At 72.3% G+C, this 56,528-nt stretch carries 51 protein-coding genes and 1 riboswitch (1 of these 52 running past the window's edge); of the genes, 36 read left to right on the top strand and 15 right to left on the bottom strand.

Annotated elements, in window-relative coordinates; genetic code table 11:
* From ACFYZ3_RS32730 to ACFYZ3_RS32715, 4 genes are all read left to right on the top strand, one after another.
* Positions 1-101, top strand: the 3' end of a protein-coding gene (locus ACFYZ3_RS32730) for a sensor histidine kinase (protein WP_388525381.1). It extends 1,054 nt beyond the left edge of the window; only the last 101 of its 1,155 coding nucleotides appear in the window; its start codon lies off the left edge, out of view; it ends in the stop codon at positions 99-101.
* Positions 98-787, top strand: a complete 690-nt coding sequence (locus ACFYZ3_RS32725) for a response regulator (RefSeq protein ID WP_388525379.1) — start codon at positions 98-100, stop codon at positions 785-787. Before ACFYZ3_RS32730 ends, ACFYZ3_RS32725 begins: the two co-directional genes overlap by 4 nt.
* A 69-nt stretch (positions 788-856) precedes the next feature.
* Complete coding sequence (locus tag ACFYZ3_RS32720; RefSeq protein WP_388525376.1) at positions 857-1,435, top strand: DUF485 domain-containing protein; 579 nt, start codon at positions 857-859, stop codon at positions 1,433-1,435.
* Positions 1,432-3,024: a cation acetate symporter gene (locus ACFYZ3_RS32715; protein WP_388525373.1), complete on the top strand. Its 1,593-nt coding sequence runs from the start codon at positions 1,432-1,434 to the stop codon at positions 3,022-3,024. The genes ACFYZ3_RS32720 and ACFYZ3_RS32715 overlap by 4 nt, the downstream gene beginning before the upstream one ends.
* A gap of 37 nt (positions 3,025-3,061) precedes the next feature.
* Here the strand turns inward: ACFYZ3_RS32715 and ACFYZ3_RS32710 are convergent, their stop codons facing one another.
* The 4 genes from ACFYZ3_RS32710 to ACFYZ3_RS32695 all read right to left on the bottom strand — a co-directional run bounded on the left by ACFYZ3_RS32710 (position 3,062) and on the right by ACFYZ3_RS32695 (position 7,760).
* A complete protein-coding gene (locus ACFYZ3_RS32710) occupies positions 3,062-3,742 on the bottom strand; it encodes a response regulator (RefSeq protein WP_388525370.1) in 681 nt (226 codons plus the stop codon).
* Positions 3,739-5,409, bottom strand: a complete 1,671-nt coding sequence (locus ACFYZ3_RS32705) for an ATP-binding protein (protein ID WP_388525368.1) — start codon at positions 5,407-5,409, stop codon at positions 3,739-3,741. Before ACFYZ3_RS32705 ends, ACFYZ3_RS32710 begins: the two co-directional genes overlap by 4 nt.
* An 86-nt stretch (positions 5,410-5,495) precedes the next feature.
* Positions 5,496-6,440 (bottom strand): sucrase ferredoxin, encoded by a 945-nt coding sequence (locus ACFYZ3_RS32700; protein ID WP_388525365.1) that lies wholly within the window; start codon positions 6,438-6,440, stop codon positions 5,496-5,498.
* A gap of 54 nt (positions 6,441-6,494) precedes the next feature.
* Complete coding sequence (locus ACFYZ3_RS32695) at positions 6,495-7,760, bottom strand: citrate synthase (protein WP_388525362.1); 1,266 nt, start codon at positions 7,758-7,760, stop codon at positions 6,495-6,497.
* A gap of 123 nt (positions 7,761-7,883) precedes the next feature.
* On the opposite strand from ACFYZ3_RS32695, the gene ACFYZ3_RS32690 reads away from it, so the two are divergent.
* The gene (locus ACFYZ3_RS32690) at positions 7,884-9,056 is read left to right on the top strand and encodes a citrate synthase/methylcitrate synthase (protein WP_388525359.1); all 1,173 of its coding nucleotides are present in this window, start codon (positions 7,884-7,886) and stop codon (positions 9,054-9,056) included.
* 141 nt (positions 9,057-9,197) lie between these two features.
* On the opposite strand, the gene ACFYZ3_RS32685 is transcribed toward ACFYZ3_RS32690, so the two are convergent.
* On the bottom strand, positions 9,198-9,434 hold the full coding sequence (locus tag ACFYZ3_RS32685) for a hypothetical protein (RefSeq protein ID WP_007387735.1): 237 nt from the start codon (positions 9,432-9,434) through the stop codon (positions 9,198-9,200).
* Between the two features lie 151 nt (positions 9,435-9,585).
* Positions 9,586-10,116, bottom strand: a complete 531-nt coding sequence (locus tag ACFYZ3_RS32680; protein WP_388525355.1) for a DUF6082 family protein — start codon at positions 10,114-10,116, stop codon at positions 9,586-9,588.
* 286 nt (positions 10,117-10,402) lie between these two features.
* On the opposite strand from ACFYZ3_RS32680, the gene ACFYZ3_RS32675 reads away from it, so the two are divergent.
* The gene (locus ACFYZ3_RS32675) at positions 10,403-11,470 is read left to right on the top strand and encodes a CobW family GTP-binding protein (RefSeq protein WP_388525352.1); all 1,068 of its coding nucleotides are present in this window, start codon (positions 10,403-10,405) and stop codon (positions 11,468-11,470) included.
* Between the two features lie 313 nt (positions 11,471-11,783).
* On the opposite strand, the gene ACFYZ3_RS32670 is transcribed toward ACFYZ3_RS32675, so the two are convergent.
* Positions 11,784-14,240 (bottom strand): DNA topoisomerase (ATP-hydrolyzing) subunit A, encoded by a 2,457-nt coding sequence (locus ACFYZ3_RS32670; protein WP_388525349.1) that lies wholly within the window; start codon positions 14,238-14,240, stop codon positions 11,784-11,786.
* Between the two features lie 336 nt (positions 14,241-14,576).
* On the opposite strand from ACFYZ3_RS32670, the gene ACFYZ3_RS32665 reads away from it, so the two are divergent.
* From ACFYZ3_RS32665 to ACFYZ3_RS32650, 4 genes are all read left to right on the top strand, one after another.
* A complete protein-coding gene (locus ACFYZ3_RS32665) occupies positions 14,577-15,980 on the top strand; it encodes a M16 family metallopeptidase (protein ID WP_388525346.1) in 1,404 nt (467 codons plus the stop codon).
* A complete protein-coding gene (locus ACFYZ3_RS32660; protein ID WP_388525343.1) occupies positions 15,977-17,365 on the top strand; it encodes a M16 family metallopeptidase in 1,389 nt (462 codons plus the stop codon). Before ACFYZ3_RS32665 ends, ACFYZ3_RS32660 begins: the two co-directional genes overlap by 4 nt.
* Positions 17,366-17,556: 191 nt before the next feature.
* Positions 17,557-17,721: riboswitch (cyclic di-AMP (ydaO/yuaA leader) on the top strand.
* A 12-nt stretch (positions 17,722-17,733) separates the two neighbouring features.
* Positions 17,734-18,498 carry a M23 family metallopeptidase gene (locus ACFYZ3_RS32655; protein ID WP_388525340.1) on the top strand — a complete coding sequence of 255 codons (765 nt, stop codon included), beginning with the start codon at positions 17,734-17,736 and terminating at the stop codon, positions 18,496-18,498.
* A gap of 120 nt (positions 18,499-18,618) precedes the next feature.
* Positions 18,619-19,314: a GntR family transcriptional regulator gene (locus ACFYZ3_RS32650; RefSeq protein WP_388525338.1), complete on the top strand. Its 696-nt coding sequence runs from the start codon at positions 18,619-18,621 to the stop codon at positions 19,312-19,314.
* Positions 19,315-19,450: 136 nt separating this feature from the next.
* Here the strand turns inward: ACFYZ3_RS32650 and ACFYZ3_RS32645 are convergent, their stop codons facing one another.
* A complete protein-coding gene (locus tag ACFYZ3_RS32645; RefSeq protein ID WP_007445064.1) occupies positions 19,451-19,732 on the bottom strand; it encodes an HPr family phosphocarrier protein in 282 nt (93 codons plus the stop codon).
* 202 nt (positions 19,733-19,934) lie between these two features.
* Here ACFYZ3_RS32645 and ACFYZ3_RS32640 point away from each other — a divergent pair, with 202 nt between their 5' ends.
* The 4 genes from ACFYZ3_RS32640 (at position 19,935) to ACFYZ3_RS32625 (ending at position 25,558) form a co-directional block, all read left to right on the top strand.
* Positions 19,935-22,976 (top strand): GNAT family N-acetyltransferase, encoded by a 3,042-nt coding sequence (locus ACFYZ3_RS32640; protein WP_388525335.1) that lies wholly within the window; start codon positions 19,935-19,937, stop codon positions 22,974-22,976.
* Positions 22,977-23,038: 62 nt separating this feature from the next.
* A complete protein-coding gene (locus ACFYZ3_RS32635; RefSeq protein WP_003973177.1) occupies positions 23,039-23,635 on the top strand; it encodes a DUF5998 family protein in 597 nt (198 codons plus the stop codon).
* A complete protein-coding gene (locus ACFYZ3_RS32630) occupies positions 23,635-24,828 on the top strand; it encodes an alkaline phosphatase family protein (protein WP_388525332.1) in 1,194 nt (397 codons plus the stop codon). Before ACFYZ3_RS32635 ends, ACFYZ3_RS32630 begins: the two co-directional genes overlap by 1 nt.
* 79 nt (positions 24,829-24,907) lie before the next feature.
* A complete protein-coding gene (locus tag ACFYZ3_RS32625; protein ID WP_356862447.1) occupies positions 24,908-25,558 on the top strand; it encodes a thymidine kinase in 651 nt (216 codons plus the stop codon).
* Positions 25,559-25,587: 29 nt separating this feature from the next.
* On the opposite strand, the gene ACFYZ3_RS32620 is transcribed toward ACFYZ3_RS32625, so the two are convergent.
* Positions 25,588-27,657 carry a glycoside hydrolase family 36 protein gene (locus ACFYZ3_RS32620; RefSeq protein ID WP_388525330.1) on the bottom strand — a complete coding sequence of 690 codons (2,070 nt, stop codon included), beginning with the start codon at positions 27,655-27,657 and terminating at the stop codon, positions 25,588-25,590.
* 243 nt (positions 27,658-27,900) lie between these two features.
* Between ACFYZ3_RS32620 and ACFYZ3_RS32615 the strand changes: the two genes are divergently transcribed.
* The 6 genes from ACFYZ3_RS32615 to ACFYZ3_RS32590 all read left to right on the top strand — a co-directional run bounded on the left by ACFYZ3_RS32615 (position 27,901) and on the right by ACFYZ3_RS32590 (position 34,233).
* Positions 27,901-28,689 carry a GntR family transcriptional regulator gene (locus ACFYZ3_RS32615; protein WP_388525328.1) on the top strand — a complete coding sequence of 263 codons (789 nt, stop codon included), beginning with the start codon at positions 27,901-27,903 and terminating at the stop codon, positions 28,687-28,689.
* 204 nt (positions 28,690-28,893) lie between these two features.
* The gene (locus ACFYZ3_RS32610; protein WP_388525326.1) at positions 28,894-30,201 is read left to right on the top strand and encodes a D-tagatose-bisphosphate aldolase, class II, non-catalytic subunit; all 1,308 of its coding nucleotides are present in this window, start codon (positions 28,894-28,896) and stop codon (positions 30,199-30,201) included.
* Positions 30,198-31,355 carry an SIS domain-containing protein gene (locus ACFYZ3_RS32605; RefSeq protein ID WP_388525324.1) on the top strand — a complete coding sequence of 386 codons (1,158 nt, stop codon included), beginning with the start codon at positions 30,198-30,200 and terminating at the stop codon, positions 31,353-31,355. Before ACFYZ3_RS32610 ends, ACFYZ3_RS32605 begins: the two co-directional genes overlap by 4 nt.
* Before the next feature lie 49 nt (positions 31,356-31,404).
* Complete coding sequence (locus ACFYZ3_RS32600) at positions 31,405-32,397, top strand: N-acetylglucosamine kinase (protein WP_388525322.1); 993 nt, start codon at positions 31,405-31,407, stop codon at positions 32,395-32,397.
* Positions 32,394-33,332 (top strand): DMT family transporter, encoded by a 939-nt coding sequence (locus ACFYZ3_RS32595; protein WP_388525320.1) that lies wholly within the window; start codon positions 32,394-32,396, stop codon positions 33,330-33,332. Before ACFYZ3_RS32600 ends, ACFYZ3_RS32595 begins: the two co-directional genes overlap by 4 nt.
* A gap of 52 nt (positions 33,333-33,384) precedes the next feature.
* Positions 33,385-34,233 carry a ketose-bisphosphate aldolase gene (locus ACFYZ3_RS32590; RefSeq protein ID WP_388525317.1) on the top strand — a complete coding sequence of 283 codons (849 nt, stop codon included), beginning with the start codon at positions 33,385-33,387 and terminating at the stop codon, positions 34,231-34,233.
* Between the two features lie 54 nt (positions 34,234-34,287).
* On the opposite strand, the gene ACFYZ3_RS32585 is transcribed toward ACFYZ3_RS32590, so the two are convergent.
* Positions 34,288-35,091, bottom strand: coding sequence for a VOC family protein (locus tag ACFYZ3_RS32585; protein WP_388525315.1), 804 nt, complete (start codon positions 35,089-35,091; stop codon positions 34,288-34,290).
* A 235-nt stretch (positions 35,092-35,326) separates the two neighbouring features.
* Here ACFYZ3_RS32585 and ACFYZ3_RS32580 point away from each other — a divergent pair, with 235 nt between their 5' ends.
* Entirely contained in the window at positions 35,327-36,178 is an 852-nt protein-coding gene (locus ACFYZ3_RS32580; RefSeq protein ID WP_388525312.1) for a sulfurtransferase, read from the top strand.
* 319 nt (positions 36,179-36,497) lie between these two features.
* Here the strand turns inward: ACFYZ3_RS32580 and sepH are convergent, their stop codons facing one another.
* Positions 36,498-37,559, bottom strand: a complete 1,062-nt coding sequence (gene sepH, locus ACFYZ3_RS32575) for a septation protein SepH (protein WP_356862469.1) — start codon at positions 37,557-37,559, stop codon at positions 36,498-36,500.
* A 472-nt stretch (positions 37,560-38,031) separates the two neighbouring features.
* Between sepH and ACFYZ3_RS32570 the strand changes: the two genes are divergently transcribed.
* Positions 38,032-38,958, top strand: coding sequence for a hypothetical protein (locus tag ACFYZ3_RS32570; protein ID WP_388525308.1), 927 nt, complete (start codon positions 38,032-38,034; stop codon positions 38,956-38,958).
* Here the strand turns inward: ACFYZ3_RS32570 and ACFYZ3_RS32565 are convergent.
* Both ACFYZ3_RS32565 and ACFYZ3_RS32560 read right to left on the bottom strand, forming a co-directional pair.
* On the bottom strand, positions 38,882-40,219 hold the full coding sequence (locus ACFYZ3_RS32565) for a D-arabinono-1,4-lactone oxidase (RefSeq protein WP_388525306.1): 1,338 nt from the start codon (positions 40,217-40,219) through the stop codon (positions 38,882-38,884). The genes ACFYZ3_RS32570 and ACFYZ3_RS32565 overlap by 77 nt on opposite strands.
* The gene (locus tag ACFYZ3_RS32560) at positions 40,161-41,417 is read right to left on the bottom strand and encodes an MFS transporter (RefSeq protein ID WP_385974621.1); all 1,257 of its coding nucleotides are present in this window, start codon (positions 41,415-41,417) and stop codon (positions 40,161-40,163) included. Before ACFYZ3_RS32560 ends, ACFYZ3_RS32565 begins: the two co-directional genes overlap by 59 nt.
* A gap of 163 nt (positions 41,418-41,580) precedes the next feature.
* Between ACFYZ3_RS32560 and ACFYZ3_RS32555 the strand changes: the two genes are divergently transcribed.
* Together ACFYZ3_RS32555 and ACFYZ3_RS32550 are read left to right on the top strand one after the other, a co-directional pair.
* Entirely contained in the window at positions 41,581-42,708 is a 1,128-nt protein-coding gene (locus tag ACFYZ3_RS32555) for a ferrochelatase (RefSeq protein ID WP_388525303.1), read from the top strand.
* 8 nt (positions 42,709-42,716) lie between these two features.
* On the top strand, positions 42,717-43,535 hold the full coding sequence (locus ACFYZ3_RS32550) for an inositol monophosphatase family protein (RefSeq protein WP_388525300.1): 819 nt from the start codon (positions 42,717-42,719) through the stop codon (positions 43,533-43,535).
* A 656-nt stretch (positions 43,536-44,191) separates the two neighbouring features.
* Here the strand turns inward: ACFYZ3_RS32550 and ACFYZ3_RS32545 are convergent.
* Positions 44,192-44,365 carry a hypothetical protein gene (locus ACFYZ3_RS32545; RefSeq protein ID WP_007387792.1) on the bottom strand — a complete coding sequence of 58 codons (174 nt, stop codon included), beginning with the start codon at positions 44,363-44,365 and terminating at the stop codon, positions 44,192-44,194.
* 426 nt (positions 44,366-44,791) lie between these two features.
* Between ACFYZ3_RS32545 and ACFYZ3_RS32540 the strand changes: the two genes are divergently transcribed.
* The 4 genes from ACFYZ3_RS32540 (at position 44,792) to ACFYZ3_RS32525 (ending at position 48,365) form a co-directional block, all read left to right on the top strand.
* Complete coding sequence (locus tag ACFYZ3_RS32540; RefSeq protein WP_003993508.1) at positions 44,792-45,445, top strand: response regulator transcription factor; 654 nt, start codon at positions 44,792-44,794, stop codon at positions 45,443-45,445.
* Positions 45,446-45,451: 6 nt separating this feature from the next.
* Entirely contained in the window at positions 45,452-46,696 is a 1,245-nt protein-coding gene (locus tag ACFYZ3_RS32535) for a sensor histidine kinase (protein WP_388525296.1), read from the top strand.
* A 405-nt stretch (positions 46,697-47,101) separates the two neighbouring features.
* Positions 47,102-47,398: a DUF4193 domain-containing protein gene (locus ACFYZ3_RS32530; protein WP_003993510.1), complete on the top strand. Its 297-nt coding sequence runs from the start codon at positions 47,102-47,104 to the stop codon at positions 47,396-47,398.
* Positions 47,399-47,411: 13 nt separating this feature from the next.
* On the top strand, positions 47,412-48,365 hold the full coding sequence (locus tag ACFYZ3_RS32525) for a hypothetical protein (protein WP_388525293.1): 954 nt from the start codon (positions 47,412-47,414) through the stop codon (positions 48,363-48,365).
* A gap of 14 nt (positions 48,366-48,379) precedes the next feature.
* Here ACFYZ3_RS32525 and ACFYZ3_RS32520 read toward each other — a convergent pair whose 3' ends face one another.
* On the bottom strand, positions 48,380-48,844 hold the full coding sequence (locus ACFYZ3_RS32520) for a DUF3093 domain-containing protein (protein ID WP_361006946.1): 465 nt from the start codon (positions 48,842-48,844) through the stop codon (positions 48,380-48,382).
* A 57-nt stretch (positions 48,845-48,901) separates the two neighbouring features.
* On the opposite strand from ACFYZ3_RS32520, the gene ACFYZ3_RS32515 reads away from it, so the two are divergent.
* From ACFYZ3_RS32515 to ACFYZ3_RS32480, 8 genes are all read left to right on the top strand, one after another.
* Positions 48,902-49,486, top strand: coding sequence for a PaaI family thioesterase (locus tag ACFYZ3_RS32515; RefSeq protein WP_093457139.1), 585 nt, complete (start codon positions 48,902-48,904; stop codon positions 49,484-49,486).
* On the top strand, positions 49,483-50,034 hold the full coding sequence (gene dut, locus ACFYZ3_RS32510; RefSeq protein ID WP_361006944.1) for a dUTP diphosphatase: 552 nt from the start codon (positions 49,483-49,485) through the stop codon (positions 50,032-50,034). Before ACFYZ3_RS32515 ends, dut begins: the two co-directional genes overlap by 4 nt.
* A gap of 1 nt (position 50,035) precedes the next feature.
* Positions 50,036-50,788, top strand: coding sequence for a DUF3710 domain-containing protein (locus ACFYZ3_RS32505; RefSeq protein WP_003973152.1), 753 nt, complete (start codon positions 50,036-50,038; stop codon positions 50,786-50,788).
* Between the two features lie 189 nt (positions 50,789-50,977).
* Positions 50,978-51,670 (top strand): ABC transporter ATP-binding protein, encoded by a 693-nt coding sequence (locus ACFYZ3_RS32500; RefSeq protein ID WP_388525289.1) that lies wholly within the window; start codon positions 50,978-50,980, stop codon positions 51,668-51,670.
* Between the two features lie 121 nt (positions 51,671-51,791).
* A complete protein-coding gene (locus tag ACFYZ3_RS32495) occupies positions 51,792-54,338 on the top strand; it encodes an ATP-binding protein (RefSeq protein ID WP_388525286.1) in 2,547 nt (848 codons plus the stop codon).
* Positions 54,335-55,018 carry a response regulator gene (locus tag ACFYZ3_RS32490; protein ID WP_003973149.1) on the top strand — a complete coding sequence of 228 codons (684 nt, stop codon included), beginning with the start codon at positions 54,335-54,337 and terminating at the stop codon, positions 55,016-55,018. The genes ACFYZ3_RS32495 and ACFYZ3_RS32490 overlap by 4 nt, the downstream gene beginning before the upstream one ends.
* A 94-nt stretch (positions 55,019-55,112) precedes the next feature.
* Entirely contained in the window at positions 55,113-55,511 is a 399-nt protein-coding gene (locus ACFYZ3_RS32485) for an OB-fold nucleic acid binding domain-containing protein (protein WP_076976707.1), read from the top strand.
* 3 nt (positions 55,512-55,514) lie between these two features.
* Positions 55,515-56,324, top strand: a complete 810-nt coding sequence (locus ACFYZ3_RS32480; protein WP_388525282.1) for a DUF3159 domain-containing protein — start codon at positions 55,515-55,517, stop codon at positions 56,322-56,324.
* Positions 56,325-56,528 lie beyond the last annotated feature (204 nt).

The following is a 56,528-nucleotide window of genomic DNA, read 5'->3' as shown; positions in this document are numbered from 1 at the left end:
GTCTGCTGGGCATGCGGGAGCGTGCCGAGCTGCTGGGCGGCTCGCTGCGGGCAGGGCCGGGCGAGGAGGGGTTCGTGGTGACGTTGAAGGTGCCCGTATGAGTGCGGAGCCCGGGGAGAGGCCCGCGAGGGTGGTGGTCGCGGACGACCAGACCGTGGTGCGCGAGGGCATCGTGATGCTGCTCGGACTCCTGCCCGGCGTCGATGTGGTCGGTGCCGCCGGTGACGGCGAGGAGGCGGTCCGGCTCGTCGCCGAACTCGCTCCGGACGTGGTGCTCATGGACCTGCGCATGCCGAGATGCGACGGGGTGGAGGCCACCCGCCGGATCCGGTCCGAACACCCGGGGACGCAGGTCGTCGTCCTCACGACGTACGCGGACGACGCGTCGGTGTTCCCCGCGTTGCGGGCGGGGGCGCGCGGCTACCTCACCAAGGACGCGGGCGGGGACGAGATCGTCCGGGCGGTGCACGGCGTCCTGTCCGGAGACGCGGGACTGGCACCGAGCATCCAACGACGCCTGCTGGAACGCCTGTCCGAGTCCGCCTCCGAGCCGCGGCCGACCGGACCGCCCGAGCCCCCGGACGGGCTCACCACCCGGGAGACCGAGGTGCTGGTTCTCATCGCCGAGGGGCTCAGCAACCACCAGATCGCGAGCAGACTCCAGGTCTCCACGGCCACGGTGAAGACCCACATCAACAACCTGTTCGCCAAGACGGGTCTCAAGGACCGGGCACAGGCGGTGCGTTACGCCTACGGGAAGGGGCTGGTGCGGCCACCAGGGGGATGAATCACCTGATGGGGTGAAGCGCGCAGGGAAGAAGAGTCGGGGATCTTCCCGTTCTGTCCATCCTTGGGCATGCAGTCAAGCAACGATCCGCCCCGCGGCTCCGGGGGCGGTCCGGAAAGCGCGGCCGACCACCGCGCCATGCCGGGCAGGGCCTACGTCGAGACGGCCCAGGGCGCGCGGTACGACGGCCCGCGGTACGACGACCCGTGGTACGACGCCCTCGCCTCCGGCTGGGGCGAGTCGGCCGGTCCCGCGGCCCCCGAGCCGGCGGTGCCACCGATGCGTGGGAACGCCCCGGCGGAGCCGCCCCGGGCCGCGGCCGACGTGTACCTGGAGGTCCAGCGCAGTGCGGCCTTCCAGGAGGTCCGCAGCCGGTACCGGAGGTTCGTGGTGCCGGCGGTCGCCGGCTTCTTCCTCTGGTACGTCGCCTACGTGGTGGCCGCCACGTCGGCGCCCGCCCTGATGGCCCGGCCGGTGGCCGGTGCGGTGAACGTGGCGATGGCCGCGGGACTCGGACAGTTCCTCACCACGTTCCTGCTCACCTGGGCCTACACCCGCCACGCCCGGCTGCGCAGGGACCGGGCCGCGCTCGAGCTGCGCTGGGACACCCAGGAGCTGACGCGCACAGTGAGAGGCGATGCGTCGTGACGGGCGATCACCAGACCCTGGCCCTGCTGCTGTTCAGCACGTTCGTCGCCGTCACGCTCGGGATCACCACCTGGGTGGGCCGCCACCGGCAGGGATCCGCCGAGGAGTTCTACGCGGGCGGGCGCCTCTTCTCACCGATGGAAAATGGTTTTGCCATCTCCGGGGACTACATGTCGGCCGCGTCCTTCCTCGGCATCTCCGGACTCATCGCGCTCAACGGCTACGACGGCATGCTCTACTCGGTGGGCTTCCTGGTGGCCTGGCTCGTGGTCCTGTTCCTCGTCGCCGAACTGGTCCGCAACTGCGGACGGTTCACCCTCGCCGACGTCGTGGCCGCCCGGATGAGGGAGCGGCCGGTGCGTATCGCGGCGGGGACCTCCTCGGTCACCGTCTCCGTCCTGTACCTGGTGGCACAGATGGTGGGCGCGGGCAGCCTGGTCGCGCTGCTGCTGGGCGGGACGAGCGAGGCGGCGCGGACGTGGACCGTCATCGGCGTCGGTGCCCTCATGGTCATCTACGTGTCGCTGGGCGGGATGCGCGCCACCACCTGGATCCAGATCGTGAAGGCGGTCCTGCTGCTCGGCGGCACCGTGGCGCTGACCACCCTCGTCCTGGTGCGCTTCCACGGCGACGTCGACCGGCTGCTGCGCACGGCGGCCGAGCGCAGCGGCCACGGCGAGGCGTTCCTCGCGCCCGGCCTGGCCTACGGCGGGGACTGGGTCTCCCGCTTCGACTTCATCAGCCTGGGACTCGTCCTGGTGCTGGGCACGGCCGGGCTGCCGCACATCCTGTCCCGCTTCTACACCGTGCCGACCGCACGGGCGGCGAGGCGGTCCGTGGTCTGGTCGATCGGTCTCATCGGCGGCTTCTACCTGATGACGATCGTGCTGGGATTCGGTGCCGCCGCCCTGGTCGGGCCGGACGCCGTGCGCGCGTCCAACGCCGCCGGGAACACCGCGGTGCCGCTGCTCGCCCTCGATCTGGGCGGCGGCGCTCAGTCCACCGGCGGCACGGTCCTGTTCGCCGTCGTTGCCGCCGTCGCGTTCGCCACCATCCTCGCGGTGGTGGCCGGCATCACCCTGGCGTCCTCGGCGTCGGTGGCCCACGACCTGTACGCGTCCTTGCGGCGTCGCCACTCCAAGCCGCGCAGCGAGGTCGCCGTGGCGCGGGTCGCCGCCGTCGGCATCGGCGCCGTCGCGATCGGGCTCGGCCTGCTCGCCCGCGACCTCAACGTCGCGTTCCTGGTGGGCCTCGCCTTCGCCGTGGCCGCCTCGGCCAATCTGCCGGTGCTGCTCTACTCGCTGTTCTGGCGCGGCTTCACCACGCGTGGCGCGGTCTGGGCCGTCTACGGCGGTCTGGTGCCGTCCGTGGTACTCGTGCTGCTGTCCCCGGTGGTCTCCGGCAGCCCGCAGTCGCTCTTCCCGGACCTCGACTTCCAGTACTTCCCGTTGCAGAACCCGGGCCTCGTCTCGATCCCGCTCGGCTTCGTCGCCGGCTGGCTGGGCACGATGACCTCTCCGGAGGTCCCGGACGAGGCCAGGCACGCCGAGACCGAGGTGCGGTCGCTGACCGGGGCGGGGGCCGTGTAGGGACGGTCGAGGCGGCCTCAGGGGTACAGCGGTCGTCTCAGGTACGGGTCGCCCACGCGTAACGGTGCTCGGGGCGGCCCGCCTCGCCGTACTTGAGCGTCAGTACGGCCCGTCCGGTGCGTTCCAGGAGCTTCAGATAGCGCTGCGCGGTCTGGCGGCTCACCCCGGTCCGTTCGGCGATCTCCTGGGCGGAGAGCGGCCCGTCGGCCTTCAGCAGGCACTGGCGTACCAGCTCGGCGGTGGTGGGGGAGTGGCCCTTGGGCAGCCCGGGCTCGGACGGAGCCGACAGCGCGCCGAAGATCCGGTCGACCTCGGCCTGCTCCGCCTCACCGCCCCCGTCGAGAGTGCGGCGCAGTTCGGCGTACGCCTCCAGCTTGCCGCGCAGACCGGCGAAGGCGAACGGTTTCACCAGGTACTGGAGAGCTCCCTGGCGCATCGCCGCCTGCACGGTCGACACGTCCCGGGCCGCCGTCACCATGATCACGTCGGTCTGCAGTCCGCGGCGCCGCATCTCCTGGACGACCTCGAGACCGGTCCGGTCGGGCAGGTAGTGGTCCAGCAGGATCAGGTCCAGGCGGGGCAGCCGCTCCACCGCGTCCAGCGCCTCCAGCGCGCTGTGCGCCGCACCGGCGACGTGGAAGCCCGGCACCTTCTCGACGTATGCGGCGTTGACGCGCGCGACCCGCGTGTCGTCGTCCACGACCAGGACCTCGATCATCGGGACTCCTCCTCGGCAGCGGTGGTCACAGGGGCGGTGAGAGCGGGTTCCGGGGCCGCCTCGGTCAGCGCCTCGGGGAGGACGACGACGAACTCCGCGCCCCCGCCGTAGGCCTCCCCGACGGTCGCCCTGCCGCCCTGCCGCTCGGCCAGGCGGCGCACCAGTGGCAGTCCGATGCCACGCTCGCGGTGGGCCGGCGGCTCCTTGGTGGACCAGCCCGCGGTGAACACCAGCTCACGGTGGTCCGCCGCGACCCCGGGCCCCGTGTCGCGCACCGTGAGCGTGGCGGCGCGCCCCTCGGCACGCAGTTCGACCTCCACGCGCGCGTGTGGTGTCCCCGCGGCGGCGTCGAGGGCGTTGTCGACCAGGTTGCCGACGATCGTGACGAGCCCCCGCGGATCGACCAGACGGTCCGGCAGCCGCGTCCGGTCCGAGACCCACAGGGCGACTCCGCGTTCGGCCGCGACGGTGGCCTTGCCGACCAGCAGGGCGGCGAGCAGAGGGTCCTGGATCCGCTCGGTGATCTGTTCCGCGGTGAGCCGGTGGTCGCCGACCACCTCGCCGACGAACTCCACGGCGTCGTCGTACATCTCCAGTTCGAGCAGTCCCAGCAGGGTGTGCATGCGGTTGGCGTGCTCGTGGTCCTGGGCACGCAGCGCGTCGATCAGGCCGCGCGTGGAGTCCAGCTCCCGGCCGAGCTGCTCCAGCTCGGTGCGGTCGCGCAGTGTGGCGACGGCCCCGCCGTCGTCGGTGGGCATCCGGTTGGCGACCAGGACCCGCTGGCCGCGTACGGTCAACAGGTCGGTGCCGGTCACCCGGCCGGCCAGCACGTCGGCCGTGCGTCCCGCGCCGAGGGCCTCGTCGGGGGAGCGGCCGACGGCCTCGCCGCCGATGTCCAGCAGGCGCTGCGCCTCGTCGTTGAGCAGGCGCACCCGGCCGCCCCGGTCCAGGGCGACGACACCCTCCCGGATGCCGTGCAGCATGGCCTCCCGTTCCGCCAGCAGCCCCGCGATGTCCGAGAACGCCAGGTCCCGGGTCTGCCGCTGCACCCGGCGCGAGATGATCCAGGAGGCCAGGGCACCGACGGCCAGCGCGCCACCGGCGTACGCGAACAGGCCGGGAATGGCGTGGATCAGCCGCGCCCGGACGCTGTCGTAGGCGATGCCCACCGAGACCGCCCCGACGATCTCGCCGTCGCCGTCGCGCAGGGGCACCTTCCCGCGGGCGGAGCGGCCCAGCGTCCCGTCGTCGATCTCCATGACCTCGCGTCCGGCCAGGGCCTGCCCCGGGTCGGTCGAGACGACCTCGCCGATCCGCTCCGGATCCGTGTGCGACCAGCGCACGCCCTGCCGGTCCATCACGACCACGTACTCCGCCCTGGTGGCCTCCCGGACCCGCTCCGCCTCCCGCTGCACCGGGCCGTTCGCCGTCGGCCGGGTGGTCCGCAGGTCCCGCACGACCTGCGGCTGCTGCGCGGTGGTCTGGGCGATCGCCAGCGCCCGGCGCATCGCCTGGTCGTCCAGCTGGTCGCCGAGCGGCGCCAGGAACAGCCCGGTCGCGAGTACCGCGACGCCCGCGGCGATCGCCAGCTGCATCAGCAGCACCTGGGAGAACACCCGCCGCGGCAGGCCCAGGCGCAGTCGGCGGACGGGGGGAGTGGAGCTCATGGCCATGACGGTACGTGGGGCCGGTGGCATGCCGTAGCGGGGTGTGGCGCGTATCTCCCGCGAGGGGGGGTGCGTCTCCCGCGGGGTCAGCTCGCCAGTGCCGCCGTCACCGGCAGGGCGCGCACCGCCGTGACCTCCATCCGCGCCGGCGAGCCCAGCACCGACGCCGCGCAGCTCTCCGCTCGCGGCGGCGCGGATGCCGCTTGGACGACGGTGACCCGCCAGTTCCGGCCGTCGCGGTGGGCCAGGGTCACCTCCCAGCGCGGTGCGGCGCCGTCCGTCCGTACGACGGTCAGTGCCTGGGCCGTGTCCTCGCCGAGGGCCGATCGCAGGGCCAGCTCGGCCGCCTGCCCGGGACGCTCCCACGCGGAGTGCCCGCGGCAGCCCTCGATGACGATCCGGTCCTCCCGTGCGCCGTGCAGGATCTCCTTGACGGTGTGGGCCTGGACCCGGCCGTAGACGTATCCGTGCGGCAGGACGAGCACGGTCGGCGAGAAGCGGTGCCCGCCCAGGTGGGTGACTTCCCAGACGCCGTCGGCTCCGGAGGCGGCGAGTTCGGCCGCCAAGGGCCTGCCGAGGAGAGCGCAGCACCGGTCGCGTTTGCCGTTGGTGCAGACGAGGGCGAGCGGATCGCCCGCGTGCGGGCGGCCGTCCAGCACCGAGTCGAAGGCGCGGTGGTCACCCCTGCCGAGCGCCGCGAAGTCGAGGCCGAGCAGCCGACGGGGGTCCTTGAGTGTGGTGCCGTGCAGCCATACGTTTCCCGGCACGGTGTGGGCCGCGTACACCCTGCGTGCGGTGGTCGTGCCCCGGTCCGCGTGACGCCCGGGACGCCGCACGAGCGCGATGCGTACGCCCGTCCCCTTGGCCGCCGCGTCGAGGGCGCGCCCCAGTGCGGGGTCCAGGTGGCTCGAGGTGAGCGCCTTGGCGCCCCACGGGCCGGGCTGTTCGAGCAGCAACCAGGTCCTCGCGACGGGTGCGGTGCCCGAAACGGGCTCGTCGAGGTCCCAGGAGACGGTTGAGCACGTACTCACAGAGGTGAGCCTAACCTGACTTGGCCCGCGGTGGCTTCCAGCCGCGCCTGAGCACTACTCCGGCAGTGGCCGCGGGGGCCTCGGACCCGAGTACAGGCCACTGGGCCGCATCCGCAGCGGGCGCTCCCCGTACTCCTCCAGGGCATGTGCGATCCAGCCCGCCGTACGGGCCACGGCGAAGATCGTCTCGGCCGCGGTGGAGGCCATGCCGGAGGACACGGTGAGCACGGCGAGCGCCAGGTCGACGTTGGCGTGCAGCGGGGTGTGGCGGGCGGCGGTGGCCTGGACGTCCCGGGCCGCCGCGAGCGCGGGCGCCGCCCGGGGGACGTTCTCCAGGAGCGCGTACAGGGCACGCGCGCGCGGGTCCTCACCGGGGTAGAGCCGGTGGCCGAGCCCCGGGATGCGCCGGCCGGCCCGCAACTGCTCCGCGACCACCGGCGCCGCGCTGCCCAGGTCGAGGACCTCCAGCAGCATCCGGTGCGCGAGGCCCCCGGCGGCGCCGTGCAGCGGCCCCTCGATCACGCCGAGCCCGGCGGACACGGCGGCGTAGGCGTGCGCCCGCGCCGAGGCGGCGACGCGCACGGCCAGCGTGGAGGCCGCCAGATCGTGGTCGACGAGGAGTCCGAGCGCCGTGTCCAGCGCCTGCAGCGTCGGCTCGTCGGCCTCCTGTCCGCTGAGCCGGGTCCACAGGCGGTGGGCGATCGGGTCCTGGTCGTGTCCGTCGCGCAGTACGGGGGGAAGCGCGGCGACGAGGGTGGGGATGAGGCTGCGTGCCGTGCCCAGCACCGCGTCCTCGGACAGGTCGAAGCGGAGCGGGTCCGTGACCGCCGCGGCGATCGCCGCGACGCGGAGCCGGTCCGCGGGCCCGGCGTGCTCGGGCAGGGCGTCGACGGCCCGGCGGGCGACGGCCACGGAGGACTCGGGGGCCGAGAAGGCGGTGCCGGGGCGCAGCTCTCCGGTCCAGAGCCACTCGGCCACCTCCTCGTAGGTGTGGCGCGCGGCGAGTTCGACCGCGTCGACGCCCCGGTAGGAGAACCGGTCGTTCTCGATGAGCGTGAGGCGGGTGCGCACGGTCAGCTCCTGAGCGGTGGCCGAGGCCGGGTTCGTGCCGCCGTCGCGCCGGTTGCGCCGGGCGAGGGCCCGGACCTCGTCGGCGTCGAAGGTGCTGCCCCGGGAGCCGGGCGCGCGTCGGCTGCCGAGCTGGCCGCGACTGACGTACGCATACACGGTCTCGGGCTTCACCCCGAGCAGTTCGGCCGCCTCCCTGGTGGTCAGGCGCCGCTCGCTGTCTGCGGGGTGGTCGGGCTCGTGATCGCGCATGAGGTCACCGTATCGATCGGAGGCGTCCGTGTTGAGTCGCTGCAACGCTCTGTATTGATTCAATCAATATGGACAGAGTAGCAGTCAAGTATGGACAGTTAAGTCAAGTTCGAGGAGGTAATCATGTCCATCAACAGAACCGCAGCCGCGACCACACTCGTCGAGGTGCCGCGCGGGCTCGCCGGTGTCGTGGTGGCCGACACCGAGGTCGGCGACGTGCGAGGACTCGAGGGGTTCTACCACTACCGCCAGTACTCGGCCGTCGAACTGGCCCGGAGTCGCGGCTTCGAGGACGTCTGGCATCTCCTGGTCCACGGTGAACTCCCCGACGCGCGAACCGGGGCCGCCTTCGCCGCCGAGACCGCGGCGCTGCGGCGGCTCCCCGACGCGGTGCGCGCCGCCCTGCCCGCCATCGCCGAGGCCGGCGGACGCTCCGGTCCGCTCGCCGGGATGCGCACCGGCCTGTCCCTGCTGGGCGCGGCCCTGGGCTTCGGGCCGGTGTACGACCTGTCGGTCGACCGGCGCCGGCAGGACACCCTGGTGGCCGCCGCGGCCGTACCGACGCTGCTGACCGCGCTGTACCGGTTGGGGAGGGGGCTCGAGCCGGTGGAGCCTCGCGAGGACCTGTCGTACGCCGCGAACTACCTCTACATGGTGACCGGCGAGGAGCCGGACGAGGCGCGCACCCGGGCGGTCGAGCAGTATCTGATCTCGACCATTGACCACGGGTTCAACGCGTCGACCTTCACCGCGCGGGTCATCGCGTCGACCGGCGCGGATGTCGCGGCCTGCCTGGCCGGTGCGGTGTCGGCGTTGTCCGGCCCGCTGCACGGCGGCGCCCCCAGCAGGGCGCTGGACACCCTGGACGCGATCGGCACGCCCGACCGCATCGACGCGTGGATCCGCGAGCGGGTGCTCGCCGGTGAGCGCATCATGGGCTTCGGTCACGCGGTCTACCGCACGGAGGACCCGCGCTCACGGATGCTGCGTGAGGTGGCGCAGAGCTTCGGCGGACCGCGCGTGGAGTTCGCCGTCGAGGTGGAGCGGCAGGTCGAGGCGATCCTCGCGGAGCTGAAGCCGGGACGCGAACTGCACACCAACGTCGAGTTCTACGCGGGCGTGGTCATGGAGCTGTGCGGCCTGCCCCGCGAGATGTTCACTCCCACGTTCGCGGCTGCGCGGGTGGTGGGCTGGAGCGCGAACATTCTGGAGCAGGCGTCCGACTCCAAGATCATCCGTCCGGCGGCGCGGTATGTGGGGCCGGGAGCGCCGGTCGGGGTCCCGGCGGTGGCCTGAGAGACACGAGCGGCCTGGTGCCGTTCGGGCGCCAGGCCTGGTCGGGGAGCGTCGAGCAAGGACGGGGTGCCGGGTTGCTCGCCGGTGGTGGGGGTCCGTGCCCCGTCGGGGGTGGGGGTACGGCCGAAGACGCGGGTGACGTCAGGCGTCGGGGATGTCCGCCTTGGCCCGGATGAGGGTCTCCCGGCTGATGACCACGATGCGTTCGTAGTCGGCCCTGGCGGCGTCGGCGGGCAGCTCACGCTCCAGCGCCTCGGTGGCCTCGGTGCCGATGACGGCGAAGTTGCCGTCACTCAGTTCGAACAGGTCGGGGCAGGTGGATCCCGAGTTGCTCCCCCGGGCGCTGGGAGGCACACCGATGCGGCGCACGATCTTCAAAGGTACCGGTCCTTATGAGTCTCCAGAGTGATGGCGAGCACACGCTACTGGTGTTCATGAGGTGTGCGTGACGGGATGGATCAAACTCACTCCGTCGTGTCTCCGTTACCGCCGCATTTGACCTGCTCGGCCGATTCGGCGCCACGCGCCTTCAGTCCGTCGGCGGGGTCCCCACGACCCACCATTCGTCGGTGTCGGCTTCGTCGAGGTCCCGGACGAGGCCGTCGACCATGCGACCCAGCCGGGCTTCCTCGGAGGCCTCGTTGAGGGAGGCGCGCATGTGCTCGGACGCGTCCCAGTACTCCCGGAAGACGGGGCTCTGGAAGAACTCGCGCAGGATGCGGTACAGCTCCTCCCGGTCCAGCAGGCCTGTTCGATGGCAGTGGTAGAGGTGCGAGTACCAGGCGTTGGCGTAGAGGAACTGACGACGCCGCGCGGCCGGGATGCTCTTGTCGTACGTGTCGATGACCTCCGCCAGTGAAGGGTCGTCGATCGCCCTGTTCAGCAACTCCCAGTGCATACGCTGCTGATGACGCAGGGTCTCACGCCGGCTCGCCGACTCCTCGAGCCGCAGCTGCCGCTCGTGCAGACGGTCCCTGCGCAGTCGCCGCTGCCGCGCGGCCGTCAGTATTCCGGCCGCGGCGGAGCCGAACCTCCCCGTGACCTTCTTCCGTGTGACCATGTCAACCCCCGAATCAGGCGACCGCCCGCCGGTCGTCGAGTGCGGGTCGGCTGACGGGGACCGGCGAGCGATGTTTGGTGCTGCCACCTCCAGGGTGCCGAGCGGCGCTGATCGACGGGGAGGCGGAGAGGAGGCGCACGGAGGGAAGCGAGGGTCGCACGGTCCGGCGCCTTGGAAAAACGTCTGCCCACCAAGTGCTGCTAACAATCGTTCACTCCGCGGGTACTCCGCCGGCTCGTATCCTGAGCAGGCAATTCCGCACGCATGGTGAGAGAGAGGTCGCACGGTGGGGCAGCGCCCGACTCCGCAGCAGATCCCGGTCGTCGTCCTCGCCGGATTCCTCGGCTCGGGGAAGACCACCCTGCTCAACCACCTCCTCCACCGCAGCGGAGGCAGCCGTATCGGCGCCGTCGTCAACGACTTCGGCTCCATCGAGATCGACGCCATGGCCGTCGCGGGCGCCCTCGGCGATTCCACCGTGTCCCTGGGCAACGGATGCCTGTGCTGTGCCGTCGACGCGAGTGAACTGGACGGGTACCTGGCGCGGCTCGCCCGGCCCGAGGCCGGCATCGACGTCATCGTCATCGAAGCCAGCGGCCTCGCCGAACCCCAGGAACTGGTGCGCATGCTGCTCGCCAGCGAGCAACCGGGGATCGTCTACGGCGGGCTCGTCGAGGTCGTCGACGCCGCCGAGTTCGACGACACCCGTGCCAAGCATCCCGAGATCGACCGGCATCTGGCACTCGCCGATCTGGTCGTGGTCAACAAGACCGACCGGGCTCCCGACGCCGAGCGTGTGCTCGGCCTCGTGCACTCGCTCGTCGACGGTGCCGCAGTCGTGCCCGCGACCTACGGCCGTATCGACCCCGAGTTCCTCTACGACTGCCGGCCCGGCGAGGAGCGCGTGGGGCAGCTGTCCTTCGACGACCTGCACGACCACTCCGAGGGCGGCGCACATCCCGGGCACCTGCACGCCGCCTACGACACCCTGTCGTTCGTCTCCGGCCTCCCGCTCGACCCGCGCCGGCTCATGCGCTTCCTCGACAGCCGTCCCGAGGGCCTGTACCGGATCAAGGGATACGTCGACTTCGGCCCGTACGACACGCGGAACCGGTACGCCGTCCACGCCGTCGGACGCTTCCTGCGCTTCTATCCGGAACCCTGGCCACCCGCCGACGCCCGCCGTACCCAGCTCGTCCTCATCGGCTCCGGCATCGACGCGGCGGCCCTCGGCGCGGAACTCGACGCATGCCGCCGGGACGCCGACGCCCCACCCGCCGACGACCACGGCATGTGGGGCGTCCTGCGCTACGTCCAGGACCCCGACGGCGAGGATCCACCGCCCGGGGCCTAGGTGTGCTGTCCCGGGACGGCGGATCAGGCCCTGGCGGAACTCATGGCCGGAGCCCGCGGCGGCGGATTCGCCCCCCGCCTCGGCGTGCCGCGAGACAGAGCCTCATGCGGGCGAGTACGCGGGAAACCGGACCCGACCCCGCTCGGCGATCACGCTGCCGAGGTCGTTGAACAGCACCGCGCGCACGCGCCGTCCCTCCTCCTCGCTCAGTGGCGTGGGGCCGCCTTCCGCAGGCTGCAACCGGACGTTGCACAGGTCTCGGACCACTGGCTACTCACCGTTCGTCGGGACCACGCCACCGGAACGACGGGCCCTACGCGGGGCCCGCCACCACCGACACCGTCCTGGGCAGCGACACGCCCGAGCCGTCGCGGCGCGGGTCGATGTCCGGGAGCTGGGCCGGCGTGCCGTTCTTCTGCGCGGCGAGGGCCGGGACGGCACCCGCCCAGGCGAAGGCCAGGCAGTCCTCGCCCTTCAGGAACCGCTGGCAGCGCACACCGCCCGTGGCGCGGCCCTTGCGCGGATACTGGTCGAACGGCGTGAGCTTGGCCGTGGTCTGCACGGAGTCGTCCAGTGTGCCGCGCGATCCGGCGACCGTGAAGACCACCGCGTCCGCGGCCGGGTCCACCGCCGTGAAGGAGATGACCTTGGCCCCGTCGGCGAGCTTGACGCCCGCCACGCCACCCGCCGGACGGCCCTGCGGGCGGACCTGCGAGGCCTGGTACCGCAGCAGCTGTGCGTCGTCCGTGATGAAGACCAGGTCCTCGTCACCGGTGCGCAACTCGACCCCGCCGACGATGCGGTCGCCCTCCTTGAGGGTGATGACCTCCAATTCGTCCTTGTTGGACGGATAGTCGGGCACCACCCGCTTGACGACGCCCTGCTCCGTGCCGAGCGCCAGCCCCGGCGAGGACTCGTCCAGCGTGGTCAGGCAGACGACGTCCTCGTCGTCCTCCAGGGACACGAACTCCGCCAGCGGCGCGCCGCCCGCGAGGTTCGGCGCCGCCATGGCCTCGGGGAGCTGGGGCAGGTCCACGACGTTCACCCGCAGCAGCCGCCCGCCGGACGTCACCACGCCCACCTCGCCGCGCGCCGTGGCCGGTACCGCCGAGACGATCAGGTCGTGCTTGACGCGCTTGGCCCCGGCCTCCGTGACGAGAGGCTCGTCGTTCGCGGTGCGGGCCAGCAGGCCCGTCGAGGACAGCAGCACCCGGCAGGGGTCGTCCGCCACCTGGAGTGGCACGGCGGCGACCGGGGCGCCGCTCGACTCCAGCAGCGTCGTACGCCGGTCGGTGCCGAACTTCTTCGCCACCGCCGCCAGTTCGGCCGAGACCAGCTTGCGGAGCTCCGCGTCCGAGTCGAGGATCCGGGTCAGCTCCTCGATCTCCGTGTTCAGCCGGTCCTTCTCGGACTCCAGCTCGATGCGGTCGTACTTGGTGAGCCGGCGCAGCGGCGTGTCCAGGATGTACTGCGTCTGGACGTCGCTCAGCGAGAACCGCTCCATCAGGCGCTGCTTGGCCTGCGCGGAATTCTCGCTGGAGCGGATGAGGCGGATGACCTCGTCGATGTCGACCAGGGCGGTGAGCAGGCCCTCGACCAGGTGCAACCGGTCCCGCTTCTTGCTCCGGCGGAACTCGCTGCGGCGCCTGACGACGGTGAATCGGTGGTCGAGATAGACCTCCAGCAGCTCCTTGAGGCCCAGGGTGAGGGGCTGGCCGTCGACCAGGGCGACGTTGTTGATGCCGAAGGACTCCTCCATGGCCGTCAGCTTGTAGAGCTGCTCCAGGACCGCCTCCGGCACGAAGCCGTTCTTGATCTCGATGACCAGGCGCAGTCCGTGCGCGCGGTCGGTGAGGTCCTTGACGTCCGCGATGCCCTGGATCTTCTTCGAGCCGACCAGGTCCTTGATCTTCGAGATGACCTTCTCCGGGCCGACCGCGAAGGGCAGCTCGGTGACGACGAGACCCTTGCGGCGGGCCGTCACCGTCTCCACGGACACCGTCGCGCGGATCTTGAAGGTGCCGCGGCCCGTCTCGTACGCGTCCCGGATGCCGGGCAGGCCGACGATCCGTCCGCCGGTGGGCAGGTCGGGGCCCGGCACGTGCTTCATCAGCGCGTCCAGGTCGGCGTTCGGGTTCCGGATCAGATGCCGGGCCGCCGCGATCACCTCGCGCAGATTGTGCGGCGGCATGTTCGTGGCCATGCCGACCGCGATGCCCGAGGCGCCGTTGACCAGCAGGTTCGGGAAGGCGGCGGGCAGGGCCACCGGCTCCTGCTCCTGGCCGTCGTAGTTCGGGGCGAAGTCGACGGTGTCCTCGTCGATGGACTCCGTCATCAGGCCGGCAGCCTCGGCCATCCGGCACTCGGTGTACCGCATGGCGGCCGGCGGGTCGTCGTTGCCCAGCGAGCCGAAGTTGCCGTGGCCGTCCACCAGGGGGACGCGCATCGAGAACGACTGGGCCATGCGGACCAGGGCGTCGTAGATCGACGCGTCGCCGTGCGGATGCAGCTTGCCCATGACCTCGCCGACGACGCGGGCGCACTTCACGTAGCTGCGCTCGGGCCGCAGGCCCATCTCGTTCATCTGGTAGACGATGCGCCGGTGCACCGGCTTGAGGCCGTCGCGGGCGTCCGGCAGCGCACGGGAGTAGATGACCGAGTACGCGTACTCGAGGAAGGAGCCCTGCATCTCGTCGACGACGTCGATGTCGAGGATCTTCTCCTCGTACGAGTCGTCGGGCGGCGGGGTCTTCGTACTACGGCGGGCCATCGCTGCCGGCTCCTTGCTGAAGCGTGAACGGTGATCTGACGCCGTCCATTGTGGACTGCGGCACTGACAGCCACCGACCAGGACCCGTCACGGGCTGCCGGCCCGGCGCTGCCCGCAGGGTACGCCCTCGTCCGGGGGGCGCCGTCCGCGCAGTCGTCCCCGGCGGCCCGTCAACCGCGTTCTCGCTCTCGGCGTACGGGGCCCGGGAACTCCACCGGCCGCCCGCACGCTTGCATACAGTGGCAGGACCGGCGGAATCACGCAGTTCCGCCCATGGATTCCACCCGGTGGTTCACCCAGTGACTCCACCAGGATCTCGCGATCGAAGGGACGTACATGCCCATGGGTCACACGGCCACAGCCCAGGCAGGCTCCGGCGGCCTGACAGCGACCGAGCACCGCCTGGCCAACGGCCTGCGCGTGGTGCTCTCCGAGGACCACCTGACCCCGGTCGCGGCGGTGTGCCTCTGGTACGACGTCGGCTCGCGCCACGAGGTCAAGGGGCGCACCGGCCTGGCTCACCTTTTCGAGCACCTCATGTTCCAGGGCTCCGCCCAGGTCAAGGGCAACGGCCACTTCGAGCTGGTGCAGGGCGCCGGCGGCTCGCTCAACGGCACCACCAGCTTCGAGCGGACCAACTACTTCGAGACCATGCCCGCCCACCAGCTGGAGCTCGCCCTCTGGCTGGAGGCCGACCGCATGGGCTCCCTGCTCGCCGCCCTGGACGACGAGTCGATGGAGAACCAGCGGGACGTCGTCAAGAACGAACGCCGCCAGCGCTACGACAACGTCCCCTACGGCACCGCCTTCGAGAAGCTGACCGCCCTCGCCTACCCGGAGGGCCACCCCTACCACCACACGCCGATCGGCTCGATGGCGGACCTGGACGCGGCGACCCTGGAGGACGCGCGCGCGTTCTTCCGCACCTACTACGCCCCGAACAACGCGGTGCTCTCGGTCGTCGGCGACATCGACACCGAGCAGACGCTCGCGTGGATCGAGAAGTACTTCGGCTCCATCGCCTCGCACGACGGCAAGCAGCCTCCCCGGGACGGCGCGCTGCCCGACGTCATGGGCGGGGAGCTGCGGGAGGTCGTCGAGGAGGAGGTCCCGGCCCGGGCCCTGATGGCGGCCTACCGCCTGCCGGAGGACGGCACGCGCGCGTGCGACGCGGCCGACCTGGCCCTGACCGTCCTGGGCGGCGGAGAGTCGTCCCGCCTGTACAACCGCCTGGTCCGCCGCGACCGTACCGCCGTCGCCGCCGGCTTCGGCCTGCTCCGGCTCGCCGGGGCGCCGTCCCTGGGCTGGCTGGACGTGAAGACGTCCGGCGACGTCGAGGTGCCGGTCATCGAGACCGCCATCGACGAGGAGCTGGCCCGGTTCGCCGAGGAGGGCCCCACGGCCGAGGAGATGGAGCGCGCCCAGGCCCAGCTCGAGCGCGAGTGGCTGGACCGCCTGGGCACGGTCGCCGGCCGCGCCGACGAACTGTGCCGGTACGCCGTCCTGTTCGGCGACCCGCAGCTCGCCCTCACCGCCGTCCAGCGGGTGCTCGAGGTGACCGCGGAGGAGGTCCAGGAGGTCGCCAAGGCCCGCCTGCGCCCCGACAACCGCGCGGTGCTCGTCTACGAGCCCACCGCCCCCGCCGACGAGACCGACGCCGACGAGACCGACGCCGACGGGACGACCGTCACCGTGTCCGTGCCCGACGCCACCGAAGAGAACGAGGAGGCGGCCAAGTGACCGAGCTGGCCACCATGGAATTCCACGCGCAGCCGCAGGCCGGTGAGCCCAAGCCCTGGGCGTTCCCCGCCCCCGAGCGCGGCAGCCTCGACAACGGCCTCACGGTGCTGCGCTGCCACCGCCCCGGCCAGCAGGTCGTCGCCGTCGAGGTGCTCCTCGACGCCCCCCTGGACGCCGAGCCGGCCGGTCTCGACGGCGTCGCCACCATCATGGCGCGCGCCTTCTCCGAGGGCACCGACAAGCACTCCGCCGAGGACTTCGCCGCCGAGCTGGAGCGCTGCGGCGCCACCCTCGACGCGCACGCCGACCACCCCGGCGTCCGGCTGAGCCTGGAGGTGCCCGCCTCGCGCCTCGCCAAGGCCCTCGGCCTGCTCGCCGACGCCCTCAGGGCGCCCGCCTTCGCCGACGGCGAGGTCGAACGGCTGGTGCGCAACCGGCTCGACGAGATCCCGCACGAGCTGGCCAACCCCTCCCGGCGTGCCGCCAAGGAACTCTCCAAGGAGCTGTTCCCGGCCGACGCGCGCATGTCGCGCCCGCGCCAGGGAACCGGGGAAACGGTCGAGGCCATCGACTCGGCGGCCGTACGCGCCTTCTACGAGCGGCACGTCCGCCCCGCCACGGCCACCGCGGTGGTCGTCGGCGACCTCACCGGCCTCGACCTGGACGCGCTGCTCGGCGACACCCTGGGCGCCTGGACCGGCTCGGCCGCCGAGCCGCGCCCCGTGCCCCCGGTGACCGCCGACGACCGGGGCCGGGTCGTCATCGTGGACCGTCCCGGTGCCGTCCAGACGCAACTGCTGATCGGCCGCACCGGCGCCGACCGGCACGACCGCGTGTGGCCCGCGCAGGTGCTCGGCACCTACTGCCTGGGCGGCACCCTCACCTCGCGCCTGGACCGCGTCCTGCGCGAGGAGAAGGGCTACACCTACGGTGTGCGGGCGTTCGGCCAGGTCCTGCGCTCCGCGCCGGACGGCACGGGCGCCGCGATGCTCGCCATCAGCGGATCCGTCGACACCCCCAACACCGGTCCCGCCCTGGAGGACCTGTGGACGGTGCTGCGCAAGCTGGCCGCGGAGGGGCTCACCGACGCCGAGCGCGATGTGGCCGTGCAGAACCTGGTGGGCGTGGCGCCGCTGAAGTACGAGACGGCGGCGGCCGTGGCGAGCACGCTGGCCGACCAGGTCGAGCAGCACCTGCCCGACGACTTCCAGGCCACGCTCTACCGTCAACTGGCCGCCACGGGCACCGTGGAGGCCACCGCGGCGGTCGTGAACGCCTTCCCGGTGGACCGTCTCGTGACGGTCCTCGTCGGCGACGCGGCGCAGATCAAGGAGCCCGTCGAGGCCCTCGGCATCGGCGAAGTCACCGTGGTGGCGGCCGAGTAGCGGCACGCGCGTGCGGCGGCCCTGGTGACCGGTGTGTCACCAGGGCCGCCGTTTGTCCGGATTGGGGGAGTGGTTGCCTGTCTGCCCTGTGGCGTGCGCTACAAAAAGCCTGTTGCGTTTGAGGATTGAACGCAGCCGCGTTTAGCGTCGTCCGGGCTGTTCGTCAGGCAGTGCGCCGCATCCGCGGCACCGGACAGTCATCGCCGAGTCCCCGTACGGCGCGAGCCAGGGGAGCCGGGGACCCATCGCAGTCCCTGGGGTGAATCGGACGCCCGCGCGCACCGCGAGGGGGTCCGTAGGAGACCTTCCACCTCCGAACCCGTCAGCTAACCCGGTAGGCGAGAGGGAAGGAAAGGACAAGCCTCTACATGGCGTTCACGCGCGCCACCGGGAAGCACCGCCGTACCGGCCGGGTGCACCGCACCACCGCCCGCGCGGCGGGGGTCGCGGCCCTCGCCACCACCGGCGTCGTCGGCACCCTCGCGGCTCCGGCGCTCGCCGCCGAGCCCGAGGCGGAACAGACCGGGCTCACCCCGGTCGTCACCATCGGCGACTCCATAGCCGACGAGATCGACGCCCAGGCCCTCGCGCAGAAGCAGGCGGCCGCGGACGCCGCCGCCCGCGAGGCGGCCCGGGAGGCGGCCCGCGAGCGGGCGGCCGAGGCGGCCAAGGAGGCGCGCGAGGCCAAGGAGCGCGCCGCGCGTGAGGCGGAGCGCAAGCGTCTCAACACCTTCGTCGCGCCGATCACCGCCTCGTACGTCTCCACCGCCTACCAGGCCGGCAGCTCCCTGTGGTCCTCCGGCAGCCACACCGGCATCGACTTCCACGCCTCCAGCGGCACGTCCGTGCACTCCGTCGGCGTCGGCACCGTGGTCGAGGCCGGCTGGGGCGGCGCGTACGGCAACCAGGTCGTGATCAGGATGCACGACGGCACGTACACGCAGTACGGGCACCTGTCGTCCATCGGCGTCTCGGTCGGCCAGTCGGTCGAGCCCGGCCAGCAGATCGGCGTCTCGGGTGCCACCGGCAACGTCACGGGACCGCACCTGCACTTCGAGGCCCGTACGAGCCCCGAGTACGGCTCGGACGTGGACCCCGTCGCCTATCTCCGCTCCCACGGCGTGAACGTCTGACAAAAAGGCCCCGGCTTCCCGAGTCGGGGCCTTTTGTATTCCATACCGGCTTGATTGGCCTAGAGTCGCTGAAAGCGCGTCCATCGTCGGCGTTTCAGGGGATCAAGGCGGAGGTCGGTCATGCGTATTCCGGCGCATTCGGTGTGCACGGCGATTCGGGACGACATCGTGGCCGGCGTCCACGGACGCGGGAGCCGGCTCACCGAGGAAATCCTCGCCCGCCGCTACGGCGTCTCCCGCGTCCCCGTCCGCGAGGCCCTGCGCACGCTGGCGGCGGAGGGCTTCGTGGTGACCCGGCGGCACGCGGGCGCGTGCGTCGCGGAACCGACCGCCCGGGAGGCCGCCGACCTGCTGGAGACCCGCACGCTGCTGGAGCCGCTCGGAGCCTCCCGGGCCGCCCGGCGGCGCACCGACGCCCACCTCAAGGTGTTGCGCGGTCTGGTCAGGCTGGGGCAGGAACGGGCCAGGCGGGGCACCGTGGACGAGCTGCGCTCCCTGGGCGGCTGGTTCCACGAGACCCTCGCCCGGGCGGCGGACAGCCCCTCGCTGGCCGCGCTGCTGACCCAGATCCGCCACAAGATCGCCTGGATGTACGTCGTGGAAGCACCGGTCGGACCGGTGGAGTACTGGGCGGAGCACGCGGCGATCACCGACGCCGTGGCCCGGGGGGACGGTGAACGCGCGCGGGCGCTCATGACCCTGCACATCGAGCGGTCGGCATCCGGCCACCGGCTCCGATTCGCCACCGGCGGCGCGGCGCCGGACCGTGTGAGGAATACGCAACATTCCGTAAACACCGCGAGCCCGCTCCGGTAACAAAGGTTCCGTAGACAAAAGCGGGGGAATTTCGGCGGCTATTTCTGCCGTCCCGAATCGACTGAAGCGGAAGAGGGAAAGACGAAAGGCCCGTCCGGTGCTCCCGGCGGGCCTTTCGCTGCTGCTGTCCCGTCCGTCAGACGGTCTCGGGAAGCTCCTCGAGCCCCTCGGCGACCAGCTTCGCCAGCCGGTCCAGGGCCGCCTCCGCGCCCTCGGCGTCGGAGGCGAGGACGATCTCCTCGCCCCCCTGGGCGCCGAGGCCGAGCACGGCCAGCATGGAGGCCGCGTTGACGGGGGACCCGTCGGCCTTGGCGATCGTCACCGGGACGCCTGTGGCCGTGGCGGCTCGGACGAAGATGGAGGCGGGGCGGGCGTGGAGACCCTCGGCCCAGCCGACGTTGACGCGGCGCTCAGCCATGTGATGCTGCCCTTCAGGTGTTCAGAGGCGGTGAAGTTGTCTAGACCAGTCTTGTCTAGACCAGTTTCCCACATCGTGAAGCGAGCCGGGACGACCACGTGGGCCGCCCCGTACGGGTCCCGGACCGCGGCCTCGGTCCGGGCATCCGTCCCCCACAGACTGCCCCGCGCCGTTGTCGTACGCGAGCCGTACTCTGGGGCCCATGCAGACCTCGTCGGACCGGCACGAGTACCCCGCCCACTGGGAAGCCGACGTGGTGCTGCGCGACGGCGGCACCGCGCGCGTCCGCCCCATCACCGTTGACGACGCCGAGCGCCTGGTCAGCTTCTACGAGCAGGTTTCCGACGAGTCGAAGTACTACCGCTTCTTCGCGCCGTACCCTCGCCTGTCCGCCAAGGACGTCCACCGCTTCACGCACCACGACTTTGTGGACCGGGTGGGACTCGCGGCCACCATCGGCGGCGAGTTCATCGCCACCGTACGCTACGACCGGATCGGGGCCGACGGAACGCCCGCCACCGCACCGGCCGACGAGGCCGAGGTCGCCTTCCTCGTCCAGGACGCCCACCAGGGGCGCGGCGTCGCCTCGGCGCTCCTGGAGCACATCGCCGCCGTCGCCCGGGAGCGGGGCATCCGCCGCTTCGCCGCCGAGGTGCTGCCCGCCAACAACAAGATGATCAAAGTCTTCATGGACGCCGGGTACACCCAGAAGCGGAGCTTCGAGGACGGGGTGGTCCGCCTGGAGTTCGATCTCGAACCCACCGACCGCTCGCTGGCCGTGCAGTACGCGCGCGAGCACCGCGCGGAGGCCCGTTCCGTCCAGCGGCTGCTGCAGCCCGGCTCGGTCGCGGTCGTCGGCGCCGGCCGCACCCCGGGCGGCGTCGGCCGCAGCATCCTCGGCAACATCCGGGACGCGGGGTACACGGGCCGCCTGTACGCCGTGAACAGGGCCTTCCCCGAGGACATGAAGGAACTCGACGGGGTTTCGGCGTTCCGCTCCGTGCGCGACATCGACGGGCCCGTCGACCTCGCCGTCGTCACCGTGCCCGCCGAGCACGTCCCGGACGTCGTCACCGCGTGCGGCGAGCACGGGGTGCAGGGACTGGTCGTGATCTCCGCCGGATACGCCGACAGCGGCCCCGAGGGACGCGAACGCCAGCGCGCCCTCGTGCGGCACGCGCGCACGTACGGCATGCGCATCATCGGGCCCAACGCCTTCGGGATCATCAACACCTCCCCGGACGTGCGGCTCAACGCCTCCCTCGCCCCCGAGATGCCGCGCCCCGGGCGGATCGGCCTGTTCGCCCAGTCCGGCGCCATCGGCATCGCCCTGCTCTCCCGGCTGCACCGGCGCGGCGGCGGGGTCACCGGCCACACCGGCGTCTCCACCTTCGTCTCCTCCGGCAACCGCGCCGACGTCTCCGGCAACGACGTCCTCCAGTACTGGTACGACGACCCGGACACCGACGTCGCGCTGATGTACCTGGAGTCCATCGGCAACCCGCGCAAGTTCACCCGCCTGGCCCGGCGTACGGCGGCCGCCAAGCCCCTGGTTGTGGTGCAGGGCGCCCGGCACGGCGGCGTGGCACCCCAGGGGCACGCCGTACGGGCGACACGGCTGCCCCACGCGACGGTCTCCGCGCTGCTGCGGCAGGCCGGCGTGATCCGGGTCGACACCATCACCGACCTGGTCGACGCGGGGCTGCTCCTCGCCCGCCAGCCGCTGCCCGCCGGACCGAGGGTGGCCATCCTCGGAAACTCGGAGTCCCTGGGACTGCTCACGTACGACGCGTGCCTCTCCGAGGGCCTGCGCCCGCAGCCCCCGCTGGACCTGACCACCGCCGCCTCGGCCGACGACTTCCACGCGGCCCTGGCCAGGGCCCTGGCCGACGACACGTGCGACGCGGTCGTGGTGACCGCCATCCCGACGGTGGGCGAGGGGGCGGCCGGGGACGCCGCGCTCGCGGAGGCCCTGCGCTCGGCGGCGGCCGCGGTCCCCACCAAGCCCGTCCTCGTGGTCCACGTGGAGCTGGGCGGCCTGGCGGAGGCCCTGTCCGCGGCGACGAGCACGGCCCCGCAGACGGCCCAGGGCACCGCGTCCCAGGCCACCCCGGGTACCGCGTCCCAGGCCACCCCGGGCACCGGCCCCCAGGCGGCTCCGGGCACCACTTCCCCGGCGGCTCCGAGCGCGGTCTTCCCGCCCGGTCCGGGTGCCGGGCCGCCGGCCACCCCCGGCGGCCCGGCGTCCCAAGCCACTCCGGGCACCGCTCCCCCCGCCCCTCCCGGCACCGCCGATCAGCCTCCGTCCGGCCCGTCCGGCCCGCCCCGCCCGTCCGCCGATCCGGGCCGGCCGCCCTCCGCCGTCCGGGCCCCGGAGGGAGCCCACCTCATCCCCGCATACCCCGCCGCCGAGCGTGCCGTCCGCGCCCTCGGGGAGGCGGTCGCCTACGCCCAGTGGCGGCGCGAGGCGGCCGACCCGGGCAAGGTGCCGGAGTACGAGGACATCGACGAGAAGGGCGCCGCCCAGCAGATAGCGGGGCTCCTCGCGCGCGGGCAGGGGCTCACCCTCGGCAGCCAGGAGACCTGCGACCTGCTCGGCCGGTACGGCGTCCACGTGCACCGCGCCCTGCCCGCGGCCACTCCCGACGACGCCGCGGCCGCCGCGCGGACCATCGGCTACCCGGTCGCCCTCAAGGCCACCGCCCCGCACCTGCGCCACCGCGCCGACCTGGGCGGCGTACGCCTCGACCTCGCGGACGAGGAGCAACTGCGGCGGGCCTACGCCGAATTGACCGAGCTGTTCGGGAAGCCCGCGGAGCTGCGCCCGGTGGTGCAGGGCATGGCCCCGCGCGGCGTCGACACCGTCGTACGGGCGGTCATCGACCCGGCGGCCGGCGCGGTGCTCTCCTTCGGCCTCGCCGGCGCCGCCACGCAGCTGCTCGGCGACATGGCGCACCGGCTGATCCCGGTCACCGACCGGGACGCCACCTCGCTCATCCGCTCGGTCCGCACGGCCCCCCTCCTCTTCGGCTGGCGCGGCTCGGCCCCCGTGGACGCCGCCGCCCTCGAGGAGCTGCTGCTGCGGGTCTCCCGGCTGGTCGACGACCACCCGGAGGTCGTCGCGGTCACCCTGGAGCCCGTCGTGGTCGCCCCGCACGGCCTGAGCGTCCTCGGCGCCTCCGTCCGCCTCGCGCCCCCTCCCGCCAGGGACGACCTGGGCCCGCGGACCCTGCCGGCCTACTGACCCGCCACGGCCCGGGACGGGTACCGCAGGAGCGTCCCTCGCAGTCAGTGGGTCCCCGTAGGATGGACGGCATGGCCAAGACCAGTACGACGACCCAGGGGCTGCGAGCGGCGATCGAGCGCAGCGGCTACTACCCGGCCCTCGTGGCCGAGGCGGTGGAGGCCGCCGTGGGCGGCGAGCCCGTGCGGTCGTACCTGGTCCACCAGGAGACGACGTTCGACCAGAACGAGGTGCGCCGGCACGTGACCGTGCTGGTGCTCACCGGCAACCGCTTCATCGTCAGCCACACCGACGAGCAGGCCGCCGACGACACCTCCCCGACGCCGTACGCCACGACGTCCACGGAGTCCGTCAAGCTCGGCCGGATCTCGTCCATCGTCGTCAGCCGCGTCGTCGCCAACCCGGAGCAGTACAAGCCGGGCACCCTGCCCCGCGAGATCGTGCTGACCATCGGCTGGGGCGCCGTCTCCCGCCTCGACCTGGAGCCCGCCGCCTGCGGCGACCCCAACTGCGAGGCCGACCACGGCTACACGGGAAGCTCGACGGCCGACGACCTCAGCCTGCGCGTCAGCGAGGCGGGGGACGGCCCGGAGACGGTGCGCCAGGCGCTCACCTTCGCCCAGGCCCTCTCCGAGGCGACCGCGGACTCCGCCCGCTGATGGTGCAGCACACCGCCTGGGACACCCACCCGGAACCGCTCCCCGTCGACTCCGCCCCCGTACCCGAGTACGGCCGGGGCTCCCTCGCCGACCTGCTGCCCACCCTGGCCGCCGGCCTCGGCGTCCCCGGCATGACCGCGGGAATCACCGAACTGACCCCCGCCGACCGCAACTGCGTCTTCCTGATCGACGGCCTCGGCTGGGAGCAGCTGCGCGCGCACCCCGAGGACGCCCCCTTCCTGACTTCCCTCCTGGGCAGCTCGCGCGGCGGCACGGGTCGCCCGATCACCGCCGGCTACCCGGCGACCACGGCGACCTCCCTCGCCTCCGTCGGAACCGGTCTGCCGCCGGGCGCCCACGGCCTGCCCGGGTACACGGTGCGCAATCCCGACACCGGCGCCCTGATGAACCAGCTCCGCTGGCAGCCGTGGACCGCGCCGGGCCCCTGGCAGCCCCACCCCACCGTCTTCGGCCTCGCCCACGAGGCGGGGGTGCACGCTGCCCAGGTCTCCTCGCCCACCTTCGCCAACACCCCGCTGACCAAGGTCGCGCTCAGCGGCGGCGAGTTCCACGGACGCCTGTCCGGCGAGGACCGGATGGACTGCGCCGCCGAGCAGCTGGCCGGCGCCGACCGCGCCCTCGTCTACACGTACTACGCCGAGGTCGACGGCGCCGGACACCGCTTCGGCGTCGACTCCGACACCTGGCGCGGCCAGCTCGGACACGTCGACCGGCTGGTCCAGCGCCTCGCCGAGCGGCTGCCCCCGCGCAGCGCCCTGTACGTCACCGCCGACCACGGCATGGTCGACGTGCCCTTCGACGAGGAGCACCGCATCGACTTCGACGAGGACTGGGAGCTGAAGGCGGGCGTCGCCCTCCTCGGCGGCGAGGGCCGCGCCCGCCACGTCTACGCCGTCCCAGGCGCCCACAACGACGTGCTGTTCTGCTGGCGCGAGGTGCTCGGCGAGCAGTTCTGGGTGGCGTCCCGGGACGAGGCGATCGCCGCGGGCTGGTTCGGCCCCCGCATCGACGACCGGGTGTACGAGCGCATCGGCGACGTGGTGGCCGCGGCGCGCGACGACGTCCTGCTCATCGCCTCCGAGCGGGAGCCCAAGGAGTCGGCGATGGTAGGCAACCACGGTTCGATGACCCCTGCCGAGCAGCTCGTCCCGCTGCTCGAAGTACGCTCCTGACACCCGCGAAACACCCCGCGATCACCCCGTGACACGCCCGCGGACCTCTGCCTCGATGCCGAAAGGTGCCCAACCCCTCATGCCCGAGCTGGTGTTCTTCTCCGGAACGATGGACTGCGGGAAGTCGACACTGGCTCTCCAGATCGAGCACAACCGCTCGGCGCGCGGACTGGCCGGCATGATCTTCACCCGCGACGACCGTGCGGGCGAGGGCAAGCTCTCCTCCCGCCTCGGCCTCGTCACCGACGCGGTCGAGGTCGGGGACGGCCAGGACCTGTACGCCCACGTCGTCGACCACCTCTCGCAGGGCGGCCGGGTGGACTACGTGATCGCGGACGAGGCGCAGTTCCTCGCGCCGGACCAGATCGACCAGCTCGCGCGCGTGGTCGACGACCTCGACGTCGACGTGTACGCCTTCGGCATCACCACCGACTTCCGCTCCAAGCTGTTCCCGGGCTCCCAGCGGCTGGTGGAACTGGCGGACCGCGTCGAGGTGCTCCAGGTCGAGGCCCTGTGCTGGTGCGGGGCCCGCGCCACGCACAACGCCCGCACCGTGGGCGGCGTCATGGTGGTCGAGGGCGCCCAGGTGGTCGTCGGGGACGTCGCCCAGTCCCCCGACGAGATCGGCTACGAGGTGCTGTGCCGCCGCCACCACCGCAGGCGGATGACGAGCGCGACGGCGCGGGCGGCGGCGCTCTCGCCGGACGTGCTGCCGGTCTCCGCCACGTGAGTGCCGGGACCGGCGCGCGCCGGCCCTGATCAGCCGATGTGCTCGGCCACGATGAGCTGGAAACGCTCGAAGGCCAGCTCCACGGTGTTGTGCCGGGCGTCGACGGTGCCGAGAGAGGTGCCGTTGAACGGGTCGGTCAGGCGGTACCTGCCGCGGCCCAGGCCACGCAGCTCGACCGTTCCGTCCCACCGCCCGGCGTAGAACGCGTAGTGCAGGGTCGCGCCCTTCGCCACCACATGCGCCTCGGGCTTGTCGAAACCGATGTCGTACAGCTCGCCCCGGTACTCGCCCGTGGAGAGCATGTTCTCCTCGTACAGGTTCACCCACCGGCGCCAGAGGGCTTCCCTCTCCGGCGTGAGCACGATCCCGTCGTCCGGGCCCGCGGGGTAGGTGAACTTCGTCGACAGGACGGCTCCCACACCGTAGCTGGAAGCGAAGTCGTCGCCGCCGTCGCTCAGTTCGACGTGGTCGCCGGAGTAGCTGCTGCCCCGCCCCATCAGCGCCTTCATCGACTTGCCCTTCGTACGGACCTGGTAGGACGAGAGCGGGTCCGAGCTCGGGTACTGGTCGACGTAGGGGAGGTTGTGGAAGGCGAAGGCGGTGCCGCAGGGGCAGAGCTCCACCACGGCGTCGCGGTTCGCCTCGTGGGCGGCCTCGTACACCGCCTTCCAGAACCGCGCGAGGCCCTCGGTCGATTCTTCGGGGCGGGCATGCCCGTGCGCCGGGTTGTAGCAGGGCGCGACGGCGTTGAGGTGCTGGCCGTCGATCTTGAGCCCTTCGTATCCCCAGTCGCCGATGAACCGCCTCACCTGCCCGACGAAGTAGTCCACCGTCGGCCGGTACGCCGGACACAGCGTCCAGGCGTCCCACCAGCTCACGCGCTGCTTGTTGCCCTCACGATCCAGCAGGAGCATGTCGGAGTGGTTCCGGTACAGGCTGCTCTCCGGGTCCGCCGCCAGCGGAGCCCACCACAGGCGCGGCCGCAGGCCGGCGTCCCGGATCTGCTTGGTGAAGGCCCGCATGTCCCTCGCTCCCCGCGGGAACTTCCGCGGGTCCAGCTCCCAGTCGCCCTCGTTGGTCTGCCAGCCGTCGTCGAGTACCGCCCACTTGAGGCCGACCTCCCGCACCTTGGGGAGCGTTGCGACGACCTGCTCGACGGTGAAGTCCCGCTCGTAGCCCCAGGCGCACCACATGGGTTCCAGGGCCGGCCCGGGCGTCCTGGGCGCACGCCGGCCGATGTCGCTCATGTAGTCGCGATAGCGCTGGAGCGGTGCGAAGTGGTCGCCCGGCAGGGCGGTCAGGAAGGTGGTGTCGGTGGTCAGGCGCCGCCCCGGCTTCAGGGTCACAGGGGTGTCGCCCTCGACGGCGAGGCTCGCTCCGCCGGCCGTCCGGCGAACCGGCAGGCGCAGCATCCTGGCCACGGGTTCGACGTGCCCGACGGAGAGCCCGGCCCCCGGCCGCCACACGGTCGCCACGGGGGTGCCGCCGCCGTAGTCGGAGGCGTCCATCCCCAGCGAGTTCTCCTGGACGAACCCGTCCGTCATCGGCCGCACCCAGTCGCGACGGTCCTCGTACGTGGTTCCCGAGAAGGTGTAGAAGCCGCCGGGAACTTCCAGGAGTTCGTGGGCCCCGCTGCGCCATCCGGTGACCGCCAGCGGGGTACCGGTCCCGTTGGTGTAGGTCACCTTCATCACGATCATCCCGGTCAGACGCTGGAAGGAGGTCAGCTCCACCGTCTTGCGGACCCCGGTCGCGGACGTGCCCCAGACGGTCACTCCGACGCCCGCGCCGTGCCGGGAATGCCGGGTCCTGCGGGTCTCGTGCCCGCCGTAGGTGAACTCGTCGACCGCCCCGCCGTCCACCAGCAGGGCCTCACCGGCGTCGAAGCGGGTGACGTCGACGCCCTGCAACGCCACCCGGCTGCGCAGTCGGTCGTCGAACTCCAGGGTGATGGAGGTGTCGCCGACCCCGACGAGGTCGGGGCCGCTGCGCGGTGCGGCGGCCGCGGGTGTGGCGCCCGGAGCCACGGAGGGGAGGGCGGCCAGGCCGGCACCCCCCAGCGCCACCTTCAGTACGCTGCGCCGGTTCACATCCGTCATGTCGGCCTCTCTGTCGGAGCAGGCTCTGGTCTGTAACCGGCTCCTCGAACGGAGTCGGGACACCCGGTAGGGCGAGGGCGGCGCCATCGGGCTCCGGGTGGCCTGCATCGAGAACGTAAGTGGTATTCGATTGGCATGTCAATGGTCCAAAGGTCCGCCACGACCCAGGAGTTCACCTCGTGCCGGTGGGGAAGCGAGGGGTACGGGTGCCTGCGCGGCCGGTGGAACCGGTACGCTTCTGGTATGACCGAAGCGAGTACGCCGATGCCCAGAGGCCTCTTCGCCGACGATGCCCTCCCGCTGTACGAGCGCACGGCCGCGCGGCTCCTCGAGGACCTGCGTGCCGCCGCCGCCCGCCCGGGTGACCGGCTGCCCTCGGAGCGGGCCCTGGTCACTCGGTACGCCGTCTCGCGCGTGACGCTGCGGGCCGCGCTCGCCCAGCTGGAGGCGCGAGGCGTCGTGCGGCCGTCGTCGTCGCGCGGGTGGTTCGTCGCCGAACCGGGCCTGTTCCCCGAAGTGGTGACCGCGCCGGCCTCGACTGTTCCCCAGGTCCAGGGATTCGCCGACTACGCCGAGGCCAACGGCCTGACGACGGCCAGCAAGGTGCTCTCCGCCACCGTCCGCCCGGCCACCGTGGCGGAGGCCGAGCAGCTCCGGATCGCCCCGGGCGCCGACCTCTTCGACCTCCACCGGCTGCGCTTCCTGGACGGCCTGCTCGTCGTGCTGGAGCACAACCGGCTGCCGCTGTCGGCCTGCCCTGCCCTGGCCGACACCGACTTCAGCACCGCCTCGCTGTACGCCACCCTGCGTGCCGCCGACCCGCCGCAGCTTCCCCGGGTCGCCGACTACTCGGTCGAGGCCCGCCACCCGACGGCGCGGGAGATGGAGCTGCTCGAGATCGGGGCGACCATGCCGATGCTGGTCGCGACCCAGCTGACCTCCAACCAGGACGGCCGCCCGATCGAACTGACCGTCCAGGTCTACCGGGGGGACCGCTACCGGTTCCGGGCCTCCATCACCAACCAGACCTGAACGAACGGTCCCGTACCGTCCTGCCCGGGCCGGGCGTCGGAGCAGCCGACGTCCGGCCCGTCGCCGTTTCATCAGGCATCCGGGAATACCAGAAGCATACCAATAGAGACTATTGACGGCCGAAAATAAGACCAGTAACGTTCCGCATGAGCTTCGGGCCATGCGGCAAACGAGCTCAAATTGCACTTCAGTAAGGGGTTGGCAATGCAGAGCCCGTTGGACGAGATCGTCCGGCGCCAGAAGGCCGGACGACCACAGGGCATCACCTCCGTGTGCTCGGCCCATCCGCTGGTCATCGAGGCGGCCGTGGTGCAGGCACGCGAGACCGGTGGTCCGGTACTGGTAGAGGCGACCTCGAACCAGGTCGACCAGTACGGCGGCTACACGGGTCTGCGTCCCGCCGACTTCCGTGACCTCGTGCACGGCATCGCGAGGGAACACGGTCTGCCACTGGACCGCGTCATCCTCGGCGGAGACCATCTCGGACCGAACCGGTGGCAGTCCCTGCCGCCCGACGAGGCGATGCGGCAGGCCGATGCCCTGGTCGCGGCCTACGCGGAGGCGGGCTTCACCAAGATCCACCTGGACTGCAGCTTCGCCTGCGCCGGTGACCCCGCGCCGCTGACCGACGACGTGGTCGCCGATCGCGCCGCGCGGCTGATCCGGGTGGCCGAGGACACGGTGGGCCCCGAGCGGGCGGAGCGGATCCGGTATGTGATCGGTACCGAGGTGCCGACGCCCGGCGGCGCGCACGAGACGCTCGGCGCTCTGGTGCCCACCACGCCCGAGGCGGCGCGCGCGACCCTGGAGCAGCACCGGAAGGCGTTCGCCCGGCACGGCGTCGAAGGGGTCTGGCCCCGCGTCATGGCCCTGGTGGTGCAGCCGGCCGTGGAGTTCGACCACCTACGGGTCGTCGACTACCGGCGGGAGTCGACCGAGGAACTGCGCAAGGTCCTCGACGACGAGCCCACCATGGTCTACGAGGCCCACTCGACCGACTACCAGACCGCCGAGGCGCTCAGCGCACTGGTCGAGGACCACTGGGCGGTCCTCAAGGTGGGCCCCGGGCTGACCTTCGCCCTGCGCGAGGCGCTGTTCGCCCTCGCCGCGATCGAGGACGAGCTGGTGCCGGCCGGCGAGCGGTCACGCCTTCCCGAGGTCGTGGAGCGGCGGATGCTCGCCGAGCCCGCCCAGTGGGAGGGCTACTACCCGGGCGGCGACGCCGAGCAGCACCTCGCACGCCGCTACAGCTACAGCGACCGGATGCGCTACTACTGGACCGACCCCGAGATCGAAGCGGCCCAGGCCCGGCTGCTGGCCAACCTCTCGGCCGCGGCCGTCCCGCTGCCCCTGCTCAGCGCGCACCTTCCGCTCCAGTACGCCCGCGTCCGCCGCGGCGAGCTCGCCGCCCGCCCTCGCGAACTGGCCGTGGACCACGTCCGTGACGTCCTGCGCGAGTACGACCGCGCCGCCGACCAGAACCAGAACCAGAACCAGAGGGAGTACGTGTGACCACGCCCCCCGGCACGCTGCCCTTCGACGACAGCGCTGTCCACACCGTCCGTGAGATCGCCCAGCAGCCCGCCCTGTGGCGGGAGGTCGACCGAATCGTCGGAGCCTCCCGGGAAGCGCTGGACGCGTTCCTGGGTCCGCTCGTGGCGCGCGGCGACCTGCGCGTGGTGCTCACCGGCGCCGGGACGTCCGCGTTCGCCGGCCAGGTGCTCCAGCCCTCCCTGGCACGGCACTTGGGGCGGCGCGTCGACGCGGTTCCCACCACGGACCTCGTCGCCGACCCCCGCGGGTGCCTCGCCGAGGACCTGCCCACGCTGCTGGTCTCCTTCGCGAGGTCGGGCGACAGCCCCGAGTCCGTCGCCGCCACCGCCCTGGCCGACCAGGTCCTCTCCGAGGTGCACCACCTCGTGATCACCTGCAACGAGCAGGGCCGCCTGGCGCGCGAACACGCGCAGCGGCCGCAGTCGCACGTGCTGCTGATGCCGGCCGCGTCCAACGACCGCGGCTTCGCCATGACGTCGAGCTTCACCTGCATGACGCTCGCGGCACTGCTCGCGCTGGGCAAGGACGCCTGCGAAGGGGTCGCCGAACGCCTCGCACGGGCAGCGGAGTCGATCATCGAGGGCGCCGCCGCCGACCGCACGGCCGGCGCCCTGGTGGACCGCGCACCGGAGCGCATCGTCTTCCTCGGCAGCGGCTCGCTGAAGGGACTCGCCGAGGAGTCCGCACTGAAGGTGCTGGAGCTCACCGGCGGGACGCTCATGGCCGTCGCGGAGTCCTCCCTGGGATTCCGGCACGGCCCCAAGGCGGTGCTCAACGAACGTTCGGTCGCGGTGGTGTACGTGTCGAACGACCCCTACACCCGGCAGTACGACCACGACATCGTCGCGGAGCTGCGCGGAAACCTTCCTGACGGCAGTGTCGTCGCGGTCTGTGCCGAGACCGGCGCGGGAACGGAGGGCACCGATGCCTGGCCGCTCCCGGGCCTCGGCGACGTCGAGGACGCCGCCCTGGCCCTGCCCGCCGTGGTGTACGCCCAGCTCATCGCCCTGCGCGCCTCCCAGGCCCGGGGCCTGCGGCCCGACAACCCGTTCCCCTCGGGTGAGGTCAACCGCGTGGTGCGGGGCGTGACCCTGCACTCCTTGAACGACTGATCGAAGTCAGCGACGGCGCGGATCGAGGGCGCCGGACGGAGGTACGACGATGTTCCTGGGTGTCGACGGCGGCGGTACGAAAACCGCGTTCTGTCTGGTCGACCGGTCCGGACAAGTGGTGGCGCGTGCCCAGGCGGCAAGTTCGTACTACTTCTCCCACGGCATCGAGCTGGTCGAGCGTGTGCTGAGGGAAGGGGTCGGCACCGTCTGCGCGGCGGCCGGACTGGCCCCGGCCGACATCGAGTACGCCTTCTTCGGCCTGCCCGGTTACGGGGAGGCGGCCCACGACCTGCCCGTCCTCGACGCGACACCGCGGGCGGTGCTCGGGCACGACCGCTACGCGTGCGACAACGACATGGTCTGCGGCTGGGCGGGTTCGCTCGGCGCGGCCGACGGCATCAACGTCATCAGCGGCACCGGCTCGATGACGTACGGCGAGCGGCAGGGCCGGGGCGTACGCATCGGCGGCTGGAGCGAGTCGTTCGGCGACGAGGGATCGGCCTACTGGATCGCGATCCGCGGCCTCAACGCCTTCTCCCGGATGAGCGACGGACGGCTCCCCGAGGGCCCCCTGGCCGGGGTGTTCCGCAGCAGGCTCGGCCTGGAGTCCGACCTCGACGTGATCGACGTCGTGCACAACCGGTGGCAGGGCGACCGGGGCCGGATCGCCGCACTGAGCCGCTCGGTGGCCGATGCGGCCGCATCCGGCGACGAGACCGCCGCGGCGATCCTCGCGGAGGCCGGCCGCGAACTCGCCCTGCTCGTGGAAGTCACCCGCGAACGGCTCGGTTTCGGCCCGGACGAGACCGTGCCCGTCTCCTACTCCGGCGGTACCTTCGGCGCCGCCCCGGTCCTGGAGGCGTTCACCACCGGACTGAAGGGCAGCTTCGCGGGCTACGAGCTGCGACACCCCCTGTACGAGCCCGTCGTGGGCGCTGCCCTGTACGCGGCGAAACTCGCTGGAACCCCGCTCGACCGGCCGGCGCTCGACGCGCTGCGCAAGGCCTCAGGGTCCCTCGCCCCAGGAGAGGACGAACAATGAAGAACGGCACAAGAGGCTGGATCCTGTACGCGTCGCTGCTGGTCCTGTTCTGGGGAGTGTGGGGCGCCTTCTCCAGCGAGCCGAACAGCAGGTACGGCTACCCCAACGAGATGATCTACATCATCTGGGCCTTCACGATGCTCATCCCCGCGTACTTCGCGATGCGCGGCAGGACCTTCGACCGCAGGCCGGTCGCCGCGATGTACGGACTGATCGCGGGACTGACCGGCGCCGGCGGACAACTGCTGCTGTTCCAGGCGCTCGCCGACGGCCCGGCGTACCTGATCTTCCCCCTGGTGTCCCTGTCCCCGGTGATCACCGTCCTCATGGCGACGGTGCTGCTGCGGGAGCGGATCACCCGGCTCGCCGTCGTGGGCGTGGTCGCGGCGCTGGTGGCGATCGTGCTGCTCAGCATCCCCAGCGGCGGGGGCGACTCGGACGCGCACGGCCCCTGGCTGCCGATGGCCATCCTGATCTGTGTCGCCTGGGGTGTGCAGGCGTTCTGCATGCGCAAGGCCGCGCTCGTCGGGGTCAACGAAGCGACGACCTTCGGCTGGATGACCATCAGTGGACTGCTGCTGGTTCCGGTGGCGTTCGCGATCATGGGTGGCTTGCCGTCCGGGGCTCCCTGGCAGGCGCCGGCGCTCACCGCGGTGACCCAGGTCCTCAACGCCGTCGGCGCGCTGTTCCTGGTCATGGCGTTCAGCCGGGGCAAGGCCACCGTGGTCGCCCCCGTCACCAACGCACTCGCCCCGGTCCTGACCATCGTGCTGTCCCTGGCGGTCTACCAGACGCTGCCCAGCATCTGGGGCGCCCTCGGCATCGTGCTCGCCCTCGCGGGCTCGACGCTGATGGTCTACAGCGACGAGAAGAGCGGCGAGAGTTCCGTGGCACCGGGTGTGGCGGACGGCGACGTGAGCTCCGTCGGACGCTAGCCCCGAACGCCCACCCACCCGAAGCAACACGAAAGCGAGGGGAAGCACCCCCATGCCCCTGGTTCCCACGCGCGAACTCGTCTCGAAGGCCGCCGTCGCCGGCCGGGCCGTCGCGGCGTTCAACGTGATCACGCTGGAGCACGCCGAGGCGATCACCTCCGGTGCGGAGGCCGCGGGCGCCCCCGTGATCCTTCAGATCAGCGAGAACGCCGTGCGGTTCCACGGCGGCCGGGTCGAGCCCATCGCGCGGGCCGCGGCCGAGGTCGGCAAGGCCTGCGACATCGACGTCGCACTGCACCTGGACCACGTGACGGACCCGCGGCTGCTGCGCGGGGCGGCCGACGCGGGGTTCTCCTCCGTGATGTTCGACGCCGGGGCGCAGCCCTACGCCGAGAACCTCGCCGCCACCCGCGCCGCGGCGCAGTGGGCCCACGGCGCGGGCCTGTGGCTGGAGGCCGAACTCGGCTACGTGGGTGGCAAACCCGACGCCCCCGCGAGCGCCCACGCGGCCGGGGTGCGCACCGACCCGCAGGAAGCGGCGCGCTACGTGGCGGACACCGGCGTGGACGCGCTGGCCGTCGCCGTCGGCAGCAGCCACGCGATGACCGAACGCTCCGCGTCCCTTGACCACGCACTGATCGAACGACTCCGCCAGGCCGTGCCCGTGCCCCTGGTGCTGCACGGTTCGTCCGGAGTCGGGGACGACGAACTGCGGCGGGCCGTCCGGGCGGGCATCCTGAAGGTCAACGTCGGTACCGCCCTCAACATCGCCTTCACGGGCGCGGTCCGCGAGACCTTGGCGGCGCGCCCCGACCTGACGGACCCCCGCCCCTACGTCGCGCGCGGCCGGGAGACGATGGCGGAGACGGTACGTGCCCTGCTCGCCGTGGTGAGCGGCTGAGCGGGGCCGAGGCCCGCGGGGGCCGGCAGGCGTACGGCCGTCCCCGTCACCCCGTCACCGCTCCACGTGCAGCAGCGTGAACCGCGCCCCCTCCGGATCCGCCACCGTCGCCATCCGGCCGTGGGGCGTGTCGTGGGCCGGGGCGAGGACGTGTCCGCCCAGGTCGACGAGGCGCGCCGCGGACTCGTCGGTGTCGGCCACCTCGAAGTACGTCATCCAGTGCGGCCCCCGGTCGCGCGGCAGGGCGTCGCCGACGCCGTGGAGGCCGGCGACGGGGCGGCCCTCGATGCGCAGGGTCACGTAGTCGCGGTCGGGGGAGGGGTCCGGGAGCAGTTCGAAGCCGAAGACCGTCTCGTAGAACTTGGCGACGCTCGCCGTCTCGTACGTCAGCAGCTCGTTCCAGGCCGGTGTGCCGGGCCGGCCCGTGACGGCCGTGCCCAGGTGTGCGGCCGCCTGCCACATGCCGAAGACGGCGCCGGCCGGGTCGGAACCCAGGGCCATGCGGCCGGCCTCGCCCGCGTCCAGGGGGCCGACGCCGACCGTGCCACCGCACAGGCGCACCGTCTCGGCCGTCCGGTTGACGTCGTCGGAGGCGAAGTACGGCGTCCAGGCGGTGGGCAGCTGCCGGTCCGGGGGCAGCTGCCCGATGCCGGCCACCTCCCGCCCGTCGAGCAGGGCCCGCGCATAGGGGCCCAGTTGCTGAGGGCCGGGCCGGAACTCCCAGCCGAACAGGGCACCGTAGAAGTCGTGGGTGGCGGCCGGTCCGTGCACCATCAGACTCACCCAGCAGGGCGTGCCGGGCGCGCGTCGGGCGTTCGTCTCGCCGATCCGGCTGTCCGATCCCCGTGCGTCGGTCATCGTCACCCTCTTCTCGGCCCTCCGCGGGCCGTGCGTCCGCTTCCGCTCCGACGGGCCTCGGCACCGGCACCGGGTTCCGGTGCGTGCTTCGGGCGTGCTCGCGCTCGTGGGCCGGCCCGCCTGCCCGGGCAGTACAGCATGTGGCCGAACCCGTACGCCTCGTGACCGGTACTGTCCGGCGGGCAGAGTAGCCCGACAACGACGCCTCGGCCACTCGGTACGTCAGGATGGGGCCATGAACGCCATCATCTCCGCATCCGAACTCGCCGACGAACTGGCGGGCGCCAATCCGCCGGTCCTGCTCGACGTCCGCTGGCAGCTGAGCACGGCGAAGGCGGCCGGCGCCCCGCAGTTCGACGGCCGGGCCGAGTACGCGGCCGGGCACCTGCCCGGTGCCGTCTACGTCGACCTGGACCGCGAACTGGCCTCCGCACCCGGGGTGAACGGCCGGCACCCGTTGCCCGAGGTGGGGGAGTTCGGCGCGGCGATGCGCCGGGCGGGCGTGTCGCACGGGCGGCCGGTCGTGGTCTACGACGGCGGGCAGGGGTGGGCGGCGGCCCGCGCCTGGTGGCTGCTGCGGTGGACGGGTCACCCGAACGTGCGGGTCCTCGACGGCGGGTTGCCGTCCTGGGAGGCGCCGCTGTCGACGGACGTCCCGGCGTCCGCGGAGGGCGACTTCACGCCGTCGCCGGGCGCGACGGGGCTGCTGGACGCGGACGGGGCGGCCGCGCTGGCCCGGTCCGGGGTGCTGTTCGACGCCCGCGCGGGGGAGCGTTACCGGGGCGAGGTCGAGCCGATCGATCCGGTCGGCGGCCACATCCCGGGCGCCGTGTCCGCGCCGACGACCGGCAACGTGGCCCCGGACGGGCACTTCCTGCCCGCCGAGGAACTCCGGGCACGCTTCAAGACCCTCGGCGCCACGGAGGACGGCGCGGTCGGCGTGTACTGCGGCTCGGGCGTGTCGGCTGCCCACGAGGTGCTCGCGCTGGCGGTGGCGGGGATTCCGGCGGCGCTGTACGTGGGCTCCTGGTCCGAGTGGTCGTCGGACCCGGCCCGGCCGGTGGCGGTGGGCCCCGACCCGCAGTAGGTGAGTGCGCTGAGCGTGGGTGGCAGTCTCGCGCGCGGGAGACCCGGGTCGCCGCGCGTGGGGCCCCGGCGTGTGGCGGGAGCCGCGCCCGCCCAGGGATGAGGGCCGGACCGGGGCCGGACCGGCGCCGGACCGGGGCCGGGGGCCGGACCCGGGGGCAAGGCCCCGCATCGTGGATGGCGCAGCGCCCGCACGAGGGCCGCACGCGCAGGCCCGTCCGCGGCAAGGCCGCACGCGCGGTGGGCCGTTGGCACGAGGTCGGGGCCGCACCCACCCGGGTGCGGCCCCGACCTCGGTCGCTCATTCGGCGAAGACCGGACTACTCCTGCTTCTTGCGCCGCGTGCCGAACACGATCTCGTCCCAGCTCGGTACCGCCGCGCGGCGACCAGGCCGGACGCCGTCGGCCTCGGCCTGGCGGTCGGTGGAGCCGGTGAGGCGGTCGCGGTGGCTGGCCACCGAGCGCGGCATGAGCACGTCGGCGTACGCGGAACCGGCCGACGCCGCGGGCGCGGGCGGCTCCTCCACCTCGGGTTCCTCGACGGGCTCCTCCACCGGATCCGGAGCGCGCTCGGGCACCACGAGGTCACCGCGGAAGCTCGGTACGGCCTCCAGCAGGCTGGTGAGCGAGTCGCGTTCGCGCTCGGCCGAGGCGGTGGCCGCGGTGTCGTCGGCCGGCTCGGACGGCGGCGGCGGGGGCAGGCTCGGCCGCTCCCGCTGCTCCCGGTCGAGGGTGCGGTCCAGCGGCCGGTCGCGCGGCAGTCGGGCGATGCGCGGCACGAACGGGAAGCTGGGCTCGGGCGCGGCGAGGTCGTCGGACTCCCCGATCAGCGCGCGTGCCTCCGCGTCGACGGCCTGTACGAGCCGCCGGGGCGGGTCGTACGTCCAGCTCGCCGAGTGCGGTTCGCCCGCGACCAGGTAGACCAGCAGAACCTCCCAGGTGCCGTCGTCGCGGCGCCAGGAGTCCCACTGGACCGTGTCCTTGTCGGCGCCGCGCAGCAGCAGCCGCTCCTGGACGGCCTCGCCGAGCGGCGGCCCGGAGTTCTCGCCGGGACGGCGGACGGGGGTCTTGCGGGCCCGCTCCGCCATGAAGGCGCGCTCGGCCAGCACGGGGCCCTCGAAGCGCCGTACGCGATCGACGGGGATGCCGGCCATCTGGGCGACCTCTTCCGCGGTCGCGCCGGCACGTATACGCGCCTGGATGTCGCGGGGGCGGAGATGGCTCTCCACCTCGATCTCGATCTGGCCGAGGCGGGGACGGTCGCCGCGCACGGCGGCGCGGAGCCGCTCGTCGATCGGAAGCGTGTACTCCGTGCTGTCCGCAGCCTTCAGCACCAGCCGTGTGCCGTCATTCGAGACGGCCACGACACGCAGTTCGGGCATGGGGACCTCCCGGGTGGTGCCTGCCGACGTCACGTGCGTCGCTGCTTCCGCTCTGTCGAGTGTGGCCTGCCCGGGTGCAGCCTGCCACAACCTTGCCGAGTTGCCCGGCGTGTCGGGCGCGGGCCCTGGATCGCCGTTATGGCACGGTTACCTGTTCGCAACGCTAAGTGACCAACCTCGTCACCCTGTGCAACTAGCCCCCTCCCGGCGGTCCTTCAAGGTGTCGGACCCCCTGTCGGGAGACCGGCTCCAGGGCTCGCAACAGTACTCCATTCGGACCACGTGCGTGGATTGGCGCGCCGCCCAACTTCTGGCAAGGGGTGACGCTCGGCCGTCCCTGGCGCGATTTCCGCGATCTTGGGCGTGGCGTACTTCACGCAATCACCAGAAACGGAACTAATGGTTTCGGCCGCACGTCCCTTTCTCATGCAGTTGATCGATCCCGTACGGGAAAGGCAGGCAAGGTCCGGCGATGCGTGAAAGGTCCGATGGTGCGGGTGGGGCGGACGTGCGTTCGAAGGGGGAGTCCAGGCGCATCGACCTGAGTGTCCCTCAGGTCGCGGGCAGCGCCCTGGCGGCGGTGGTGGCCGCCAAACTCGCCTCCTCCTTCGGTGTCTACGGCACGATCGCCGGAGCCGGCCTGATCAGTGTCGTCGCCACCTGCGGGGGCTCCGTGCTCCAGCACTTCTTCAAGCGCACCGGGGAGCAGATCCGGGTGAAGCGCACCGTCGCCGCCGTGCGGATCGACGGGCGGACCACGTCGGTTCCGGCCGCGGCGCCGGACCCGAACCCGGCTGCGGCTTCGGGTTCGGCTTCGGGTTCGGCTTCGGCTTCGGCTTCGGCTTCGGGAGAGTTCACCGAGGGCACCGTCTACCGCGCGCGGACCAAGGGCTGGCGCCGCCCGCTGGTCGCGGCGGCCCTCGTCTTCGGCGTCACCATGGCCGGGATCACGGTGTACGAGTTCGCCTCCGGCCAGAACCTGAGCGGCGGCCACAGCACCACCGTCGGCAGCGCCTTCACCGGACACAACAAGTCCGACGCCGATTCGGGGGAGTCCGGGGACTCCGGCGACTCCGGTGACGCGGAAGACCCGCAGGACGGCCGGGACTCCGGGGACTCGGGCGACACGAAGCGCTCCGGTTCCGGAAGCGACGCCCCGGCCCCCACCCCCTCCGGGAGCCCGGACGCAACCGACGGAAACCCGTCGCCCGACGCCGGTCCGACGCAGGGCGGCGGTACGGCGTCCAGCCCGACGCCCGCCCCGGACACCGATGGCGACGAGGGCGCCGGCGGCACCGGGGCCCCCGACCCGGACGCCTCGGCTACGGCCCCAGAACCCGGCGCAAGTAGTCGTTCTGGAACAGACGGTCAGGGTCAAGGCGGTCCCGCAGCGCCGTGAACTCGCCGAAGCGCGGATACACCCGGGAGAAGTACCCGGCGTCCCGGGTGTGCACCTTGCCCCAGTGCGGCCGGCCCTCGTGCGCCGTGAAGATGCGCTCGGCGGCGGTGAAGTACGCCTGGTAGGGCGTGCCCCGGAACATGTGCACGGCGATGTACGCGCTGTCGCGGCCCGACGCGGTGGACAGTGTGATGTCGTCGGCCGGGGCGGTGCGCACCTCGACCGGGAAGCTGATCCGCAGCCGTGACCGGTCGACCATCGCCCTCAACTCGCGCAGCGCGTCGACGACGGCCGCACGCGGAACCGCGTACTCCATCTCCACGAACCGCACCCGGCGCGGGGATGTGAAGACCTTGTAGGGAGTGTCCGTGTACGTCCGCGCGGAGAGCGCCCGGCTGGAGATCCGGGCGATCGACGGGATGGTGGCGGGTGCCGCGCGCCCGACCCAGTTGACCGCCTGGAAGAGGCCGTTGGAGAGGAACTCGTCGTCCAGCCAGCCCTTGAACCGGCCCACCGGCCGCTCCGGACCGGCGCTGCGGTTGTTGCGCTTGGTGTTGGTGCTGTTGGTGTGCGGGAACCAGTAGAACTCGAAGTGCTCGTTCTCCGACCACAGTGCGTCGAAGTCGGCCAGGACCCGGTCGAACGGCATCGGCTCCTCGCGGGCGGTCAGCAGGAAGACCGGCTCCACGGCGAAGGTGATCGCGGTGACGACGCCCAGCGCTCCGAGGCCGATCCGGGCGGCGGCGAACACCTCGGGGTTCTCGTCCGCGGAGCAGGTCAGTACCGAGCCGTCCGCCGCGACCAGTTCCAGGCCCCGGATCTGGGCGGCGATCGAGGCCGAGTCGCGGCCGGTGCCGTGGGTGCCGGTGCTGGTGGCCCCCGAGACGGTCTGCTCCATGATGTCGCCCATGTTGGTCAGCGACAGACCCTCGCGCGCGAGCGCCATGTTGAGCCTCTTGAGCGGGGTGCCGGCCTCGACCGTGACCGTCATGGCGTCGCGATCGATGCTGCGGATGCCCGTCAACAGTTGAGGCCGGATCAACACACCGTCCGTCGCGGCTATCGACGTGAACGAGTGCCCGGTGCCGACCGCCTTGACCCGCTGCCCGTCCTCGGCCGCCCGGCGGACGGCGTCGGCCAGTTCGTCGACGGAGGCGGGAGTGACCTCCCGCGCGGGGCGCGCGGAGACGTTGCCGCCCCAGTTACGCCATGTGCCGTTCCGGCCGCTCGTCCTGCCGCTCGCCGTGCGTGTGCTGCTCAACGGTGCCTCCCCGACGCGGTTCCGGCCGCTTGAGCCGGCGGTACCCGAGGAAACCGACCGCGACCGCGACGGCCCCGGCCACCGCCGGAACCCCGTACCCCGCGCGCGCCCCGGAGGCGTCGATCACCCAGCCGCCCGCGGAGGAGCCGAGCGCGACCCCGACCGCGAGTCCGGTGCTCACCCAGGTCATGCCCTCGGTGAGCTGCGTGCGTGGTACGTGCTCTTCGATGAGGGACATCGTCGTGATCATCGTGGGAGCGATGGACAGACCCGCAACGAACAGCGCCGCGGCCAGAAACGGCAAGTTTCCGACCAGTAGGAGGGGGATCATACTCACGGCCATCGCACACACGCCCAGGAGCCAGCGGCGTTCCGGCGGCCCGGCGAAGCGCAGCAGCCCGAAGATCATGGCGGCCGTGCACGACCCCGCGGCGTAGAGGGCGAGGACGAGGCTGGCGGCGGCCTTGTGCCCCTCCTCCTCGGCGAACGCCACGGTGACGACGTCGATGGCACCGAAGATCGTCCCCGTGGCCGCGAAGGTGCCCACCAGGACCTGGAGCCCCCGGGAGCGCAGCGCCGTCCCGCCGCCCTTGTGCTCGCGCGGGTGCGGCTCCGGCTCGGTGGCGCGCTGCGAGGTCAGCCAGAAGACGCCGGTCGCCAGGAAGCAGGCGGCGAGCAGCGGCCCGGCCTCCGGGAACCAGGCCGTGGACAGGCCGATGGAGATGATCGGGCCGAAGATGAAGCAGATCTCGTCCACCACGGACTCGAAGGAGTACGCGGTGTGCAGTTGCGGCGTGCCCCGGTACAGGGCCGCCCAGCGGGCCCGGACCATCGCCCCGAGGCTCGGCACGCAGCCGATGCCGACACAGGCCGCGAACAGCACCCAGTCCGGCCACCCGTAGTGCGCGGCGGGCAGCAGGACCGCCGCCGCGGTCAGCGACACCAGGGTCGCCGGGCGCAGCACCCGGCGCTGCCCGTATCGGTCCACCAGGCGGGAGACCTGCGGCCCGGCCACGGCGGCGGCGAGCGCGATGGTGGCCGACAGCGCCCCGGCCAGTCCGTACCGCCCGGTGAGCTGCGAGATCATCGTCACCACGCCGATGCCCATCATCGACAGCGGCATCCGGCCGAGGAAACCCGCGGCGGAGAAGCCCTTGGTGCCCGGGAGGGCGAACAGGGCGCGGTAGGGACTGGCCAACGAGGTCTCCGGAAGCGGCTCGGTCACGAGTCAGTAAGGTGCGAACACAGTCGATACAGCTTACTCGCCCCTTCGTTCGGAAACACCCCCTCGGACCTGGTGAAACGCACGGTCGGTACCCCACCGTTTCCCCGCTGTCAGTGCCGGGTGGCAGGATCGGGGCATGCCAGACGTGCTCGATGCCAGCCCTTACGACGCCCTGCTCCTGCTCTCGTTCGGCGGCCCGGAGGGCCCGGACGACGTGGTCCCGTTCCTGGAGAACGTGACCCGGGGGCGCGGCATCCCCAAGGAACGCCTCAAGGAAGTCGGACAGCACTACTTCCTCTTCGGCGGCGTCAGCCCCATCAACGACCAGAACCGCGCCCTGCTGGACGCCCTGCGCAAGGACTTCGCCGAGCACGGCCTGGACCTGCCGGTCTACTGGGGCAACCGCAACTGGGCGCCGTACCTGACGGACACCCTGCGCGAGATGGCCGGCGACGGACGCCGCCGCATCCTGGTCCTCGCCACCAGCGCCTACGCCTCGTACTCGGGCTGCCGCCAGTACCGCGAGAACCTGGCGGACGCCCTCGCCGCCCTGGAGTCCGAGGGCCTGGAGCTGCCGAAGATCGACAAGCTACGGCACTACTTCAACCACCCCGGCTTCGTCGAGCCCATGGTCGACGGGGTCGTCCGCTCCCTCGCCGAGCTGCCCGAGGAGGTCCGGGACGGCGCGCACATCGCGTTCTGCACCCACTCGATCCCCACCTCCGCCGCCGACACGTCCGGCCCGGTCGAGGAGCACGGCGACGGCGGGGCGTACGTGCGCCAGCACCTGGACGTGGCGCAGGTGATCGCCGACGCCGTCCGCGAGCGCACCGGCGTCGACCACCCCTGGCAGCTCGTCTACCAGTCGCGCTCCGGAGCCCCGCACATCCCGTGGCTCGAGCCCGACATCTGCGACCACCTGGAGGAGCGGCAGGCGGCCGGTGTCCCCGCGGTCGTGATGGCCCCCATCGGGTTCGTCTCCGACCACATGGAGGTCCTGTACGACCTCGACACGGAGGCCACCGCCAAGGCGGAGGAGCTGGGGCTGCCGGTGCGACGCTCGGCCACCGTGGGCGCCGACCCGCGCTTCGCCGCGGCCGTCCGCGACCTGGTGCTTGAGCGGGCGGGCGACGAGCGCGGGCAGGAGGTCGCGCCCTGCGCCCTCGGCGCGCTCGGCGCGAGCCACAACCTGTGCCCGGTCGGCTGCTGCCCCGCCCGTGCCCCCCGGCCCGCCGCCGCGGGCGCCGACAGCCCTTACGCGTGAGGACCCCCGTGACCGACGTGACGCCCGATCCACTCCGTGCCGACCTGCTGAAGATCGCCCAGGAGGCCGCCCACCGCGCGGGCGAGCTGCTGCGGGACGGCCGCCCGGCCGACCTCGCGGTCGCCGCCACCAAGTCCAGCCCGATCGACGTGGTCACCGAGATGGACATCGCGGCGGAGAAGCTGATCACCGGGCTGATCGCCGACCGCCGCCCCGACGACGGCTTCCTCGGCGAGGAGGGCGCCGCCACGGAGGGCACCAGCGGCGTCCGCTGGGTCATCGACCCGCTCGACGGCACGGTGAACTACCTCTACGGCCTGCCCACCTGGGCGGTCTCCATCGCCGCCGAGCAGGACGGCGAGCGGGTGGCCGGCGTGGTCGTGGCCCCGATGCGGGGCGAGTCCTACCACGCGGTGCTGGGCGGCGGCGCCTGGGCGACGGGTGCCTGGGAGGGCGAACGCAGGCTCGCCTGCCGATCCGCGGCACCACTGGACCAGGCGCTGGTCTCCACCGGCTTCAACTACGTCGCCGACGTCCGCGCCGAGCAGGCGGAGATCGCGCGGCGGCTGATCCCGCTGGTGCGGGACATCCGGCGCGGCGGCTCGGCGGCGATCGACCTGTGCGACGTGGCCGCGGGACGCCTCGACGGCTACTACGAGCGCGGGCTGCATCCCTGGGACCTCGCGGCGGGCGACCTGATCGCCCGTGAGGCGGGCGCGGTGACCGGTGGCCGCCCCGGTGAGCGCCCCACCGGCGACCTGACCATCGCCGCCACCCCGGCCGTCTTCGAACCCCTCCAGCGGCTCCTGACGGACTTCGGAGCGTAGGCCGCCGGCGGTTGTGCGGAGGGTGACGTCGGTCGTCGTGGGGGAGTGTCGTCGTTCGGGGCCGTGACCGTCACCCCCGCTCGGGCGCCCTGCGGGGGTGCCGGGTGCCCGAGCGGGGACGCCGCGCTCACGTGTGCGGGGCCGCATCATGCCGTCCGCACTCGTCGGCCGCCGCGCGGGGTGCCGGGCGGCGGTCCCGCCCCGGCCGAGCGGGCCGTCGCCGGCATGCTCGTGCGGTCGGATCCGTGGTCGGTTCCGCGGTCGGTCAGATCGCGTCGTGGCCGACGAGAACGGTCGGCGGGGCTCGGGTGGTCGACCCGTCGGCGGCACGGCCAGGCACGTGGGTCCGGACCGCCCCTCCGCGTCGGCGCCGCCTCCTTGCGGACGGGGTTCGGTCGCGTCCGGCTCGCGTGGTCCCGGAGACCGCTCAGGCGTGTCCCCCCGCCGGGTCGGATCGGGCAGCCACTCTGCCCGACCTGCCGCCCGACCTGCCCCGGCCGTCCCACCCTGTGCTGCCCGTACTGCCCGTACTGCCCGTACTGCCCGTACTGCCCGTGCGCCGTGGCCGCCAGGGCACGCCACGAACGCGACACGGCACCGCGCACGACGAGGCCCCGGTGCTGGATCCCACCGGGGCCTCGTTCTTCGCGGGCCGATCAGGCGTTGGTCGCGCTGACCTCCACACCGTGCTCGGCAGCGAGACGGCGCAGATCGTCGAGCTCGCCCAGCTCCACCTCGACAAGGAACTCGTCGCCCTCGTCGCGGGCCCGGGACAGGTCGGACTCGGTCGTCTTTATGCGCTGCAGAAGTCCTGCGGTGAAAGCGTCCATGCTGCGCCCCCTCGTCCTGGGTCGTGGGTCGTTGGCACGGGGGTGTGCCGATCGGAAGGGGCGATCACGCCTCCGGTGGAGTGCCCAGCGCAGCCCTGCCGGGCGGCGACGGTGCCGGACACCCACGCCCGCTCTGCGGAAGCGGACCGCGGCGTACCGCGCGGTAACGCGGTACAGGCAGAGCGTGATCGCGGGGTGTAAAGCCGTCCTCCCCCAGCTCCCCTTCGCGGAAACCTCAACCGCGCGAGAAAATCCCGCATTCCCGCTCCGGCGGCCTTTCCGCGCCGATCTTCGTCACCGGCCCCTCACCCGACTTACAGCCGACTTATGGCCGAAAAGGGCAGGATGGAGGCAACACACCCACCAGCCCCTGCCCTCGTGCGTCCGAGAAGCGCTACGCGGGTGGACACAGGAAGGACAAGCGACGTGCGCGTACTCGTCGTCGAGGACGAGCAGCTGCTCGCCGATGCGGTGGCCACCGGACTGCGCCGGGAGGCCATGGCCGTCGACGTCGTGTACGACGGTGCGGCCGCCCTGGAGCGCATCGGCGTCAACGACTACGACGTGGTCGTCCTCGACCGCGACCTCCCCCTCGTGCACGGCGACGACGTCTGCCGCAAGATCGTCGAGCTGGGCATGCCCACGCGCGTGCTCATGCTCACGGCCTCCGGCGACGTCAGCGACCGGGTCGAGGGCCTGGAGATCGGCGCCGACGACTACCTGCCGAAGCCCTTCGCGTTCAGCGAGCTGATCGCCCGCGTGCGCGCCCTTGGCCGGCGCACCAGCGTGCCGTTGCCGCCCGTCCTGGAGCGGGCCGGGATCAAGCTGGACCCCAACCGCCGGGAGGTCTTCCGCGACGGCAAGGAGGTGCAGCTCGCGCCCAAGGAGTTCGCCGTGCTCGAGGTCCTCATGCGCAGCGAGGGCGCCGTGGTCTCCGCCGAGCAGCTCCTCGAGAAGGCCTGGGACGAGAACACCGACCCGTTCACCAACGTCGTGCGGGTGACCGTCATGACCCTGCGCCGCAAGCTGGGCGAGCCGCCCGTCATCGTCACCGTCCCCGGCTCCGGCTACCGGATCTGACCGGCCGTGGCGACGACACCCGCGCCCCCCGGGGCGCCCCCCAAGCCCACGTGGGACCCGCGCTCGGTCACGCCCCTGCCGTGGCTGCGCCCCACCATCCGGATAAGGCTCACGCTGCTGTACGGCGGCATGTTCCTGATCGCCGGCATCCTGCTGCTGTCGATCATCTACCTGCTCGCCGCCCAGGCGGTGCGCACCGGCAACGAACCGCTGTACAAGATCGTCGATTTCACCGACCTCAAGGTCTCCAGCAGCACCTGTCCCGTGGTCGACAACGGCGGCCTGTCGCTGTCCGACTTCAACGCGGCCATCAGCGACTGCATGGACCACCAGCGCAAGGTCGCCCTGGACAACCTGCTCAGCCGCTCCCTGCTGGCGCTGCTCGGCCTCGCCGTGATCGCCTTCGCCTTCGGCTACGCCATGGCCGGGCGCGTCCTGTCCCCGCTGGGCCGGATCACCCGTACCGCGCGCGCGGTGGCGGGCTCCGACCTCTCCCGCCGGATCGAGCTGGACGGCCCGGACGACGAGCTGAAGGAGCTGGCCGACACCTTCGACGACATGCTGGAGCGGCTGCAGCGGGCCTTCACCGCCCAGCAGCGCTTCGTCGGCAACGCCTCCCACGAGCTGCGCACGCCGCTGGCGATCAACCGCACGCTCCTGGAGGTGCACCTGTCCGACCCCGGCGCCCCGGTGGAGCTCCAGCAGCTCGGCAAGACGCTGCTCGCGACCAACGAACGCAGCGAGCTGCTGGTCGAGGGCCTGCTCCTGCTGGCCCGCAGCGACAACCAGATCGTCGAGCGCAAGCCGGTGGATCTCGCCGAGGTGGCCGGCCAGGCCGTCGACCAGGTGCACGCCGAGGCCGACAGCAAGGGCGTGGAGATCCGCGGCACCCGCGACGCCGCGGTGGTCCAGGGCAACGGCGTCCTGCTGGAGCGGATCGCCCTGAACCTCGTCCAGAACGCCGTGCGCTACAACATCGCCGAGCAGGGCTGGGTGGAGGTCACCACGGCCGTGGAGGGCGGTCAGGCGGTCCTGGTGGTCACCAACACGGGCCCGGTCGTACCGGCGTACGAGGTGGACAACCTCTTCGAGCCGTTCCGGCGGCTGCGCACCGAGCGGACGGGCAGCGACAAGGGCGTGGGCCTCGGGCTGTCCATCGCGCGGTCCGTGGCCCGGGCGCACGGCGGCCACATCTCCGCCCAGCCGCGCGAGGGCGGTGGGCTCGTGATGCGCGTGACGCTCCCCGTCTGAGATCATGACCCCGACATCTCACCGAGACCCGAGGATGTTCGCTTTGAGCGGAATTTCCAGGCCACCGGCCCTGGAGTCGCGTGTGTGATCGATCACAGCGGAGGCTTTCCCGCCCTCTACTCTCCGTGATCATGCACCCTGTCGGAAAGCCGGGAAAATCCCGGTTTTCAGGGCCCCTGATCACGGGAAGTACACGGTGAGACGCCTTTGAAGTGCGGCATTAGGACCGTGTACGGTCCCCATCGCCATCCAAGCCGATCACTCGTGAGGAGTCCGGTTGGGTGTCGATTGAGTAACAGACCTTGATGTGAGGCAAAATCTCCGCCTCAGGTCGGGCACAAGTCCGGCCTCTCACGCGTTACGTGCGCTGAAGACACCGCAGACACCCAGAGGGGGAGAGCGACCATGGCAACCGATTACGACACTCCACGCAAGACCGACGACGACGTCGACTCGGACAGCCTCGAAGAGCTGAAGGCCAGGCGGAACGACAAGTCCGCCTCGGCCGTCGACGTCGACGAGTTCGAGGCCGCGGAAGGCCTCGAACTTCCCGGCGCCGACCTCTCGAACGAGGAACTGGCCGTCCGTGTACTGCCGAAGCAGCAGGACGAGTTCACCTGCATGAGCTGCTTCCTGGTGCACCACCGCAGTCAGCTGGCCCGGGAGAAGAACGGCCAGCCGATCTGCCGCGACTGCGACTGAGGCGGGGTCGGCCGTGACCGGCTCGACCCCTCCCTGGAAGCGCCGCTTCTCCCGACGAGGAGCGGACCAAGGGCCGTCCGACGGTCCCTACAGCGCGCGTGAAGACGAGCGGGGCCCGACCGATACGGGGAGGGCCCCGCTCGAGCCAGTGGCCGACCGGAGCGACCTCCCGGCGACCGCGCGGCCTCCGGCACCCGCTGCCCGGCGCCGGGCAGCGGCGTTCCGGGACAAGGCCGGACAGGGCGTTCGCAACGGCGGCGCCCGCGCCAGGGCGGCCCTGGCCCACCTCGCCGACCGGATCATCGACCTGGCCCCGCGCGTGCCCGTACGGGACCTGGCGGCGCTGCGCAGACAGTTCCCGGGCCTCGGACCCGAGGAGATCGCCGACCGGCTCGTGGCCGGCGCGGCCAAGGGCACGGCGACCGTGGGAGCGGGCATCGGAGCGGCGGCGATGCTGCCCGTACCACCCGCGATGCCCACCGAACTGGCCGCCGAGATCACCGGCGTCGCGGCGATCGAGCTCAAGCTGATCGCCGAACTCCACGAGGTCTACGGCGTACGCCCGCCCGGCGGCCTCGCCCAGCGCAGCACCGCGTACCTGAACTCGTGGTCCGACGAACGCGGCGTCGACGTGTCCAAGCCGTCGACCCTCGGTTCGGCGATGAACAGCCACATGAAGCGCCAGCTGCGCCAGCAGATCATGAAGCGGATGGTGCGCGACCTGCCGAACCTGATGCCCTTCATGGTGGGCGCGGCCGTGGGCGCCGTCATGAACCGGCGCGACACCCGGAAACTGGCCGCGAGAATCCGGACCGACCTGCGCAAGAGCCAGGTCGCCTGGAGCGCCCTGGGCGACCTTCCGGCCCTGGAACGCCCGCAGGACGCCCTGGACATGGGTGAGATCACCAAGGGGATCGGGCCCGGTCTGCCCGGCCGTGGGGAAAACTTCGGCAAAGACGACCGCTGACCCGCGGGCCCGCCCTACGCGGCCGCGGCCTTCGCCGCCTCCAGCGCCTCGATCAGCCGCTCCGGCTCACGCGTCGACAGGTACAGGTACGGAGTCGGGTCCTCCGGGTCCGTCACCAGCACCCGCACGGCCCTCGGAATGTAGGCGCGCAGCAGCAGGAACGCCCGGGTGTCGGCCTTGTACGTGCGCCAGGCGCGGGCCTCCTCCGGATCGAGGATCTCCGCCTCTCCCAGCGCCGAGAGCGGCACCTTCGCCTCGCCCGCGATCAGCGAGTCGCCCACGATCCGGATGCGGACCGCGCCGTACGAACTGGCCGCCACCGCCGCCACCGCGGTGCCGCCCGCCAGGCCGCCCAGCATCGGCAGCGTGCCGAACGGCAGCAGGATCAGCGCGAACGCCAGCCCCACCAGGAAGGAGACCAGCCACCAGTAGCGGGGCGCGGTGAGGCGTTCTTCGTACGGGGCCGTGGAGAGCTGCATGAAGCAAGCTTGGCACGGTATCGGTGTTCGGCCGACGCGCGGGTAAGGTCTGCGCCTGTGAGTGGTACTTCCCCAGGTCTTCAGCCCCCCGCCGACGCCGTGAAACCCGTACGGCACCCCGACGCGCCGGCCCCCGGCGAGCTGCTCGGTGCCCACTACGGCCAGTGCTTCGGCTGCGGCGGCGACCAGCCCCACGGACTGCACCTCCAGGCGCGCGCGGGCGAAGGCGTGTCGATCACCGCCGAGTTCACCGTCCGCCCCGCCCACCAGGGCGCTCCCGGGCTGGCACACGGGGGCGTGCTGGCCACCGCCCTGGACGAGACGCTGGGCTCGCTGAACTGGCTGCTGCGCACGATCGCGGTGACCGGACGGCTCGAGACCGACTTCCGGCGGCCGGTGCCCGTGGACACCACGCTGTATCTGGAGGCCGAGGTCACCGCGGTGGCCGGCCGGAAGATCTACTCCACCGCCACCGGCCGGATCGGCGGGCCCGACGGCCCCGTCGCCGTCCGCGCCGACGCCCTCTTCATCGAGGTCAAGGTCGAGCACTTCGTCCAGAACGGCCGCGAGGAGGAGATCCGCGCCGCCATGGACGACCCCGACCAGCTCCGCCGCGCCCGCGCCTTCGAGGTGAACCCGTGAGCCGTGCCGACCTGGAGGTGCTGATCCGCCGCGTCGACCCCGACGTACCGCTTCCGGCGTACGCGCAGCCCGGTGACGCGGGCGCCGACCTGCGCACCACCGTCGGCCGGGAGCTGGCGCCCGGCGAACGCGCCGTTCTGCCCACCGGCGTGTCTGTCGCCCTCCCCGAGGGGTACGCGGCCTTCGTGCACCCACGTTCCGGACTGGCCGCACGCTGCGGCGTCGCCCTGGTGAATGCCCCGGGGACGATTGATGCCGGGTACCGTGGGGAGATCAAGGTGATCGTGGTGAATCTCGACCCGCGCGAGAGCGTGCGGTTCGAGCGCTTCGACCGGATTGCCCAACTGGTCGTCCAGCAGGTCGAGAGGGTCCGCTTCCGTCAGGTCGCGGAACTTCCCGGCTCGGCGCGGGCCGAGGGGGGCTTCGGGTCCACCGGCGGCCACGCCGGGCTGGACCCTGCAAGCGGCACAAGCGGTCAGGTCGCCGAAGGCGGCCCGACGGGTGGGAATCGATACGCTTCGGTCGTATCCGACCGGGAAGGACAGTGACGTGTTCGGACGTCGCAAGAAGAATGACGCCGCCGAGGACGCGGCCGGCGAGACCGAGCAGGTCGTCGACAGCGTCGACACCGAGGCGGACGAAGAGCGCGAACGCGTGCGGCTCGAGCCCGAGCCGCGCCCCGACGGGCCCTGGGACAGCACCGAGGTCCGCGATCCGGGCGAGGGCCGGGTCGACCTGGGCGGCCTGTTCATCCCCGGGGTCGACGGCATGGAACTGCGGGTGGAGGTCGCGGGCGACGCGATCGTCGCCGCGACCGTCGTGCTGCGCGACAGCGCCATCCAGCTCCAGGGCTTCGCCGCGCCCAAGCGCGAGGGCATCTGGGGCGAGGTGCGCGAGGAGATCGGCTCCGGCATCACCCAGCAGGGCGGCATCATCGACGAGGTCGAGGGTCCGCTGGGCTGGGAGCTGCGGGCCCAGGTCCCGGTGCAGCTGCCCGACGGCACGGGCGGCTTCCAGGTCGTGCGGTTCGTCGGTGTGGACGGCCCCCGCTGGTTCCTGCGCGGCGTGATCTCGGGCCAGGGCGCGGTGCAGCCGCAGGCCGCCGGTCTGCTGGAGCAGATCTTCCGGGACACGGTCGTCGTCCGCGGCGAGGGCCCGATGGCCCCCAGGGACCCCATCGTCCTGAAGCTGCCGAACGACGCGCAGATGGTCCCCGAGGGCGTGCAGCAGGAGGAGGGCTCCCGCTTCGCCGGCGGCATGGGCCAGCTCCAGCGCGGACCGGAGATCACCGAGGTCCGGTAGGCGAGGACCCGGTACGGCTGCCGGCCGTACGCGCGTGCCACGAGGGCCGCGTCCCCAGGCGGACGTGGCCCTTCACGCTGCCGGCCGGCAGGGTCGGGCGGCCCCGATCGGTCCCCGGCCGTTGATCCGTCCGCCGCCGCCGGTGATACTGGCGCCCGGTTCACCGAGTACGACGGGGGAGGGCACGACATGAGCCAGGTGGTCACGGAGACCATGGTGCGGGTCGAGGACGTGCGCAAGTCGTACGGCCGGGACAGCGCCGCCGTACACGCCCTGCGCGGCGTCTCCTTCGACGTGCCGCGCGGTGAGCTGGTCGCCCTCAAGGGGCGGTCGGGATCCGGGAAGACCACCCTGCTCAACATCGTCGGCGGTCTCGACACCCCGGACGCCGGGCGGGTCGAGGTCGACGGCCGGGACCTCGCGGAGCTGGACGAGGACGGACTGCTCGCGCTGCGCCGGGACCGGGTCGGCTTCGTCTTCCAGTCCTTCGGGCTCATCCCGATCCTCACCGCCGCCGAGAACGTCGGCGTACCGCTGCGGCTGCGCCGGGCCGCGCCGAAGGAACGCGAGGAACGCGTCGAGCTGCTGCTCTCCCTGGTCGGCCTCGCCGACCACGCCGCCCAGCGTCCCGGAGAGATGTCCGGCGGACAGCAGCAGCGGGTCGCCATCGCCCGCGCCCTCGCCAACAACCCCGCGCTGCTGATCGCCGACGAGCCCACCGGCCAGCTGGACGCCGAGACCGGCCACTCCGTGATGGAGCTGCTGCGGGCCGTCGTACGCAGCGAGCAGGTCACCGCCCTGGTCGCCACGCACGACGCCACCCTGCTCGACCTCGCCGACCGGGTGCTGGAGCTGCGCGACGGGGAGATCGTCGAGGAGTGACGCTCCGGCGTCAGAGTTCCGTCAAGGACGACCGGCATCCCCGCCCCCGTCCTTTTTGCCGTGATTGTGGGCCGTAGGGTCGACGCTGCGCAGTCAGCGGTGACCGGAAGACAATGAGGCCATGGGACGCGGCAAGCTTCGGATCTACCTCGGTGCGGCACCGGGCGTCGGCAAGACGTACGCGATGCTGTCCGAGGCGCACCGGCGCGTCGAACGGGGCACCGACTGCGTCGTGGCCTTCGTCGAGCACCACGGCAGGGCACGCACCGAGGTGATGCTGCGCGGCCTGGAAGAAGTGCCGCGCCGGGAGGTCGAGTACCGGGGCGCCGCCTTCACCGAGCTGGACCTGGACGCGGTCCTGGCCCGCGCCCCCCGGGTGGCGCTGGTGGACGAGCTGGCCCACACCAACGTCCCCGGCGTGCGCAACGCCAAGCGCTGGCAGGACGTCGAGGAACTCCTCGCCGCCGGCATCGACGTCGTCTCCACCGTCAACATCCAGCACCTGGAGTCACTCGGCGACGTCGTGGAGTCCATCACCGGCGTACGGCAGCGCGAGACGGTGCCGGACGAGGTGGTGCGGCGCGCGGACCAGATCGAACTGGTCGACATGTCGCCCCAGGCGCTGCGCCGCCGCATGGCCCACGGCAACATCTACCAGCCGGACAAGGTCGACGCGGCCCTGTCCAACTACTTCCGCCCCGGCAACCTCACCGCCCTGCGCGAGCTGGCGCTGCTGTGGGTCGCGGACCGGGCCGACGAGTACCTCCAGCAGTACCGCAGCGAGCACCGGGTCTCGAAGATCTGGGGCTCGCGCGAACGCATCGTGGTCGGCCTCACCGGCGGCCCCGAAGGGCGGACGCTGATACGGCGGGCCGCGCGCCTGGCCGAGAAGGGCGCCGGCGGCGAGGTGCTGGCCGTGTACATAGCCCGCAGCGACGGGCTGACCTCGGCCTCCCCGAAGGAGCTGGCGGTCCAGCGCACCCTGGTGGAGGACCTCGGCGGCACCTTCCACCACGTGCTCGGCGAGGACATACCGGCCGCACTGCTCGACTTCGCCCGCGGCGTCAACGCCACCCAGATCGTCCTCGGCTCCTCGCGCCGCAAGACCTGGCAGTACGTCTTCGGACCCGGCGTCGGCGCCACCGTCGCCCGCGAGTCCGGCTCCGACCTGGACGTCCACATCGTGACCCACGAGGAGGTCGCCAAGGGACGCGGGCTGCCGGTGGCCAGGGGCGCGCGGCTCGGCCGGTCCCGGATCGTCTGGGGCTGGTTCGCGGGCCTGGGCGGCCCGGTGCTGCTGACGCTGCTGCTCAGCACGGTCCACCTCGGGCTCGCCAACGACGTCCTGCTCTACCTGGCGCTCACCGTCGCCGCCGCCCTGCTCGGCGGGCTGCTCCCGGCGCTCGCCTCGGCCGCGGTCGGGTCGCTGCTGCTGAACTGGTTCTTCACGCCTCCCGTCAACCGGATCACCATCGCCGACCCCAGGAACATGCTTGCGCTGGCCATATTCGTGGGCGTCGCGCTCTCCGTCGCCTCGGTCGTCGACGTCGCGGCCCGCCGCACCCACCAGGCCGCCCGGCTGCGTGCCGAGTCGGAGATCCTGTCCTTCCTCGCCGGGGACGTGCTGCGCGGCGAGACCAGCCTGGAGACCCTCCTGGAGCGGGTGCGCGAGACCTTCGGCATGGAGTCGGCCGCCCTGCTGGAGCGCGAGGGCGACGTGGCGCCCTGGACCTGTGCGGGCCGCGCCGGGTCGGGACCGCCGGTCGACCGCCCGGAGGACGCGGACGTGGACATGCCCGTCGGCGACCACATGGCCCTCGCGCTGACCGGCCGGGTCCTGCCCGCCGAGGACCGCCGGGTGCTGGCCGCCTTCGCCGCCCAGGCCGCCGTCGTCCTGGACCGGCGCCGCCTGCGCGAGGAGGCCGACCGGGCCCGCACGCTGGCCGAGGGCAACCGCATCCGCACCGCCCTGCTGGCCGCCGTCAGCCACGACCTGCGCACCCCGCTGGCCGGGATCAAGGCGGCGGTGACCAGCCTCAGGTCCGACGACGTCGCCTGGTCAGAGGAGGACCGGGCGGAGCTGCTCGAGGGCATCGAGGAGGGCGCCGACCGCCTCGACCACCTCGTCGGCAACCTGCTCGACATGTCCCGCCTCCACACCGGCACCGTCACCCCGCTGATCCGCGAGATCGACGTGGACGAGGTGGCGCCGATGGCGCTCGGCGGCGTACCCGAGGGCAGCGCGGAACTGGACATCCCCGAGACGCTGCCCATGGTCGCCGTGGACGCCGGGCTCCTGGAGCGGGCGCTGGCCAACCTGGTGGAGAACGCCGTCAAGTACAGTCCGGACGACCGGACCGTCCTGGTCGCCGCCAGCGCCCTCGCGGACCGCGTCGAGGTACGGGTCGTGGACCGGGGGCCGGGAGTGCCGGACGAGGCCAAGGACCGCATCTTCGAGCCCTTCCAGCGCTACGGCGACGCTCCGCGCGGGGCCGGGGTGGGACTCGGCCTGGCCGTGGCCCGCGGCTTCGCCGAGGCGATGGGCGGCACCCTGAACGCCGAGGACACCCCCGGCGGCGGCCTCACCATGGTCCTCACCCTCCGCGCGGTGGGCTCGCCCGCGCCGACCTCCCGTCTCGCGACAGCAGAAAGGCAGGCCGCCCGATGACCCGGGTGCTCGTGATCGACGACGAACCGCAGATCGTGCGGGCCCTCGTGATCAACCTCAAGGCACGGCACTACGAGGTCGACGCCGCCCACGACGGCGCCACCGCCCTCCAGCTCGCCGCCGCCCGACACCCCGACGTGGTGGTCCTGGACCTGGGCCTGCCCGACATGGACGGCGTCGAGGTGATCAGGGGGCTGCGCGGCTGGACCCGGGTGCCGATCCTGGTGCTGTCCGCCCGGCACTCCTCCGACGAGAAGGTCGAGGCGCTCGACGCGGGCGCCGACGACTACGTCACCAAGCCCTTCGGCATGGACGAGCTGCTGGCCCGGCTGCGGGCCGCCGTCCGCCGGGCCGAGCCCGTCCCCGGCGGCGAGGACGAGGTCGTCGTGGACACCCCGGAGTTCACCGTCGACCTGGCCGCCAAGAAGGTCAACCGGGGCGGCCGGGACGTACGCCTGACGCCCACCGAGTGGCATCTGCTGGAGGTGCTGGTGCGCAACACGGGGCGCCTGGTCAGCCAGAAGCAGCTGTTGCAGGAGGTGTGGGGGCCGTCGTACGGGACGGAGACGAACTACCTGCGGGTCTACATGGCCCAGCTGCGCCGCAAGCTGGAGGCGGACCCCGCGCACCCACGGCACTTCATCACCGAGCCGGGCATGGGGTACCGCTTCGAGAAGTGAGAGGCCGTGCACGGGAGGTGAGGAGGAAGTGAGCCACGCCATCCCGTCCCGAGAGGGGTGCATGGCTGTCGGCGGGCCCCGGTACGCTTCAGATATGAGTGCTGCTCCGCGTTCCGACAAGCCGGTGGGCCGGTTCCGGCGCATGTTCGACCGGCTCTCCTCGTCTCAGGAGGACCTGGAGTCGGAGGAACTGCGCGAGGACGCCGACACCGCCGGCTGCACGCGTATCGGAGACTGCCAGGACCGGCAGGTCGTGTCGGTTACTGGTACCTTGCGCACGGTCACCCTGCGACCGCGTGCGGGCGTTCCGGCCCTGGAGGCCGAGCTGTTCGACGGTTCCGCCGCCCTGGACGTGGTGTGGCTGGGCAGACGCTCCATCGTGGGCATAGAGCCGGGGCGCAAGCTCATCGCATCGGGCCGGATCTCCATGAGCCACGGCCGCCGGGTGCTCTTCAACCCGAAATACGAACTGAGACCCCTCGGACGGGAGTAGCCGGTGACGTCGCTCGACAAGCCGACCGAAGAGACGACAGAGGCCGACGACGCCCGGGCGGTGACGGAGGCCGCGCTGTTCGAGGCGTTCGGCGGCGTGCGGGGCATGATCGAGACGGTGCTGCCGGGCCTGCTCTTCGTCACCATCTTCACCCTCAACAACGACCTGCACATGTCGGCGATCGCGGCCCTGGCCGTGTCGGTGGTGCTGGTCGTCGTCCGGCTCGTGATGAAGGACACCGTCAAGCACGCGTTCAGCGGGGTCTTCGGTGTCGCCTTCGGCGTGGTCTTCGCGATGATGACCGACAACGCCAAGAACTTCTATCTGCCGGGCATGCTCTACACCCTGGGCCTGGCGCTGGCGTACATCGTCACCTCGCTGGCCGGCGTGCCGCTGATCGGCCTGATCCTCGGCCCGGTATTCAAGGAGAACCTCTCCTGGCGCACCCGCAACCCCGGCCGCAAGAAGGCGTACACCAAGGCCAGCTACGCGTGGGGCCTGATCCTGCTCGCCAAGAGCGCGATCCTCTTCCCGCTGTACTGGTGGGCGGACACCGAGCAGCTCGGCTGGGTCCTGGTCACCCTGAAGATCCCGCCCTTCCTGCTCGCCGTCTGGCTGACCTGGGTCTTCCTGGCCAAGGCGCCCGCTCCCATCGACGTGTTCGCGGAGATGGAGGCGGCGGACGAAGCCGAGAAGGCCGAGCGGGAACGGCGCGAACGCGAGCAGGAGGAGGCCGGCGGCGCCCTGCCGGGGCCGTCCGAGGCCGACGGGGAGGCCGCGGACCTGCGCGGCGGCAGGCACCGCAAGTCCTGACGGACGGGACGGGACAGTACGGCGGTGGGGGGGGGGGGGGGGGGCCCCCCCCCGCCCCCCCCCCCCCCCCCCCCCCCCCGGGCGGGCCGCCCCCCCCCCCCCCCCCCCCCGCGGCCGCATGCGGGGGTGGCGCCCCGAACTGGCGTGTACGCGGCGCATATCGACCGTTTCCCAGCGGTAGAAAGCACCTTGGTGGCAGTCTGC

This window comes from Streptomyces sp. NPDC001599 (assembly GCF_042893535.1).
In the GTDB taxonomy this organism is placed as follows: Bacteria; Actinomycetota; Actinomycetes; order Streptomycetales; family Streptomycetaceae; genus Streptomyces.
Note: the sequence above shows the minus strand (reverse complement) of the source record. Positions and strands in the feature narration are given on the sequence as shown.

Bases quoted from the DNA above. Each gene is read 5' to 3' on its own strand.
- ACFYZ3_RS32570 (WP_388525308.1), top strand. From the start codon at position 38,032: ATGCGTGAAAGGTCCGATGGTGCGGGTGGGGCGGACGTGCGTTCGAAG.
- ACFYZ3_RS32680 (WP_388525355.1), bottom strand. From the start codon at position 10,116: ATGGTCACACGGAAGAAGGTCACGGGGAGGTTCGGCTCCGCCGCGGCC.
- ACFYZ3_RS32670 (WP_388525349.1), bottom strand. From the start codon at position 14,240: ATGGCCCGCCGTAGTACGAAGACCCCGCCGCCCGACGACTCGTACGAG.
- ACFYZ3_RS32490 (WP_003973149.1), top strand. From the start codon at position 54,335: ATGACCCGGGTGCTCGTGATCGACGACGAACCGCAGATCGTGCGGGCC.
- ACFYZ3_RS32690 (WP_388525359.1), top strand. From the start codon at position 7,884: ATGTCCATCAACAGAACCGCAGCCGCGACCACACTCGTCGAGGTGCCG.
- ACFYZ3_RS32585 (WP_388525315.1), bottom strand. From the start codon at position 35,091: ATGACCGACGCACGGGGATCGGACAGCCGGATCGGCGAGACGAACGCC.
- ACFYZ3_RS32635 (WP_003973177.1), top strand. From the start codon at position 23,039: ATGGACGGCATGGCCAAGACCAGTACGACGACCCAGGGGCTGCGAGCG.
- ACFYZ3_RS32580 (WP_388525312.1), top strand. From the start codon at position 35,327: ATGAACGCCATCATCTCCGCATCCGAACTCGCCGACGAACTGGCGGGC.
- ACFYZ3_RS32720 (WP_388525376.1), top strand. From the start codon at position 857: ATGCAGTCAAGCAACGATCCGCCCCGCGGCTCCGGGGGCGGTCCGGAA.
- ACFYZ3_RS32595 (WP_388525320.1), top strand. From the start codon at position 32,394: ATGAAGAACGGCACAAGAGGCTGGATCCTGTACGCGTCGCTGCTGGTC.
- sepH (WP_356862469.1), bottom strand. From the start codon at position 37,559: ATGCCCGAACTGCGTGTCGTGGCCGTCTCGAATGACGGCACACGGCTG.
- ACFYZ3_RS32495 (WP_388525286.1), top strand. From the start codon at position 51,792: ATGGGACGCGGCAAGCTTCGGATCTACCTCGGTGCGGCACCGGGCGTC.
- ACFYZ3_RS32640 (WP_388525335.1), top strand. From the start codon at position 19,935: ATGCAGACCTCGTCGGACCGGCACGAGTACCCCGCCCACTGGGAAGCC.
- ACFYZ3_RS32615 (WP_388525328.1), top strand. From the start codon at position 27,901: ATGACCGAAGCGAGTACGCCGATGCCCAGAGGCCTCTTCGCCGACGAT.
- ACFYZ3_RS32520 (WP_361006946.1), bottom strand. From the start codon at position 48,844: ATGCAGCTCTCCACGGCCCCGTACGAAGAACGCCTCACCGCGCCCCGC.
- ACFYZ3_RS32545 (WP_007387792.1), bottom strand. From the start codon at position 44,365: ATGGACGCTTTCACCGCAGGACTTCTGCAGCGCATAAAGACGACCGAG.
- ACFYZ3_RS32625 (WP_356862447.1), top strand. From the start codon at position 24,908: ATGCCCGAGCTGGTGTTCTTCTCCGGAACGATGGACTGCGGGAAGTCG.
- ACFYZ3_RS32555 (WP_388525303.1), top strand. From the start codon at position 41,581: ATGCCAGACGTGCTCGATGCCAGCCCTTACGACGCCCTGCTCCTGCTC.
- ACFYZ3_RS32645 (WP_007445064.1), bottom strand. From the start codon at position 19,732: ATGGCTGAGCGCCGCGTCAACGTCGGCTGGGCCGAGGGTCTCCACGCC.
- ACFYZ3_RS32655 (WP_388525340.1), top strand. From the start codon at position 17,734: ATGGCGTTCACGCGCGCCACCGGGAAGCACCGCCGTACCGGCCGGGTG.
- ACFYZ3_RS32710 (WP_388525370.1), bottom strand. From the start codon at position 3,742: ATGATCGAGGTCCTGGTCGTGGACGACGACACGCGGGTCGCGCGCGTC.
- ACFYZ3_RS32610 (WP_388525326.1), top strand. From the start codon at position 28,894: ATGCAGAGCCCGTTGGACGAGATCGTCCGGCGCCAGAAGGCCGGACGA.
- ACFYZ3_RS32665 (WP_388525346.1), top strand. From the start codon at position 14,577: ATGCCCATGGGTCACACGGCCACAGCCCAGGCAGGCTCCGGCGGCCTG.
- ACFYZ3_RS32695 (WP_388525362.1), bottom strand. From the start codon at position 7,760: ATGCGCGATCACGAGCCCGACCACCCCGCAGACAGCGAGCGGCGCCTG.
- ACFYZ3_RS32705 (WP_388525368.1), bottom strand. From the start codon at position 5,409: ATGAGCTCCACTCCCCCCGTCCGCCGACTGCGCCTGGGCCTGCCGCGG.
- ACFYZ3_RS32485 (WP_076976707.1), top strand. From the start codon at position 55,113: ATGAGTGCTGCTCCGCGTTCCGACAAGCCGGTGGGCCGGTTCCGGCGC.
- ACFYZ3_RS32620 (WP_388525330.1), bottom strand. From the start codon at position 27,657: ATGACGGATGTGAACCGGCGCAGCGTACTGAAGGTGGCGCTGGGGGGT.
- ACFYZ3_RS32600 (WP_388525322.1), top strand. From the start codon at position 31,405: ATGTTCCTGGGTGTCGACGGCGGCGGTACGAAAACCGCGTTCTGTCTG.
- ACFYZ3_RS32500 (WP_388525289.1), top strand. From the start codon at position 50,978: ATGAGCCAGGTGGTCACGGAGACCATGGTGCGGGTCGAGGACGTGCGC.
- ACFYZ3_RS32650 (WP_388525338.1), top strand. From the start codon at position 18,619: ATGCGTATTCCGGCGCATTCGGTGTGCACGGCGATTCGGGACGACATC.
- ACFYZ3_RS32590 (WP_388525317.1), top strand. From the start codon at position 33,385: ATGCCCCTGGTTCCCACGCGCGAACTCGTCTCGAAGGCCGCCGTCGCC.
- ACFYZ3_RS32530 (WP_003993510.1), top strand. From the start codon at position 47,102: ATGGCAACCGATTACGACACTCCACGCAAGACCGACGACGACGTCGAC.
- ACFYZ3_RS32725 (WP_388525379.1), top strand. From the start codon at position 98: ATGAGTGCGGAGCCCGGGGAGAGGCCCGCGAGGGTGGTGGTCGCGGAC.
- ACFYZ3_RS32630 (WP_388525332.1), top strand. From the start codon at position 23,635: ATGGTGCAGCACACCGCCTGGGACACCCACCCGGAACCGCTCCCCGTC.